The 41,835-nt window shown below is 68.6% G+C and carries 41 protein-coding genes and 2 pseudogenes; 11 read left to right on the top strand and 32 right to left on the bottom strand.

The features are described from left to right. Positions 1 to 447 precede the first annotated feature (447 nt). The 3 genes from ACIHA7_RS38730 (at position 448) to ACIHA7_RS38720 (ending at position 3,903) form a co-directional block, all read left to right on the top strand. Entirely contained in the window at positions 448 to 1,668 is a 1,221-nt protein-coding gene (locus ACIHA7_RS38730) for a PP2C family protein-serine/threonine phosphatase (RefSeq protein WP_397297018.1), read from the top strand. Next, a complete protein-coding gene (locus ACIHA7_RS38725; RefSeq protein WP_397297002.1) occupies positions 1,665 to 3,389 on the top strand; it encodes a CHASE3 domain-containing protein in 1,725 nt (574 codons plus the stop codon). Before ACIHA7_RS38730 ends, ACIHA7_RS38725 begins: the two co-directional genes overlap by 4 nt. 70 nt (positions 3,390 to 3,459) lie before the next feature. Next, entirely contained in the window at positions 3,460 to 3,903 is a 444-nt protein-coding gene (locus ACIHA7_RS38720) for a response regulator (protein ID WP_397296999.1), read from the top strand. 108 nt (positions 3,904 to 4,011) lie between these two features. On the opposite strand, the gene ACIHA7_RS38715 is transcribed toward ACIHA7_RS38720, so the two are convergent. The 10 genes from ACIHA7_RS38715 to ACIHA7_RS38670 form a co-directional block, all read right to left on the bottom strand. Continuing rightward, positions 4,012 to 4,380, bottom strand: coding sequence for an STAS domain-containing protein (locus ACIHA7_RS38715; RefSeq protein WP_397296996.1), 369 nt, complete (start codon positions 4,378 to 4,380; stop codon positions 4,012 to 4,014). Between the two features lie 347 nt (positions 4,381 to 4,727). After that, on the bottom strand, positions 4,728 to 5,303 hold the full coding sequence (locus tag ACIHA7_RS38710; protein WP_397296993.1) for an alkaline shock response membrane anchor protein AmaP: 576 nt from the start codon (positions 5,301 to 5,303) through the stop codon (positions 4,728 to 4,730). Beyond that, positions 5,303 to 5,839: a DUF6286 domain-containing protein gene (locus ACIHA7_RS38705; protein WP_397296990.1), complete on the bottom strand. Its 537-nt coding sequence runs from the start codon at positions 5,837 to 5,839 to the stop codon at positions 5,303 to 5,305. Before ACIHA7_RS38705 ends, ACIHA7_RS38710 begins: the two co-directional genes overlap by 1 nt. Further along, complete coding sequence (locus tag ACIHA7_RS38700; RefSeq protein WP_397296988.1) at positions 5,836 to 6,162, bottom strand: Asp23/Gls24 family envelope stress response protein; 327 nt, start codon at positions 6,160 to 6,162, stop codon at positions 5,836 to 5,838. The genes ACIHA7_RS38705 and ACIHA7_RS38700 overlap by 4 nt, the downstream gene beginning before the upstream one ends. After that, complete coding sequence (locus ACIHA7_RS38695) at positions 6,159 to 6,347, bottom strand: hypothetical protein (protein WP_135236158.1); 189 nt, start codon at positions 6,345 to 6,347, stop codon at positions 6,159 to 6,161. The genes ACIHA7_RS38700 and ACIHA7_RS38695 overlap by 4 nt, the downstream gene beginning before the upstream one ends. Continuing rightward, on the bottom strand, positions 6,348 to 6,851 hold the full coding sequence (locus ACIHA7_RS38690; RefSeq protein ID WP_397296984.1) for an Asp23/Gls24 family envelope stress response protein: 504 nt from the start codon (positions 6,849 to 6,851) through the stop codon (positions 6,348 to 6,350). It lies immediately after the preceding gene. A gap of 98 nt (positions 6,852 to 6,949) precedes the next feature. Beyond that, on the bottom strand, positions 6,950 to 7,267 hold the full coding sequence (locus ACIHA7_RS38685) for a hypothetical protein (RefSeq protein WP_397296981.1): 318 nt from the start codon (positions 7,265 to 7,267) through the stop codon (positions 6,950 to 6,952). A gap of 46 nt (positions 7,268 to 7,313) precedes the next feature. Continuing rightward, positions 7,314 to 7,691 carry an Asp23/Gls24 family envelope stress response protein gene (locus tag ACIHA7_RS38680; RefSeq protein WP_397296978.1) on the bottom strand — a complete coding sequence of 126 codons (378 nt, stop codon included), beginning with the start codon at positions 7,689 to 7,691 and terminating at the stop codon, positions 7,314 to 7,316. After that, on the bottom strand, positions 7,688 to 8,290 hold the full coding sequence (locus tag ACIHA7_RS38675) for an Asp23/Gls24 family envelope stress response protein (RefSeq protein WP_397296976.1): 603 nt from the start codon (positions 8,288 to 8,290) through the stop codon (positions 7,688 to 7,690). The genes ACIHA7_RS38680 and ACIHA7_RS38675 overlap by 4 nt, the downstream gene beginning before the upstream one ends. Next, positions 8,281 to 8,847: an RNA polymerase sigma factor gene (locus ACIHA7_RS38670; protein WP_397296973.1), complete on the bottom strand. Its 567-nt coding sequence runs from the start codon at positions 8,845 to 8,847 to the stop codon at positions 8,281 to 8,283. Before ACIHA7_RS38670 ends, ACIHA7_RS38675 begins: the two co-directional genes overlap by 10 nt. Before the next feature lie 167 nt (positions 8,848 to 9,014). Between ACIHA7_RS38670 and ACIHA7_RS38665 the strand changes: the two genes are divergently transcribed. Together ACIHA7_RS38665 and ACIHA7_RS38660 are read left to right on the top strand one after the other, a co-directional pair. Further along, positions 9,015 to 9,221 carry a CsbD family protein gene (locus ACIHA7_RS38665; protein ID WP_107655425.1) on the top strand — a complete coding sequence of 69 codons (207 nt, stop codon included), beginning with the start codon at positions 9,015 to 9,017 and terminating at the stop codon, positions 9,219 to 9,221. Positions 9,222 to 9,282: 61 nt separating this feature from the next. After that, positions 9,283 to 9,480: a hypothetical protein gene (locus ACIHA7_RS38660; protein ID WP_397296969.1), complete on the top strand. Its 198-nt coding sequence runs from the start codon at positions 9,283 to 9,285 to the stop codon at positions 9,478 to 9,480. 4 nt (positions 9,481 to 9,484) lie between these two features. On the opposite strand, the gene ACIHA7_RS38655 is transcribed toward ACIHA7_RS38660, so the two are convergent. Beyond that, positions 9,485 to 10,315: a hypothetical protein gene (locus tag ACIHA7_RS38655; protein WP_397296967.1), complete on the bottom strand. Its 831-nt coding sequence runs from the start codon at positions 10,313 to 10,315 to the stop codon at positions 9,485 to 9,487. A gap of 303 nt (positions 10,316 to 10,618) precedes the next feature. On the opposite strand from ACIHA7_RS38655, the gene ACIHA7_RS38650 reads away from it, so the two are divergent. After that, entirely contained in the window at positions 10,619 to 11,368 is a 750-nt protein-coding gene (locus ACIHA7_RS38650) for an IclR family transcriptional regulator (RefSeq protein ID WP_397296965.1), read from the top strand. 57 nt (positions 11,369 to 11,425) lie between these two features. Here ACIHA7_RS38650 and ACIHA7_RS38645 read toward each other — a convergent pair whose 3' ends face one another. Further along, entirely contained in the window at positions 11,426 to 12,511 is a 1,086-nt protein-coding gene (locus tag ACIHA7_RS38645; RefSeq protein ID WP_397296962.1) for an amidohydrolase family protein, read from the bottom strand. Positions 12,512 to 12,809: 298 nt separating this feature from the next. Here ACIHA7_RS38645 and ACIHA7_RS38640 point away from each other — a divergent pair, with 298 nt between their 5' ends. After that, on the top strand, positions 12,810 to 14,303 hold the full coding sequence (locus ACIHA7_RS38640) for a mannitol dehydrogenase family protein (RefSeq protein WP_397296959.1): 1,494 nt from the start codon (positions 12,810 to 12,812) through the stop codon (positions 14,301 to 14,303). Here the strand turns inward: ACIHA7_RS38640 and ACIHA7_RS38635 are convergent. Further along, entirely contained in the window at positions 14,300 to 15,058 is a 759-nt protein-coding gene (locus ACIHA7_RS38635) for an acyl-[acyl-carrier-protein] thioesterase (RefSeq protein ID WP_397296956.1), read from the bottom strand. The genes ACIHA7_RS38640 and ACIHA7_RS38635 overlap by 4 nt on opposite strands. A gap of 217 nt (positions 15,059 to 15,275) precedes the next feature. Here ACIHA7_RS38635 and ACIHA7_RS38630 point away from each other — a divergent pair, with 217 nt between their 5' ends. After that, positions 15,276 to 16,160, top strand: a complete 885-nt coding sequence (locus ACIHA7_RS38630) for a hypothetical protein (RefSeq protein ID WP_397296953.1) — start codon at positions 15,276 to 15,278, stop codon at positions 16,158 to 16,160. A 201-nt stretch (positions 16,161 to 16,361) separates the two neighbouring features. Here the strand turns inward: ACIHA7_RS38630 and der are convergent, their stop codons facing one another. From der to steA, 12 genes and pseudogenes are all read right to left on the bottom strand, one after another. Beyond that, a complete protein-coding gene (gene der, locus ACIHA7_RS38625; protein WP_397297016.1) occupies positions 16,362 to 17,771 on the bottom strand; it encodes a ribosome biogenesis GTPase Der in 1,410 nt (469 codons plus the stop codon). Between the two features lie 11 nt (positions 17,772 to 17,782). Beyond that, the gene (gene cmk, locus ACIHA7_RS38620; protein WP_397296950.1) at positions 17,783 to 18,526 is read right to left on the bottom strand and encodes a (d)CMP kinase; all 744 of its coding nucleotides are present in this window, start codon (positions 18,524 to 18,526) and stop codon (positions 17,783 to 17,785) included. After that, a pseudogene (locus ACIHA7_RS38615) lies at positions 18,526 to 19,581 on the bottom strand (pseudouridine synthase); the annotation flags it as partial. The pseudogene ACIHA7_RS38615 and the gene cmk, both read right to left, overlap by 1 nt. 591 nt (positions 19,582 to 20,172) lie before the next feature. Beyond that, a complete protein-coding gene (gene scpB / locus ACIHA7_RS38610; protein ID WP_397297013.1) occupies positions 20,173 to 20,817 on the bottom strand; it encodes an SMC-Scp complex subunit ScpB in 645 nt (214 codons plus the stop codon). 350 nt (positions 20,818 to 21,167) lie between these two features. Continuing rightward, on the bottom strand, positions 21,168 to 22,001 hold the full coding sequence (locus ACIHA7_RS38605; protein WP_397297010.1) for a segregation and condensation protein A: 834 nt from the start codon (positions 21,999 to 22,001) through the stop codon (positions 21,168 to 21,170). Between the two features lie 500 nt (positions 22,002 to 22,501). Further along, complete coding sequence (locus ACIHA7_RS38600; RefSeq protein WP_397297007.1) at positions 22,502 to 23,446, bottom strand: ParA family protein; 945 nt, start codon at positions 23,444 to 23,446, stop codon at positions 22,502 to 22,504. Positions 23,447 to 23,671: 225 nt separating this feature from the next. Continuing rightward, complete coding sequence (locus ACIHA7_RS38595) at positions 23,672 to 24,136, bottom strand: cupin domain-containing protein (protein WP_397296948.1); 465 nt, start codon at positions 24,134 to 24,136, stop codon at positions 23,672 to 23,674. A 195-nt stretch (positions 24,137 to 24,331) separates the two neighbouring features. Next, complete coding sequence (gene xerD / locus ACIHA7_RS38590; protein WP_397296946.1) at positions 24,332 to 25,285, bottom strand: site-specific tyrosine recombinase XerD; 954 nt, start codon at positions 25,283 to 25,285, stop codon at positions 24,332 to 24,334. 13 nt (positions 25,286 to 25,298) lie between these two features. Continuing rightward, positions 25,299 to 25,961, bottom strand: coding sequence for an NUDIX domain-containing protein (locus ACIHA7_RS38585; RefSeq protein WP_397296943.1), 663 nt, complete (start codon positions 25,959 to 25,961; stop codon positions 25,299 to 25,301). A gap of 4 nt (positions 25,962 to 25,965) precedes the next feature. Beyond that, positions 25,966 to 27,687: a CTP synthase gene (locus ACIHA7_RS38580; RefSeq protein ID WP_397296940.1), complete on the bottom strand. Its 1,722-nt coding sequence runs from the start codon at positions 27,685 to 27,687 to the stop codon at positions 25,966 to 25,968. 282 nt (positions 27,688 to 27,969) lie between these two features. After that, entirely contained in the window at positions 27,970 to 28,914 is a 945-nt protein-coding gene (locus tag ACIHA7_RS38575; RefSeq protein ID WP_397296937.1) for a copper transporter, read from the bottom strand. Positions 28,915 to 28,927: 13 nt separating this feature from the next. Then, positions 28,928 to 30,142, bottom strand: a complete 1,215-nt coding sequence (gene steA / locus ACIHA7_RS38570) for a putative cytokinetic ring protein SteA (protein WP_397296936.1) — start codon at positions 30,140 to 30,142, stop codon at positions 28,928 to 28,930. A 1,022-nt stretch (positions 30,143 to 31,164) separates the two neighbouring features. On the opposite strand from steA, the gene ACIHA7_RS38565 reads away from it, so the two are divergent. The 3 genes from ACIHA7_RS38565 to ACIHA7_RS38555 all read left to right on the top strand — a co-directional run bounded on the left by ACIHA7_RS38565 (position 31,165) and on the right by ACIHA7_RS38555 (position 33,234). Then, positions 31,165 to 31,938, top strand: a complete 774-nt coding sequence (locus tag ACIHA7_RS38565; RefSeq protein ID WP_397296934.1) for a M23 family metallopeptidase — start codon at positions 31,165 to 31,167, stop codon at positions 31,936 to 31,938. Positions 31,939 to 32,178: 240 nt separating this feature from the next. Next, complete coding sequence (locus ACIHA7_RS38560; RefSeq protein ID WP_397296931.1) at positions 32,179 to 32,682, top strand: VOC family protein; 504 nt, start codon at positions 32,179 to 32,181, stop codon at positions 32,680 to 32,682. Between the two features lie 132 nt (positions 32,683 to 32,814). Next, positions 32,815 to 33,234 carry an SRPBCC family protein gene (locus ACIHA7_RS38555; protein ID WP_397296929.1) on the top strand — a complete coding sequence of 140 codons (420 nt, stop codon included), beginning with the start codon at positions 32,815 to 32,817 and terminating at the stop codon, positions 33,232 to 33,234. A gap of 663 nt (positions 33,235 to 33,897) precedes the next feature. On the opposite strand, the gene recN is transcribed toward ACIHA7_RS38555, so the two are convergent. From recN to ACIHA7_RS38520, 7 genes and pseudogenes are all read right to left on the bottom strand, one after another. Beyond that, a complete protein-coding gene (gene recN, locus ACIHA7_RS38550) occupies positions 33,898 to 35,673 on the bottom strand; it encodes a DNA repair protein RecN (protein ID WP_397296926.1) in 1,776 nt (591 codons plus the stop codon). Continuing rightward, complete coding sequence (locus ACIHA7_RS38545; RefSeq protein WP_397296923.1) at positions 35,651 to 36,610, bottom strand: NAD kinase; 960 nt, start codon at positions 36,608 to 36,610, stop codon at positions 35,651 to 35,653. Before ACIHA7_RS38545 ends, recN begins: the two co-directional genes overlap by 23 nt. Further along, a complete protein-coding gene (locus tag ACIHA7_RS38540) occupies positions 36,607 to 37,428 on the bottom strand; it encodes a TlyA family RNA methyltransferase (protein ID WP_397296920.1) in 822 nt (273 codons plus the stop codon). Before ACIHA7_RS38540 ends, ACIHA7_RS38545 begins: the two co-directional genes overlap by 4 nt. 1 nt (position 37,429) lies before the next feature. Further along, positions 37,430 to 37,744 carry a hypothetical protein gene (locus tag ACIHA7_RS38535; RefSeq protein WP_325050712.1) on the bottom strand — a complete coding sequence of 105 codons (315 nt, stop codon included), beginning with the start codon at positions 37,742 to 37,744 and terminating at the stop codon, positions 37,430 to 37,432. Positions 37,745 to 37,757: 13 nt separating this feature from the next. Beyond that, positions 37,758 to 38,681: an HAD-IIA family hydrolase gene (locus ACIHA7_RS38530; protein ID WP_397297004.1), complete on the bottom strand. Its 924-nt coding sequence runs from the start codon at positions 38,679 to 38,681 to the stop codon at positions 37,758 to 37,760. Positions 38,682 to 38,974: 293 nt separating this feature from the next. Beyond that, positions 38,975 to 39,289, bottom strand: coding sequence for a hypothetical protein (locus tag ACIHA7_RS38525; RefSeq protein ID WP_397296916.1), 315 nt, complete (start codon positions 39,287 to 39,289; stop codon positions 38,975 to 38,977). A 307-nt stretch (positions 39,290 to 39,596) separates the two neighbouring features. Beyond that, positions 39,597 to 40,643, bottom strand: a pseudogene (locus ACIHA7_RS38520) (tetratricopeptide repeat protein); the annotation flags it as partial. Between the last annotated feature and the right edge of the window lie 1,192 nt (positions 40,644 to 41,835).

Here is a 41,835-nt window from a genome sequence, read left to right as displayed (position 1 = left end):
GCCGCCGTCCGGGGCGGGCGGCGGCGCGGCCGCCCGCCCCGCCCCCCCCCCCCCCGCCCCCCCCCGCCCCCCCCCGCCCCCGCCCCCCCCCCCCCCCCCCCCCCCCCCCACACCGCAGGTTCGATGATCAACCGCAGCCTGCGGTGCATACTCGCCTCCAGCAGCTGTGAGCTGCGTCGATCGAGGGGGACACCGAGTTGTGCGCCACACCCGCCCATCCGGTCGGCGGCCGGACCCACTGTTTCGGGACGGTAATGTTGTTACGTCGTGCGGTACAAGGCCCGGAGGGTGCGCCTCGCGATTGTGGGTACTCCGCGTTAGTCGTGTGTCACGGCGACCGAGTAGTTGACGCGGATTGGAAGGAGACCCGAGTCGATGCTTTCCGGGCAGAGTGGGCGTGTGAGCCTTCTCGGCGGTAGTGACGGCAAGGCCCATGGGAAAGCTCCGATTCCGGTGCGTCCTCCCGAGCGTGCCGCCGTCTGGAACTGGCCGGACCTCTCGGTATTGCTGATCGAGGATGATCAGGCCGATGCCCTGCTTGTCGAGGAGTTGATCGCCGACGGCGCACCCGGCCTGCCGGTGCGGTGGGTGCGGTCCGCGGCCGAGGCCCGCGAACGACTGGCCGTCGAGCTGCCCGATTGCGTGCTGCTCGACCTGCACCTGCCGGATGCGCAGGGGCTGGAGGCGCTGGCCACGGTGCGCGAGTACACCGACCAGGTGGCGGTGGTGGTGCTCACCGGGCTGGACCAGGAACAGATCGGGCTGGCCGCGGTCGCGGCGGGTGCCCAGGACTACCTGATCAAAGGTCGGATCGAGCCCGAATTATTCGGTCGCGCACTGCGTTACGCCATCCAGCGTAAGCAGGCCGAACGCGCCGCGGCGGCGCTGCGGGCGAGCCAGATGCGCGCGCAGGAGAACGCGCGACTCGAACGCGGCCTGCTGCCAACCCCGTTGCTGCGCGGTGAACGCGCGGTCGACATCGTGGCGCGCTACCGCCCCGGCCGGGCCAACGCCCTGCTCGGCGGCGATTTCTACGACGTCGTGCAGCAGGCCGACGGCACCGTGCACGCGCTGATCGGCGATGTCGCGGGCCACGGCCCGGACGAGGCCGCGACCGGGGTTGCGCTGCGGCTGGCCTGGCGCACCCTGGTGCTCAGCGGTATCTCCGGCATCCGGCAGCTGCGGTTGCTGGAGGAGGTGCTGCTCGCCGAGCGCGCAGGCAAGCAGACCTTCGCCACCCTGACCAGCCTGACCCTGTGCCCGCACGACCATCGGGTGCTGGTGACCAGGGCCGGGCACCCCGGCATGCTGTTGCGTACCAGCTCGGCGGTCGACTGGGTGGAGGTGCCGGGCGGTCCCGCCCTCGGCTTCCTACCCGGCCGCGCCGACTGGAGCACCCACGAGATCACGCTGCCCGTCGGCTCCGGCCTGATGCTGTTCACCGACGGACTGTTCGAGGGGCACACCGCGGCGGGCGAGGACCGCCTCGGTGAGGAAGGCCTGCTGGAGCTGGCCCGCACCATCACCGTCGCGGAGCCCGCGGTGTTCGTCGACGAGCTGATCCGGCGTGCCGAGGCGCTCGCCGAATCGCACGGCGGCCTCGAGGACGACGTGGCGGTCATGTACTTGCAGTGGCATCACCGAGACCTGAATCAGGACAATCGATGACGACATCCCCCAGGAAGCAGTCCATCGCCGGTCGACTGACCGTGCAGGGCTGGTTCATGCTCGTGTTGGCCCTCATGGTGATCCTGGTGATCGTGGGCACCGCGATCGGTGCCCATCAACTCACCAAGACCAACCGGGTCGCCGACCGGATGGTGGATGGGCTGCAACCCGCCACCGCCGAGACCTATCGCCTGCAAAGCGCGCTGCTCAACCAGGAGACCGGCATCCGCGGCTACGTCATCGCCGCCGACTCGCAGTTCCTCGCACCGTATTACGAGGGAAAGCAGGTGGAAGCACGGGCCGCGGCCAAGCTCCGTGAGCTGCTCGCGGGCCGCCCGCAGCTGCTCGCAGACCTCGACGCGCTGGAACGTGCGGCCGACGAGTGGCGCACCGGTTATGCCGAACCGTTGACCACCGCGGTGGCCGCGCGCGGCACCGACGCCGTCGATGCGCCGACGGCCGCACGGGGCAAGGCGGCCTTCGACAGCGTCCGCGCGCTGTTCACCAAGCAGGACACCGACCTCACCACCGAGATCGACCGGGAACGCGCCGAGCTGGAGAACTCCCGCGACGTGCGGGATACCGTGCTGGCAAGCATGGTCGCCGCCTTCCTGCTGGCCGCGATCGCGTTGACCCTGCTGGTGCGCAGGCTGGTCGCGCGGCCACTGGACTACCTGGAGGCCGCCTCGTTGCGCGTCGCCGACGGCGACTTCGACCACCACATCGCCGCACGCGGGCCCGCCGACCTGGCCACCGTCGCGGAGGCGGTGGAGAGTATGCGACGCCGGGTCGTCGCCGAGTTGGCGTCCTCGCGTGTCCAGGAGGCGGCACTGGCCGAGCAGACGACCGAGCTGGACGCCCAGACTGTGGAGTTGCGCCGCTCCAACGCCGAACTCGAACAGTTCGCCTACGTGGCCTCGCACGATCTCCAGGAGCCGCTGCGTAAGGTCGCCGCGTTCTGCCAGCTGCTGGAGAAGCGCTACGCCGGACAATTGGACGAACGCGCAACCCAGTACATCGCCTATGCGGTGGACGGCGCCAAGCGCATGCAGGTGCTCATCAACGATCTGCTCACCTTCTCCCGGGTCGGCCGGGTCATCGACGGCAACGTGCCGATCAGCCTCGACCAGACCCTGGACAAGGCGATGACCAATCTCGCTGCGGCCGCCGAGGACAACGATCTGCGGCTGGAACGCCCCGACGAGTTGCCCGAGATCACCGGCGACCCGACCTTGCTGACCATGTTGTGGCAGAACCTCATCGGCAATGCGATCAAGTTCCGTACGCCCGACCGGTCGCCGGTCGTGCGGCTCGAGTGTGTGCCGGACGGCGACACCGGCGGGTGGCTGTTCTCGGTGTCGGACAACGGGATCGGCATCGCGCCCGAGTTCGGGGAGAAGGTGTTCGTGATCTTCCAGCGGCTGCACAGCCGGGAGGAGTACACCGGCACCGGTATCGGACTCGCCCTGTGCAAGAAGATCGTCGAGCATCACGGCGGCAAGATCTGGCTCGACACCGAGTACACCGGCGGCACCCGCTTCTGGTTCACGCTGAATTCGCCGGTGCCGGAGCGCGACTCCGAGCCGGCCGGCGATTCGGGCTCATCCGGTGAGTCCGGTCAGGGCACCGCATACAGCGAAACCATTTCGCTCAGCGCAGCCGGCGCGGACGGCGAAGCCAGTCCACTCGATCACACCAGCTCACCCAGCCCGGCGAGCTGATCCCGCTCTACCATTTCACCGAACCGGCTGTCCCCCAACGTGAGTCAGCCACACCACAAGGAGATTGCTTTTGTCCATCCCCGGTCAGCCCATCGATATCCTGCTCGTCGAAGACGATCCCGGCGACGAGTTGATGACTCGGGAAGCGTTCGAGGACAACAAGATCGGCAACACCCTGCACGTCGCGCACGACGGCCAGGAGGCGCTCGATTTCCTCTATCGGCAAGGCGAGTACGCGGAGGCCCCGCGGCCGGATCTCATCCTGCTCGACCTCAATCTCCCGCGATACGACGGGCGTCAGGTGCTCGAGCGGATCAAGGCGGACCCTGATCTGTCGCACATCCCGGTGGTCGTGCTCACCACGTCGGCGGCCGAGGAGGACATCCTGCGCAGCTACAAGCTGCACGCCAACGCGTATGTGACGAAGCCGGTCGACCTGGACCAGTTCGTCGCGGCGATCAAGCACATCGACGATTTCTTCGTCCAGGTCGTCCGGCTTCCTCGACTGCACTGATTCGGCGCCGGACCGCGTTGCCCTAGACCCCGGCAACGTTGCTCCAGCCCAACCAGGTAGATCCAGTCCCGGGCTACGTCGATCCGGGCTCCGGCAGTTCCGCTCGACCTAAGCGGGGCGGCGCGGTTGCTCGACGGACAGCGCGTCGTCCACGGTGTTGTGCACGCTGAGCAGCTTGTCCAAGCCGGTCACCTCGATCGGGCGGCGCACCGGGGGCGAGGCAACCACGCGCAGCTGGCCCGACGGCAAGGACTCCGCGGCGACGAGCAGCACGCTCAATCCGGCGGAGCCGAAGAACTCCACCAGCGACAGGTCCACGACCAGCGTGTTCGGCTGATCTCGCAAGGCCTCGTCCACCGCTGCTTGGAACTGCGGAGCGGAGGCCATATCGATCTCCCCGGTGAGCGACAGGATCCGGGTGGAATCCACCGATCGCACGTCCGTCTCCAGGCTCTTGGCCTTGCCATCCGTGCTCATCGGGCCTCCTCCTGGACTCCGACGCGCACGACGCCAACGGGCGCCGTTCCACCTCGGCTCGACCGAACTGAGCCCGCTACACCAAACCGGTTGCCTGGCATCGCCACTTCGCTACCTCCGACGCGTCGACCCTCCGCCCGCCCGAACACGGCGCGGAGATGATCCAACTCGCCAAACTACCGTAGTCGGACCTCGGTTGCCGCGCCCGCCCGGGCCTGCGGCGCGCCGGTGCACCGGCGGACCGTGCGAAGTGGGCGCAAACTCCGGCGATCGCGGAGGCCACCTGGGCTGATGCCTGCCCGAGGCCAGCCGATCGTGCCCCGTCGCACCCGGTTAGCGGCCGGTTGTCAACGCACTCGGGCGGGTCGGCGATCCTCGGCGAAGTCCAGCTCCAATGTCACGGGAATCACCTCGACCTCCAGCGCCGCACGCAGTCGGGTGACCGCGTGGCCGAGGATCTTGCGGCGCAGCTCGGCGATGTCGGCACTCGGTTCGGCGGTCACGATCAGGTGCAGTTCCGGCGCGGTGCGCTCGCCGGACAACCAGGCAGCGGCGGTGCGCACGCCCGGATAACTCTCGATATCCGCGGCGACCGGTGCCGCTGCGGTCGACGAGGCGAGCACGGTGGTACCTGCCCACTCGGTGCCGCCGGTCCGCCAAGTGACCGATTTCGGCATTCGGAAAATCTGGGCCAACAGCCAGCGCAGGCACAGCAATCCGAGCAGCACGGCGACCGCGACGGCGGCCCACAGCACCCAGGTCGGCGGTGCGTCGGTGCCGGGGACCACGGTGTCGTCGGACTGGACCCAGCGCAGCCGCCCGTAGTGCGCGGCGACGGCCAGGACGCCCGCGGCTAGCAGGAGCAGGCCGGTCAGCCCGAGCAAGCTTCGGTTCAACGTGGCCGGACGGTTGGTGCGCACCATCACGCCTCTCCTGTCTTCGGTCCCCGCAACTTGGCGCGCACGTGGCGCACCCGCTGCGGGCCGATCTCCTGAACGCGACGGGTGAGTCGCTCGCAGATCTCTTCGGGCAGGCCCTCTGAGCCTGCTCGATCGGTGCGAGCGGCGACCTTGACCGCTTTGCGACGCAACTTGATTCGGGCGGAGCTGACGCCGTCGACCGTGCCTGCGGCGCTGCGCAGTGCCGTGCGCAGTCCCCCGCGCGTCACCCCGGCGGAGATGCCGTCGTCGGCGGCGAGCGGCAGCACCGCGGCCCGGCCGGGCCACAGCGCCAGCGCGAGCAGCACGAAGCCGAACACCATCGCCGCGATGCCGACGCCGAGCACCGGCAGGTCGTGCCACTGCATGCCGTGCAGGTCGGCGGCGACGGAGTCGTAGGAGACGAACTCGTGCGCGCCGACCAGGCGCTGGATCAACGACACCGTCACCGCGACGCACCCGGCCAGCAGCAGCACCGCGACCACGATCGCCGGACCTGCTCGGCGCGACCTTCGGATCACCGGACTCTCCTTCCCACAACGGTTTCGGTGGTCAGCTCGGCCACCACGATGTCGATCGCGGTCACCGTGAGGCCGGTCAGCTCCCGCGTCCGGTCGGCCAGATGGGCACGACACTCCTCGGTCACCCGGCCGATCGGCGACGGGTAGCTGATCGGCAACCGGATCGCCAGGGCGGTGCGGTCCGGGAAGACCTCGGCGTCGACCCGCACGTCGGCACCCACGCCGGCCACCTCGCGGGCGGCCTGCTCGACGATCCGCTCGACCGCGCGCGGCGCGACCGTGAGGACGCCGGGATACTCGTCCGTGACGACGGCGGTGGTCATCGTCTGCCCTTGCCCTGCGCCGATTGGAGCAACCCGGCCAGGTCGAGCTCGCCGTCGAGCCAGCGGCCGACCAGCAGGCCGAGCACGGCGAACAACAGCACGATGGTGAAGGCGCCGAAGCCGCCGAACGCACCGGCGAAGCCGAGCGCGAGACCGACCGCGAGGCAGATCGCTGTGGCGCTCATCTACTGCACCCGGCTGCTCTGCTCGGGTTCCTCGTCGTCACCCGGGATGTACACGTCGTTGACGTTGATGTTGACCTCGACCACGTCCAGCCCGGTCATCTGCTCGATCGCGTTGATCACGTTGCGGCGCACCGCCTTCGCCAATTCGGCGATGGCGACGCCGTATTCGACGACGAGTTCCAGGTCGACGGCGGCCTGGGTCTCGCCGACCTCGACCGAAACGCCCTGGCCGATGTTGGTGGACGCGCCGGGGATACGGTCGCGAATGGCGCCGAACGCGCGGGCCGCGCCGCCACCCAGATCGTGCACGCCGCGGACCTCGCGGGCCGCCAGCCCGGCGACCTTCTGCACGACGACGTCGGCGATGGAGGTGGTGCCCTGGTCGCTGACCAGTTTGCTGTCCTTGTCCGGCGATCCGGCGGCGGATACCCGGTTCGCCGGTGTCTTGGTGTCCGAAGTGGCCTTGTTGTCGGTGCTCTTGTCGGTGGTTGTCGTCGCGCTCATTGCTGCTCCTCCTGATTTCCCTTGCGGTACATCGGATATCGGCTTCCTCTACATCGACACCTGTCCGGTCCGGAACGTCACGGGCGATGCGGTGTGAGCTAGGTAACCCCCTCACTGCCGAAGGCGTCGGCGTCGAGTTCGGCCACCACCAGGCGCAGCCGGGCGTCGGCCCAGTCGGTGCCCGCGAGTGCGGCGCGCACGGCTTCGGTCGCCTTCTCCAGCAGTGGCGTCAACGGCAATGCGGCGGCGGCGACCCGCACCTCCACCCGGCCGGGGCCGACGTCGATCGCGAAAGCTCGTGCGTCCCATGGCCACCAGGCCGGGCTCTCCCCGCCGAGGGGTGTCGCGGGGCGAATACCGTCGATCGTGTCCAGCGCGCCGAGGATCACGGCGATGAGGTCGCTGGTGGAAGTCACGGCACCGCCCTTACAGCTACTCGGTTCAGCGGTTGACGCACGCCGCTCACGACCGTTCCGGCTCGATATCGAGAATCGACACCGAGACCTCCTCGACCGTCTGCCCGGTCTGTTCGAACACCACCCGCGAAACCTCCTGTTGCACTGCGTGACCGATCAGCGCCGCGGCGCGCTCGGCCGAAATCACTACGTCCACTTGCACCCTCAGCGCCCCGGAGGCGCTTCGGCGCACCCGCACACCCTCCGACGCCGCGGGGTCGGTGCTCGTCAAGCGTTGTTTGCCGACCCGCACCAGCGACGAGACCAGCCCGCGCACACCGGGTTCGAGGCGGATGACGCCCGGTGTCGCACACGCCGCCCGCGCGGCCACCGCGGCAACGACCGGCGCCTCGACGCGCACCTCGGAGACAGCATCGGTCGTCATCGCTGCGCGTCCCCCGTTTCGTCGTCCTCATAGATGTCGGCGACCACCAGATCCAGCGTGGTGAGCACCAGACCGACCTGCGCGGCGAGTGCGGCGGTGACCCGCTCGCGCACCAGTGGCAGCGCATCGCCGACGGTGGTGTGCCCGAACCGGATGGCCACGGCCAACTCGACCGCCACCTCCGTTTCGCCGTCCATCCCCATCCCGACCCGGCGCACCCGGCACTGCCTGGCGCGCACACCGGGCACCGAATCGGCGGCATAGCGCAGCACGGTGGCGACGGCCTGCTCGCTCACCTCGACCGTGCCCGCCGCGGGGGTGGGCAATACCAGGGTCCGGCCGCGGCGGGCCTCCGCGCGCACCGCGGACATGATGCGCCCGGTCAGGTCGGGCGGCGGCGGATCCGGCTCGTCGATCAGTTCCTTGGTCGCGACGCGCAGGGCCAGCAGGCTGTCCCTGGCCGAGCGGCAGTGCGGGCAGGTCTTCTCGTGTTCATCGCCGAGTCCCGCCTCGACCGCGTCGAGCCGATCCCAGACATGTTCGATCTCGCGGCCGCAGGGCAGCCGGTAGTCCTGTTCCGTCGTTCCGTTCACCGCCATGGTTTCATCACCTCGGACAAATGGGCTCGTGCTCGGGCTATCCGGCCGCGCACCGCCGTCGTGTTCACTTCGACGATGTCGCCGATCTCCTCGTAGGTCAGCCCGTGCACCTCGCGCAACAGCCAGCACGCGCGCTGTTCGGGCGTGAGCAGTTGGAGCGCCGCGTTCAACGCCTCCAGTTGAGTGCTCACCTGAACGGCATGCTCGGGTTGAGTATCCGAGCGGGGCGATTCGGTGGTCTCCGGGTCGACCTCGACCGTCGGCCGACGCGCCCGGATCACATTCAAACAACGGTTGGTGGTCATCCGATACAGCCAGCCGACGAAGGCGGCGTCATCGTTGAGCTGCGGCAGTCTGCGCCACGCACCGAGAAATACCTCCTGGACGACGTCCTCGGCGTCGGAGCGGTCGGCGAGCATCTTGACCGCGAGGCGAAACATCTGCGCTTGATAGCGCAGGACTAGCTGTTCAAAGGCCCTCATGTCGCCGTCACGCGCCCTGCTCACCAGGGTCGCATCGTCAGGCGCGGTCTCGGCAACCGTTTCTGTCGTGGTCACAGCACCTCCTCCACCGCTCATCAGGTAGACACCGGGGATCGGAAAGCGTCACGTCCAGTATGACGTGATCGTTGTCTCAATGGTTGCTGCGTGCGCTTCGCTGAGCGGCCGTGTCTATAAGGCGTGTGCATCCAATCCGGATGTGCCGCGACACAGCGGAGGTTTCGATGTCTCTGAGCGACAAGATCGGCAACAAGGTCGACGAGTTCGGCGGCAAGGCCAAGGAGGCCGCGGGCAACGCGACCGGCGACGACGACCTGCGCGCCGAGGGCAAGGCGGACCAGGTCGAGTCCGCGGTCAAGGGCGCGGTCGAGAACGTCAAGGACGCCATCGGTGACGCGGTGGACAAGGCCAAGAACGCGCTGGGCAAGTAGCCCGGCCCGCGTGGCGTGCGGCCGCTGATCCGGCCGCACGCCGCCCGGCTCGAACAAGGGTATGACTGTGATTGATCATCGACCGACCAGAATCGCCGGTGTCGAACCGGGCACCGCACTGCTGGCCGCGGCCACCTGCCTGGCGTTGACCATCGGCGTCGCCGCCATGACCCGGTCCGTCGTCGCGACCGTCGCCGCGTCCGCCGCCATCATGCTCGGCCTTGTCGTTGTGCTGATCATCTTGCCGCACAAGGCTTGACGAGCTAGCTGACCTGCTTCCGCGGACTTTGCAGCGCGTCCTCGACGGCCGCGAGCGCGTCGACCGGGGTGCGGTTCTGGCCCTTCTCGTTCTGGCCGAGCTGCGGCCAGCCGGAGCCTTGGGGGCCGTGCAGCTGGGTCCAGATCTCCCGGGTCTTGTCCAGCAGCTCGCGCTGTTCCATTTCGTTCAATGCGGACATGAATTCCTCCTCTATTCCGACGCCGCACACCGCGGCGAAGTCCTGGGGCGACATGTCGTAGGCGATGTTCATGTCGCAGTCGCCGAACGGCGGGCAGCCCTCGGGTAGACCGCCGCCGAAGCCCTGACCGTCGGTGTACTGGTGGGCGAGCTGGCCGGGCAGATTCGGGTTGCGGCCGTAGCCCGCGCCGATCACGCGCACCCCATCCGGGCGGTGCGCCCACATGTCGAAGAAGTCGCCGCGGTTCGCGTAGGCGATCACCCGCCGCCGGTCGCCGAGCCAATCGACCAGATTCCAGTACGACGCGTTGATGCCGTCGGAGTGATCGCCGCCGGGATTACCGCCCGATTCGACGTCGATCATGCTGATCATCCGCGGGTGCGGGCCGCCCAGACGCGCGACCATGTCGCGGTGCGTTTCGACGGTTTCCAGCCAGTTCGGCCGCCAGTAGAAATACACGATGAAGCACGCCAGGCGTCCCGAATCGACTGCCCGGCAAGCCCATTCGTAATTCGCGACGAAGTTGTCATCGCGGAAGTCGCCGTCGTTGGACCGGAAGCTGAGTATCGCGTGCGGATAGGAGTCGTCTACCGGGACCTGAAAATATGACACGTCCGCGAAAAAAGTGTCGACCATTGGATCTCCCTCGATTTCGTCTGCCCGAAATTTCCCCCGAGTGGTCGCCGCACCGCCGATTCCCCGCCTTCCCGACCCCGTGAGACGTCGATGAAACGTGAGTGAAGGGCGCGGACCGGAGACTCATCCCTGTAGCAAGAACCGCCGGTGCCCGTTCAGCGCGACGGAGCCAATGCTGTAGCTGGACGGCGGCCGGGGGTAGTCGTCGGTCTGATGAGCGAACCGAGCGTTCCATTTGTCGGACCGCGAACGATATGCAGCACGTGCTCGGTTCGTTGCAGTATCTGCACGGGAGGACAGAGAGTGAACGAAGCGACGATGGAAAAGGCGGCCTTGGGGGGCCGTGGTGTGCTCGAGGGGGCATTCGCCCTGCTCGAGGCGCTCGCGGACGGTGATGAGCTGGGTTTGACCCAGCTCGCGTCGGCGGCAGGACTACCGAAGGCGACCGCCTATCGGTTACTCAATCAATTGGTCGCGGAAGGAGCAGTGCAGCGCCGCAGCGGGCGCTATCAGATCGGACCCCGGGTGTTTCGGCTCGGGCAAACCTGGCAACCGGCGCGGTTGCTGCGGGCCGCCTCGGCCCGGCCGCTCGGGCAATTGACGGCGACGTCGGATCGGGGCGGCTTCAGTCTCGCGGTGACCGATCGAGGGCACACGATGCTGATCGGCGGCATCGGGCGGGAGATCGATGCGGTCTTCCCGCTGCGGGCGGGGACGCTGCTGCCTTCGGGCACCGCCGCCGAGCAGGTGCTGGCCATCGGGCATCCGAATCACCAACCACCCGAAGGGTTTTCACCCCGCGAGTGGAGCCGTCAGGTCACGTTGGCGCGGGAGCGTGGCCTCGCCTACGACACCGACCTGAGCCGATTCGGGCTGGCCTGCGTCGCGGCGCCGGTGCGCGGTCCGGGCGGCGAGGTGGTCGCCGCGCTGGCGGCGACGGTGGGTGAGCTGAATCGGCTGCCCGCGCTGGCCGAGGCGGTGCTGCGCACGGCGGGGCTGGTGAGCGCCAATCTCACGCGGCTGTTGCGGTCGCAGGGGGCTATGTCGCTCTGAGAGCGGGAGTCGTGGGGGTGCCGCCCAGGCAGTGGGGCGGCACCCCGACGGCTCTACCTAACTCATCGCGTGTGCAACGCCCGCACACCAGACCTGGGTGATGGCACGGGTGGCGTGGATGTCGGCCAGTGGGTCGCCGTCGAGCAGCACGAGATCGGCGCGCATGCCCGGCGCGATCGTGCCGCGGTCGGCCAGGCCGAAGTGGGCGGCGGGCGCCGTGGTCGCGGCGCGTAGCGCTTCGGCCGGGGGCAGGCCCGCGGTGACGAGCAGCTCCAGCTCGCGGTGCAGGGAGTCGCCGTGCGCGGGCTGGAACGGGACGCCGGGCTCGGCGTTGGCGTCGCTGCCCGCGAGGACGGGCACACCGGCGGCGTGTAGCGTCGCGACGCTGGCGAGACAGTCGGCGAACCCCAGAATGCCCAAAGTTGTTGCTACGCCCTGCATCATGACGAGGGTCGGCGCGGCGACACGGCCCTCCTCCGCCATCCGGCGCACCGCCTCCGCGGGCAGCTGGCCGTCCATCGGTACATGGGTGATGATATCGCCGCCGACATCGAGTGCCAGCGTGTAGGCGCCCAAAGACGCTGCGTGGATGACGATTCGGAGGTCCTTGGCCCGCGCGGCCGTGACCACCGCTTTGGCGGAGGCTTCGTCCGGGCCGCCCTCCCCCGGCGCTTCGAGCACCAATTTGATGTAGTCCGAGCCGGCCGCCGCGCGCTCGGCGACCATCGCCTCGGCCGCCTCCGGGCCGTGGATGACCGCGTGCTCGGCCATGCCGGGAATCCGGGCGTGCGTGCCGCCCGGACCGATGATCGGCGTTCCCGCACTGCGGATATCGGTGGTGCCCGGCTGGTTACGCAGCGCCGCGAGGTGCTCGGGCGGCCACGTGGTCATGTCCAATGCCGTGGTGACGCCGTGCGCGACGAGCTGATCGAGCGACTCCGGGCCGTGTAGGTGCACGTGGGCGTCGATGAGGCCGGGTAGCAGGATCGCGCCGTGGCCGTCGATACTGTCGGCGCCGCCGGCATCGGTGCCGATCACCGCACCGTCGATCACCACCGTGGTCGGCTCGGTCAGCTCCGCGCCATCGAAGACACGGACGTTGCGCAGGGCGGTTTTACCGATCGCTGGGGAGTCGACGGTCACGCAAGCCTCCGGTGCGGTAGTCGTGCAGCGGCGAGGGGTGCGACCGCTCCGCTACGGAACGTTAGTAGCCGCCAGTGGATTTGTCCGCACACGAAGTGGTAACGCAATGTTCTTGTCGGGGCACCATTTGGTCTCACCTACGGGGTGGCCGAGCAGCGAATGCTGTGCGGGCGTCGTCGGGCGGGGTGAGACGGTGGCCCTACGACCCTCCGGAAATCTACGCATATGCTCAGCTGGTGAACTACTGCCCATCGAGGGCGGCATCCGAAGTGTGACGCACAACACTGACGGGGTGGTTATGACCAGGGACACCAGCGTTGCGCTGCAGGCCGCCATCTTGCCTGGACTCGACTCCGGCATCGCGGTACCGACTTATGACCGGTCCGCAATCACCACCGGCATAGTGCATTTCGGTGTCGGCGGGTTTCACCGCGCCCATCAGGCGATGTATCTCGACCGGCTGCTGGAGCGCGGCGAGGCGCGCGAGTGGGGCATCTGCGGCGTGGGTGTATTGCCCGCCGACCGCAAGATGCGCGATGCGCTGACGGCGCAGGACGGGCTGTACACGCTGTCGGTGCTGACGCCGGACGGCCGCTGGAACACACGCGTGATCGGCTCGATCGTCGAGTACCTGTACGCGCCCGACGATCCCGAGGCGGTGCTCGCGAAACTGGCCGACCCGGCCACCCGGATCGTCTCGCTCACCGTCACCGAAGGCGGTTACCACTACTCGGCGACCACCGGCGTATTCGACGCCGAAGATCCGGATATCCAGGCCGACCTCGTGCCGAATGCGGTGCCGTCCACCCTCTTCGGGCTGATCGTCGAGGGGCTGGCCCGGCGCCGGGCACGGGGTATCGCACCGTTCACCGTGCTGTCGTGCGACAACATCGAGGGGAACGGGCATGTCGCGCGCACTACCTTCAGCGCGTTCGCCGCGCTGCGCGACCGCGAGCTCGGTGACTGGGTGGCGCGGGAGGTGCGCTTCCCGAACTCGATGGTCGACCGGATCACCCCGGTCACCCCGCCCGAGGCGGCGGCCCAGGTCGCGCGGCGTTACGGGGTGGTCGACCGGTGGCCGGTGGTGACGGAGCCGTTCACGCAGTGGGTGCTGGAGGATTCGTTCACGCTCGGGCGACCCGACTACGGCGCGGTCGGCGTGCAGTTGGTCGAGGATGTCGCGCCCTACGAGTTGATGAAGCTGCGGCTGTTGAACGCCGGTCATCAGGCACTGGCGTACTTCGGATATCTCACCGGCTATCGACTGGTGCACGACGCGGCCCAGGATCCGGCGTTTCGCCGATTCCTCCTGCGGTACATGGACATCGAGGCGACGCCGACCTTGCGGCCGGTGCCCGGGGTCGACCTGGATCAGTACAAGCAGACGTTGATCGAGCGTTTCGCCAATCCGGCGATCGGTGACACCGTGGCGCGCCTGTGTGCGGAGTCGTCGGATCGGATACCGAAGTGGGTGCTGCCGGTGGTGCGGCAACGACTGGCCGACAACGGCGAGATCACCTGTGCGGCAGCGATTGTCGCGAGTTGGGCGCGCTACGCGGAGGGCGTCGACGAACACGGCGAGCCGATCGAGATCGTGGACCGGCTGCGCGAGCGGCTGATCCCGCTGGCTCGCCGCCAGCGGGACGATCGCACCGCATTCCTCGAGGATCGTTCGGTTTTCGGTGATCTGATCGACGAGCCGCGGTTCGTGCGCGCCTATGTGGCGGCGCTGGATTCGTTGTACACCAAGGGCGCTCGGGCTACCGTCGCGGAGCTGGCCGGGCCGGCCTAGATGGGCAGAACCCGGGTCACCGCGTGTGTTTCGTCGCCAACGGCGAACCAGATGTCGAGGGCGGAGCCCGTGCGATGTGCGACGAGTTCAACGACATCGCCGGACCGCAGTGGCTTGGCGTACTCGATGATCGCGCGGTGTGCGCCCGACTTCAGATCGTCGTGGTCGGCCAGGACTTCTTCCACGCCGCTGAGGTAGACCGAGTTGTTGACGTGGTCGAGCATGTCGATATCGGTGATGCGCAGCGGGAAGGGGCGCACCTGCACACCGGTGGCGTCGGCGGTGGGCGGCGGGTCGGTGAGGGCGGCCTTCCAGCGCAGCCGGTGTTCGGTGGTGCTGGCCAGCATGGGCTCCATGAAGCGGTCGCTCATCCGGGCGGGCACGCCGGATTCGGTGCCGAAGTGGATCAGGAAGGCCTCGGTCTCGACCAGGCCGCCGCTGCTGCCGCAGATCTGCACGCGCATATTGCACCAGCGGTTGGACAGGCCCGAGCACCAGCGGCGCAGGGTGACCCGCTCACCGAACTGGATCGGCTTGAGGACGTCGATCACCGTGCGGCGCACCACCCAGCCACGGTGGCTTTCGCCGTCCTCGACCGCGTCGAGGTGCTCGAAGCCGATGTCCTGGAGGTAGCGGGCGATGGCGTCGAGCCGCAGGCGTTGGTCGCCGTCGGTATCGGCGAGACGGACCGGCCACCCCGTTTCGAACGGGGTTCCGGCGGGCGGACGTTCCGGCAGCACGCTGGGAATGACCATGGTCGGATAATGCCAGGTCATGGTTGCCGGGCGCGCGCCGGCACGGTCAGCGCGTCGCGCATCTCACACAATCGGCTCGCCGTTGATCGGTCGATACGGCAGCCGGAACCAGATCAACGGAGCCTGGGGGTGCGACCTTCGCGGGCGGTGCCGCAATGGTGTGCTTGTGGCGCCCGGAGGTTGACCTTGACACGGTGTCAGGTCGTTGGGTGGACGCATGCATCCATACATTGGTTCGGGTCCGTACTGCTACAGCAATTCACTGGCGATGATGCTCGGTGCGCACGCGCCGACGACCGGGGTGATCGAGACGTTGACCGGGTCGCCGTTCGGCTTCCAACTGGAGAACGGCTCGAGACCGTTCTTCGATCCGATCGGGTGGCACCCGGAGATCGGGCTGGCCGCCGCCATCGACTTGCTCGGGTGGTCGTGTGTACGCAGCGACGGCGGGTCCGCCGCGGCGGCCCTCGATCGGCTGCGGGCGGCCTGTGCGCAGGGGCCCGCGCTGGCCGGGCCGCTGGAGATGGGTCTGCTGACTTACCGTCCGGATGCCGGAATCGCCATCGGCGCAGATCATTACGTGGTGGTGCTCGCCGTCGACGACGACACCGTGTTGCTGCACGATCCGCAAGGGAATCCGTACGCGACGCTGCCGAGCGAGGCGTTCCTCGAAGCCTGGCGCGGGGAGCAGGTGACCTATATCGATACGCCGTTCGTCCTGCGCTCGGGTTTCGTGCGGGATCGTGTCGTCTCCCCCATCGATGCGCTGGAATCCGCTATGCCGCACGCGGTCCGGTCGCTCGAGGGTGCGCCCCGCGCCGTCGAGGAATTCGCCGAGGTGGTCGCGAAAGGCCTGGACCCTGAGATCCGAAACCTGCTGGCCATCTTCGGCATTCGAGTCGGCGCCCGCCGCCTATCGGATGCTTCGGTGAGCTTGACCATGCTCGGCCGCACCGAGGCCGCCGCACTCGCCGCCGCCCAATCACGCATCGTCGGCAGCCTGCAATACCCCTTGGTCACCGGCGACGACGCGGCATTGATCGCCGCCCTGCACACACTCGCCGCCGGCTACGACCGCATGCGCGCCGCGCTGGTCGGCTGAGCCGACCGCACCACTCCACTGGGCCCGGACGCCTGGGTGCGGGATCGGCACTGCCGGGCACCCCGACTCTGGTGACGCGACGGAGCACCGGCCCGAGGCAGCAGAACGAATGTGCTGCGCGGCAATGACTGCCGATAGCAGCGAAGAGCCCCGAGAGGCGACGACGACGTCACGCTCTCGGGGCTCGGTTCGCGAAACTACCTACCGCTTCTTGGAGGTCCGCTCCCGCTTCTCCCGGACCCGCACCGAGATGCGCACCGGGGAACCGTCGAAGTTGAACTCCTCACGCAGCCTGCGTTCCAGGAAGCGGCGGTAGCCTGCCTCGAGGAAACCGGTGGTGAACAGGACGAACGTCGGCGGGCGGGTCGTCGCCTGAGTGGCGAACAGGATGCGGGGCAGCCGGCCGCCGCGCATCGGGGGCGGGGTCGCCGCGACGACTTCCTTGAGCCAGGTGTTCAGGCGGCCGGTGGAGATGCGCTTGTCCCACGACTCGAGCGCGGTCTCCATGGCGGGCACCAGCTTCTGCACGGCGCGGCCGGTGTGCGCGGAGATGTTGACCCGCTGCGCCCACGGCACCCGGACCAGGTCGCGATCGACCTCACGGTCCAGCTGCAGGCGGCGGTCCTCGTCGACCAGATCCCACTTGTTGAACGCCAGCACGAGCGCGCGACCGGAGTCGGCGACCATGCTGATCACCCGCAGGTCCTGTTCGGTGATCGGTTCGGAGGCGTCGATCAGCATGATCGCGACCTCGGAGGCCTCGAGTGCCGCCTTGGTGCGCAGCGAGGCGTAGAACTCGGTGCCGTTGGCGTGCGAGACCTTGCGGCGCAGGCCTGCCGTGTCGACGAACTTCCACACCTTGCCGCCCAATTCGACGAGCGAGTCGACCGGGTCGACGGTGGTGCCCGCGACGTCGTGCACCACCGAGCGCTCGTCGTCGGCCAGCTTGTTCAACAGGCTGGACTTACCGACATTGGGCTTGCCGACCAGCGCGACCCGGCGCGGGCCGGCGCCGCCGGTGCCTTCGCGCGGGGTCTCCGGCAGCACCGCGAGCACGTCGTCGAGCAGATCGCCGGTGCCGCGACCGTGCGCGGCGCTGACCATCCTCGGCTCGCCGAGACCGAGCGACCACAGCGCGGCCGCCTCGGACTCGACCTTCTGGTCGTCGACCTTGTTGGCCACCAGGATGACCGGAATCTTGCTGCGGCGCAGCATCTTCACCGCGGCCTCGTCGGTCGCCGTCGCGCCGACCACCGCGTCGACCACGAGCAGGATCGCGTCGGCGGTCTGCATGGCGACCTCGGCCTGGCGGGCCACCGACTGCTGCAGGCCCTTGGCGTCTGGCTCCCAGCCGCCGGTGTCCTGCACCAGGAAGCGGCGCCCGGACCAGTTGGCCTCGTAGGAGATTCGGTCCCTGGTGACACCGGGGACGTCCTCGACGACGGCCTCGCGCCGGCCCAGGATGCGATTCACCAGGGTCGACTTGCCCACATTCGGACGGCCGACGACCGCGAGCGTCGGCATGGCGAGCAGTTCTTCGCCGGCCAGCTCACCATCGAGATCGGTGAGCTCCCAGTCGGTTTCGTCACTCCAGATGCCGTCGCCGGCCATCACGTCTTCGGTCACTGGGAACCTCCCGTCCTGGTCGTCGAGATCTGCTGCGCGACAACGCGGTACAGCTCGTCGATGACCTCATCCATGTTCAGGTCGCTGGTGTCGACCAGCACCGCGTCGTCGGCCGGACGCAGTGGGGACACCTTGCGGGTGGAGTCGAGGTTGTCGCGCCGCTGCACGTCGGCGAGCACGGCCTCGTAGTCGTCGCCGCGGCCTTCGGCGATGTTCTGCTGGTTGCGCCGGTGGGCGCGGGCCTCGGCCGAGGCGGTCAGGTAGATCTTGGCGTCCGCGGCGGGCAGCACCACGGTGCCGATATCGCGGCCCTCGACCACGATTCGCTGTGCGGCCGTGGTGATCTCGCGTTGCAGCGCGACGAGCAGATCACGGACCTCCGGCACGGCGGACACCGCGGAGACGGCCTTGGTGACGGCGTCGCCGCGGATCTCCGAGGAGACGTCCTCGCCGTCGAGCTGGATCACCTCACGGCGCGGATCGGTGCCGATGGACAGCGGCAGCTCCTTGACCGCCGCACCGATGGCGGCGGCGTCGGTGAGCTCGATGCCCGCGCGCAGCACACGCAGGGTCGCGACCCGGTACATCGCGCCGGTGTCCAGGTAGCGGGCGCCGAGCCGGGTGGCAAGGCGGCGCGAGACGCTGGACTTGCCGGTGCCGGACGGGCCGTCCATGGCGACGACGAGCGGGCTCGTCCCCGTCGGCTGCCGTGGCGTCTCCACCGGAATCTCCACACCCATCACAACGACACCGCCTCGTAGAGTTTGCCGATTTCACCGCGGCCGAGCACGCGCAACGTGCCCGGCCGTTGGTCGCCGAGCGCGACCGGGCCGATATTGGTGCGCACCAGCCGGGTCACCGGATGGCCGACCGCGTCGAGCAGCCTGCGCACGATGTGCTTACGCCCCTCGTGCAACACGAGTTTCACCAGGGATCGTCCCTCGCCGATCTCGAGCACCTGGAAGCTGTCGACCTTCGCTGGTCCGTCTTCGAGCTCGATGCCGTCCTTGAGCTTCTTGCCGATGGCCTTGTGCACCTCGCCGTTCACCGTGGCGAGGTAGGTCTTGGACACCTCGTAAGAGGGGTGCATGAGCCGGTGCGCGAGATCGCCGTCGTTGGTGAGCAGCAGCAGGCCCTCGGTGTCGGCGTCCAGGCGACCGACGTGGAACAGGCGCTGACCGGCCGCGACACGCTCGGCGACGATGTCACCGACGCAGGGGCGGCCGAGATCGTCGGACATGGTGGACTGCCAGCCCTTGGGCTTGTTCAGCACGATGTGCACGAGCTCCTCGCGCACCATCACGCGGGTGCCGTCCACCCGGACCACGGCGACCTGCGGGTCGATCCGCAGACCCTGCTCGACCACGATGGCGCCGTCTACCTCGACCCGGCCCTGGGCGATCATCTCCTCGGCGGCGCGCCGGGAGGCGACACCGGCCTTGGCGAGGACCTTCTGCAAACGCTCGCCCTCGCCCCACGGCATCTTGGTGTGGCCTTCGGACGCAGCCGGTTCGACGTGCTGGCGCTTGGCCGGCTTGGCGTTGTTCAGCAGGGGTGCGGACGGGGTTTGCCGCTGTGGCTTGGGGTTCTTCTTCTTGCCGGTGGGCGCGGGCTGGGCGGCGCGGCGCTGCGGGATGCCGGGGCTGCGGCCGGTGCCGCCGGGGGTGGTGCCGCGATAAGAGTTGCCGGACTGAGCGTTGCCGCTGTGCCCGGCTTCGGTACGGCCACGGTAGGCATTGCCACCGGAACCGGCCTCACTGCGGTCACGGTACGAGGTGCCGCCCTGGTTGGCGCTGCCCTCGGTACGGCCGCGGTAGGCGTTGCCGCCGGAGCCGGCCTCGCTGCGGTTGCGGAACGAGCTGGTGCCCGGTGCGGAGCTGCGGTCGTTGCCGCCTTGGTAGGCGCTGCCGCCATCGGCGCGGTCACGGTAGGAGCTGCCGCCTTGCCCGGATGCGCCTTCGGTACGGCCACGGTAGGCATTGCCACCGGAACCGGCCTCACTGCGGCCACGGTAGGTGTTGCCGCTGTCCGAGCGGTCGCGGTAACCGCCGCCACCCTGCGCGTTGCCATCCCGGGCGCCGCGGTACGAACTGCCGCCCTGGCTGGAACCACGGCCCTGGTACGTGCTGCCACCGTCAGTGCGATCGCGATAGGAGCCGCCTTGCGCGGAACCACGATCGGTGCGGCCGCGATATGCGTTGCCGCCCTGCGTGTTTCCGCGCTGCGTGCTCGACTGCGCGCCGCGGTAGGCGCCGTCGCCGCGCGATGCGCCGCGGTCGGTCCCCCCTCGAGCGCCCGCACCCCGCACGGGGCGCTGCTGCTCGTCACTGCGTTTCCTACGATCCGGTGTGCCATCTCGGCGAGCGGAATTATTCATTTTGTCCTGTCAATCCTCGCTGCCGAGGTCCAAGTCGGCCTCGGCGGGTTTTTTCAGCCTGGTGTAACGGGGGTCCGTATCCAGACTCTCGTTGATCTCATCGATCAGGTCGACGCCCGGGAGCAGGGGCGCCAGTGGCGGCAGGTCGGACAGCGACGCGAGCCCGATCCGTTCCAAGAACAACTCGGTCGTGCAGTACATCGTCCCGTTGGTCTCCGGGTCGACGCCCGCCTCGGCGAGCAGGCCCCTGGCCAGCAGCGTGCGCATCACCCCATCGACGTTCACGCCGCGCACCGCGCTGACCCTGGTCCGGGTCACCGGCTGCCGGTATGCCACCACCGCCAGCGTTTCCAACGCCGCCCGCGTCAACTTGGTGCGGGCGCCATCGAGCAGCACCCGTTCCACATACGGTGCGTACTCGCTGCGAGTATAGAAGCGCCAACCGTCCCCGACGAAACGCAGATCGATCCCACTGCCCCGCGCGGACAGTTCCGCGCGCATCTCCCGCAACACCTCATCCACCCGCTCGGTGGTGTCATCCAACGCCGCCGCCAACTGCTCTACCGGGGCCGGAGCATCCACCACGAGCAACATCGCCTCCAACGCGGACCGGAACTCCGCGTCGTCGAGACGCTCGGGGGTGAACTCCGCCACTGTGTTGTCGGCGACTGGTGTCGCGTCGTAGGTGGTCGGGTTCGGGAGGTCGGGTTGCGAGGTGGCGTCGTTCGCTGATGGGGGGTTGTCGACGTCCGATGGGTTGGCTTTGTTCGCTGTTGAGGGGTTGTCGACGTCCGATGGGTTGGCGTCGGTAGCTGTGGACTCGGTGTCGGCGCTCGCGGTGGGGGTTGAGACGTCCGCGATCGGGGGCTCGGCCTCGGCGGACTTCGTCGCAGCCGTGGTCGCGCCGGCGGGAGTCGCGTCAGCCGAGTGCTCGGCGCCGATGGCATCCGTCGCGTCGGCTTCGAGTTCCGTCGCGTCCGAGACCTCAGCGTCCACGGTTTCCCTCACCCGTAGTCCTCCTCGATAGTCACAGTGTCCGACGGGTCGGCGTCGGGGGCATCGTCGCCGATCCAGCTGATGGAGAGTTGGCCGAGGGGGTCGGGTTGGTCGAACTCGATCGTTTTTCCTCGGTACAGCTCCAGCAGGGCCAGGAAGCGGGCGACGATCTCGATCGGCGCTGCGCAGTCGGCGACCAGTTCGCTGAAGGTCGTCCAACCGCCTTTGCCGCGTTCTTTGAGCCGTTCGAGCACGAGCGCGGCCTGTTCGGCGACCGAGATGGCGTGCGAGTGCAGGTGGTCGAGGCCGACCTTGGGCACCGGGCGGGGCCGGAAAGCGGCGGCGGCGATCGCGGCGAACTCGTGCGCGTCTACTCCCAGCGTAACCTCGGGCAGCAGACCGGCGAAGCACTCCTCCAGTCCGACGGCGCGCGGGTAGCGGCGCAGCGCGACGGCCTCCAGTTCGCCGAACAGCTCGGCCACCTGCTTGAACGCCCGATACTGCAGCAGCCGCGCGAACAGCAGGTCGCGCGCCTCGAGCAGTTCGAGGTCCTCGGCGTCGGTCATCTCCCCCGACGGCAGCAAACGCGCGGCCTTGAGATCGAGCAGCGTCGCTGCGACCACCAGGAATTCGGTGGTCTGGTCGAGGATCTTGTCGGCCCGCAAGGTGGTCGCGGCGGCGTTGGGGTAGGTGCCGTCGGACAGCGCGGCGGTCAACGCCTTGGTGTAGGCGATGAATTCGTCGGTGACCTGATGCAACGCCACCTCGGTGACGTCGAGCTTGCGCGAACTGATCAGCGTCAGCAGCAGATCGAACGGACCTTGGAAGTTGCTCAGCCGCAGATGGAACCCGGACTTGTCGTCCTTGGCCGCGGCGTCACCTGATCCGCCATCGCTCGAAGTCGCCGGTGCCGCAGCTCCTGAGCCACTTTCGCTCGCACTCGTCGTGTCGGCCGCTGCGTGCGCTGCTGTTGCGGGCGCGGCAGCACCGTTCGAAGTCGCCGCTGAATCGGGGGGCGCGGCGGCGAGAGTGGCGTCGCTCACCTGTGCGGAGACGTCGTCCGATGACGCGGCGGCCGTATGCGTCGCTGAATCGTCGGCGACCGCATCATCGTCGGCCACCGCATCGCCGTCGGCGACCGCGTCATCGTCGGAGCCGATCGGCTCAGGCGTCCCCGCGTCGCCCGGCGCACCTTCGCTCGAAGTCACTGTGTCGGCCTGTTCCGGGTCGTCCGGGCCTGCGTCGGCCCGCTCCAGGAGATCACCCGGTGTGGAGTCGGCGGCGGACTCCGAGCCGGTTGCGGGGGTAACTGCTGCGGGTCGCGCGGGGTCGTTGCTGCCGATCACCGGCCGGACCGGTGGATGACTTCCCGCGCCATCGCCCGATATGCTTCGGCTCCACTGGATTTCGGTGCCCACGTGGTGATCGGCTCGCCCGCGACGCTGGCGTCGGGGAACCGGACGGTGCGCGAGATGGCCGCGTCGTAGACCAGATCGCCGAACACCTCGACGACCCGCGCCATCACCTGACGCGAATGCAGTAGTCGGGCGTCGAACATGGTGACCACTATTCCGTACAGGCTCAGCCGCGGATTCAGCCGGTCGCGCACCTTTTCCACGGTGTCGTTGAGCAGCGCTAAGCCACGCAGCGAGAAGTACTCGCACTCCATCGGAATGATCACGCCGTCGGCGCAGGCCAACGCGTTGACGGTCAATAACCCGAGCGACGGCTGACAGTCGATGATGATGTAGTCGTAGCGGTCGCGGATGGAGTGCAGCGCCCGGCCGAGCGAGTGCTCCCGCCCGACCTCGTTGACCAGCTGGATCTCCGCCGCCGACAGGTCGATATTGCTGGGCAGCAGATCCATGTTCTCGACCCGGGTCGGCATCAGCACGTCATCGATCGAACCCTTGGAGCCGACCAGCAGGTCGTGCACGGTCAGGTCGAGATCATGGTGGGCCACACCCAAACCCGCCGACAGCGCGCCCTGCGGGTCGAGGTCGACGAGCAGTACTTTGCGCCCGTATTCGGCGAGGGAGGCGCCGAGATTGATGGTGGAGGTCGTCTTGCCGACGCCGCCCTTCTGGTTGCACATGGCGACGATGAGGGCGTCGCCGTGCCGGTCCAGCGGTGGCGGGTCGGGCACCAGGCGCAGTGGGCGCCCGGTCGGTCCGAGTGCCGCATCCTCGGGGATTGGTTCGGCCCCGGTGCCCCACAGGGTTTCGGCCGCGGCCTCCGAGTACGGACCCGAGCGCGCACCCGTAAGCGGCTCCGCCCCAGCACCCATCGGCGGCTCTGCCGCTCCGGCTGATGTCACGATCCGCTGCTCCTTATACGTTCCTGCCCGTTGCCTCGCCGAGCGTAGCGAGGCGGATCAGGCCCGACCCTCGCTTTCGTACGGTCCGACTCTCGTTAGACGCTACCGCTTGCGAGCGTGCAAGTGCCGCGACGCGCGCGGCGTGTTCGCGGCACCACGCCGAGCCCCGAACAGCAAAACGCTACCCCGTATCGCTCAGCGCCACTCCGGGTCACCGTCGAAATGCACGTCGAAGCGGTCGTGCAAGTCGTCCATGCTGTCCCATTCCGCCTCCCCGCGGGCGATCCGGCCGAGCTGCCGGAAGTATTCGAACCGGACGATACCCGGTGTCAGTACGGCGAGAAACTCCGCGGGTCCGTCCGCCGACGCGCCGAAAGCGTGCACGGTGCCGGGCGGCACGACGACCAGTCCGCCTTTGCGCACCGCGCTCAGTTCGCCGTCCACGAGAAACTCCATGGTGCCGTCGAGGACGTAGAAGATCTCGGTGGATTGCGTGTGGTGATGCGGCCGAGTGCCATTCGCGCCCGCGGCGAGGACGAGACGGTTCGCGCCGAACAGGCCGTCGGACCGCTCGCTGTCCTCCAGCAGTTGGAAGGACCCGCCGCCGGGCAGCGCCACCGCTTCGACATCGGATTCCTGGACGATGAAAGACTTTGCCACTCAACTCACCTCACGTTCGCGCACGCCGGGCCGCACTGCGCGGGCCCGGCACGGAGGATCAACTGGACCGCAGTCCGATTTGTTCCCCTCTTCCTTCGAACGTTGCTGCCGCAATCTCCATCCACCAAGCGACGAGACACACAGAGCCGCCCTACGTTTCACACGGTCGACGAGCCTGGTGCACCGTATGAGCCGCTAGCGGGCGCGCGGGTGGGCGGTTGCCCAGACTTCGCGCAACGTGTTGACGGTGACCAGGGTGTAGATCTGCGTGGTGGTCACCGAGGCGTGGCCGAGCAGCTCTTGGACCACGCGCACATCCGCTCCCCCGTCGAGCAGGTGGGTGGCGAACGAATGCCGCAGGGTGTGCGGCGAGACGGTGGCGCCGATGCCCGCGCGTTCGGCGGCGGTCTGGAGCACCTGCCAGGCGCTCTGTCGCGACAGCCGTCCGCCCCGCGCGTTGAGAAAGAGCGCGCCCGCGTTGCCTTTTCCGCCGGCGGCGAGCTTGGGGCGTCCGCGGACCAGGTAAGCGTCGACGGCGGCCAGCGCGGGCCTGCCGATCGGCACCATGCGCTGTTTACCACCCTTGCCGTGCAGCACCACGGCGCGTTCGTCGGTGTCGAGATCGTCGACGTCCAGCCCGACCATCTCGGAAATCCGTGCGCCCGTGGAGTACAGCAGTTCCAGCAGGGCGCGGTCGCGCAGCCCACGCGCACCGCCGTCGGTGCCCGGCGCGGCATCCGGATCACTCGCCGAGCCACCGCCCGCGGCCTCCAGCAGCTTCAGCACCTGGTCATATGGCAGCGCCTTGGGCAACCTGCGACCGGGCGCAGGCGGCTTCACCGCGTGCGCGACATCGGTGGTGGTCATCCCCTCGGCCGCGGCGAAGCGGTGCAGCCCGCGCACCGCGATCAGCGCGCGCGCCACCGAACTCGCGGCCAGCGGCGGGAACTCGGCGCCGCCTGCCCGCAATGCCATGGTGAACTCGGCGACATCGCCCTCGGCGACCTGATCGAGCGCGGTGACGCCGCGCCCGGTCAGGAAGTCGAGATACCGGCCGAGGTCACGCCGATAGGCGCCGAGGGTGTTGCGCGCGGCGCCGCGCTCGACCGCGAGATGGTCGAGGTAGGCATCCAATTCGCGCGCGAGCACCGGCCGGCGCCCGTCAGTCCGCGGACTTCTCGGCCGCCTTGCGGCGCAGGAACGCGGTGGGCTGCCCGGGCCACGGCGCGTCGGCCTGCCGCAACTCGGCCTTGCTCGCCCGAGCCGCGGCCAGCGCGAGGACACCGGCGACGGCGGTCGCGTTCACGATCTCCCCCGCGAGCGCAGCGCGCACCGCCTCGTCGACCGGCATGCGCACGATCGCGAGGTCGGCCTCCTCGAACTCCGGCTCCGGCTGGTCGGTCTCGTACAGCCCGCGGGCGCAGTACACCCGCAATGCCTCGTCGGTGAACCCCGGCGAGAGCGCCACATCCACCAGCACGGACCACTCTCTGGCCGCCAGCCCGGTCTCCTCGGCCAGCTCGCGCCGCGCCGCGACGAGCGGATCCTCGTCGGGCAGGTCGAGCAGACCGGCGGGCAGCTCTAGCAGCCGCCTGCCGATCGGGTGCCGGTACTGGTTGATCAGCACCACGTTGTCGTCGTCATCGATCGCGGCGACGGCGACGGCTCCGTGGTGCTCGATCACCTCACGCTCGGCGACGTGCCCGCCGGGCATCCGCACCTGGTCCAGGCGCAACGCCAGGATGGCGCCGCTGTAGACGGTTTCGCTGGATACGGTTTCGAAATCGTGGCTGCCCGGTCCGGCGGTGCCACCGTCCTGCGTCATCGCCCTACGCCTGGTCCGCCGCGCTCGCGAACTCCTCGTCCGGAATGTCGACCGGAAGCCGCTCGGCCAGCTTGTATTTCAGCGCCGCCGCGACCAGCGCCGCGAACAGCGGGTGCGGACGGGTCGGCCGGCTCTTCAGCTCCGGATGCGCCTGGGTGGCGACGAAGAACGGGTGCACGTCGGCGGGCAGTTCGACGAACTCCACCAGGTGCCCGTCCGGCGAGGTGCCGCTGAACTTCAGCCCGCTCTTGGCGATCCGGTCGCGGTAGGCGTTGTTCACCTCGTAGCGGTGCCGGTGCCGCTCGGAAACCTGCTCGCTGCCGTAGGCCTGGGCGACCACGGAACCCTTCGCCAGGGTGGCCGGGTACGCGCCGAGGCGCATGGTGCCGCCGAGATCGGCCTCGCCCGCGACGGCCTGTTCCTGATCGGCCATCGTGGAGATCACCGGATGCGGAGTGTCCGGCTCGAACTCGGCCGAGTTCGCCTCGACCAGGCCGACCGAACGGGCCGCCTCGATGACCACGCACTGCAGACCGAGACACAGGCCGAGCAGCGGAATGCCGCGTGCTCGGGCGTAGCTGATCGCGCCGACCTTGCCCTCGATGCCGCGGATGCCGAAGCCACCGGGGATCAGGACCGCGTCCACGTCACGCAGCGCGGCCTGGGCGCCTGCCGGGGTCTCGCACTCGTCCGACGGCACCCAGCGGATGAGTACCTTGGCCCGCGAGGCGAATCCGCCCGCGCGCAACGCCTCGGTGACCGACAGGTAGGCGTCGGGCAGGTCGACGTACTTGCCGACGAGCGCGACCTCCACCGTCTCGCGCGGCGAGTGCACCCGGTCGAGCAGATCGCCCCACACGGTCCAGTCCACATCGCGGAACGGCAGTCCGAGCTTGCGCACCACGTAGGCGTCGAGGCCCTCGCGGTGCAGTACGCGCGGGATGTCGTAGATCGACGGCGCGTCCGGAGTGGAGATGCAGGCGTCGACGTCGACGTCGCACATCAGCGCGATCTTGCTCTTCAGCGCCTGCGGCACCTCGCGGTCGCAGCGCAGGATCAGCGCGTCGGGCTGGATGCCGATATTGCGCAGCGCGGCCACCGAGTGCTGGGTCGGCTTGGTCTTGAGCTCGCCCGACGGCGCGAGGTAGGGCACGAGCGAGACGTGCAGGAAGAAGACGTTGTCCCGGCCGACATCGTGGCGGATCTGCCGGGCCGCCTCCAGGAACGGCTGCGACTCGATATCGCCGACGGTGCCGCCGATCTCGGTGATCACCACGTCGGGGGTCTGCCCGTCCGCATCCGGGGCGCTCATCGCGACGACCCGGCTCTTGATCTCGTCGGTGATGTGCGGGATCACCTGCACCGTGTCGCCCAGGTACTCGCCGCGGCGCTCCTTGGCGATGACGGTCGAATAGATTTGCCCGGTCGTGACATTCGCGTCCCGGGTCAGGTCCCTGTCGAGGAACCGCTCGTAGTGACCGACATCCAGGTCGGTCTCGGCCCCGTCCTCCGTCACGAAAACCTCTCCATGCTGGAAGGGGTTCATGGTGCCGGGATCGACGTTCAAATACGGGTCGAGTTTCTGCATCGTGACGCGCAGCCCACGCGCCGTCAACAGCTGACCGAGGCTGGAGGCGGTAAGACCTTTACCCAATGAGGAGGCGACTCCACCACTCACGAAGATGTGCTTCGTAGCCGTTCGCGCCTGATTCCGTGTATGACCCACGGGTCTTCACGGTAACACGGATCGCGCGTGGGGAACTAACGCCACGCACGTTTGCTGTTGGATCGCCGGAGCGTTGATCATGCGCGGTGTGGGCGGTTGTGAGGGAGGTCGCCGAGCAGGGTGTGCGGTATCGCCGTCGGTCGGGTGAGCTGCCCCATCGGGAGGTGCGGCGACGCCGACTCGGCGGACCGCGTGCTGCTTATTCCTGCGGGCCGCAGCGAAGCGGGTTGTCAGCGCGGCGCGACGAAGCGGGATGTCAGCGCGGCGCAGCAAAGCGAGTTGTCAGCGCGGCATTGCGGCCAGCGTCAGCGATGTTGCCTTGGCACCGGTGCCGTAGCGACCCGTGCCGCCGTTGAGCTGCTCGCTCAGCGCGAGCACGGTGGTGACGCGGCCGATCTCCCGGTCGAGGTTGTCGACGGTGCTGACCGTGGTGGCGAGCGGGCCGTCGGACCGCACGATGGCCAGCGGTCCCGGGTTCTCGGCGGCACCGGAGCGCCCCGCCAGCACGACACCCGCGCCGCGCCCACGCAGCGCGCCCGCGAAACGGGCGATGTTGGCACCCTGACTGTTCTCGGCGGACTTCGCGCCGTTACCGGTGATCACCACCGCCGATTGCGCCGGACGCACCGGGGTGTCGCCGTAGGCGAGGAAGCCGCCGCCGCGCAGCGTCTCCAGCACCAGACCCAGTTCCTGCGGGGTGCCGCGGGTTTGCCCGTTGGCCGGATCGAGCAGCAGGACCAGGCCGAGCAGGTCGCCCGCCATGCTGCCCTGATCGACTGCGCCGGTGCGCAATTGGGCGCCCGCCGGGATGACATTGGTGACCGCGGTGCGCATCCGGTCGCCCTCGGTGGCGTCGACGAACGCGTCGGTGAGCGCGATCCGGCCGGTGATCGCGGCGCCCGAGGTCTCCAGCGCCTTGGTGACGCCCTCGATATCGGCGGGATCGGCGTCGGGGGTGGTGAACACCGCGACGCTGCGATCGGCCAGGGTGCCGCCGAGGATGCGGCCCGCGGATCCGGCGATGAAGCGGTCGGCCGAGTTCAACTGATCGGTGAGGCGCCGGTTCTGATCCGACACCGTGTCGACCTGCTGGCGCAGATCCGATTTGTCCGCCCGTAGCCCCGATAGCAGATCCGCTGCCAGCGTTTGCGAGCCGAGCACCACGCCGATGGCGAGGGCTAAAAAGATCGCCGCGATCGAGATGGCGTGCTGGCGTAACGAGATCATCGTTCTCCCTTGGTCATTTGTCGCCCGCGCCGACCAAGCCCTGCGCCCACAGCGCGAAGCGATCCCAGGTGTCGGCGGCCCAGGTCACGGCGTCGGTGCCGGTGTTGGAGGCCAGCAGCACCACGATCACCGCGATCAGGGCGGCGAGCACCACCATCGCGATGCCGATGCCGGACACCCGGTTTCGGTACAGCGTGGCCACGGCCTTGGCGTCCATCAGCTTGGTGCCGAGCTTGAGGCGGGTGAGGAAGGTCGCCGGGTTGCTCTCCCGGCGGCTGCGGTCGAAGAAGTCGTCGAGCGTGGCGGCCGCGCCCGCGGTGACGATCAGGGACGCGCCGTGGTGGTGGGCGAGCAGCAGCGCCAGATCGGCGGGCGCGCCGGAAGACGGGAAGGTGGTCGCGCCGATGCCGAGATCCTGGATGCGTTCCAGACCCTTGGCGTGGCCGTCGGTGTCGGCGGGCAGGATCACCTCGGCGCCGCATTTCAAGGTGGCGGAGGTGATCTCGTCGGGGTCGCCGACGATGAGGTCGGGGCGGTACCCCTGTTTCATCAGGGTGTCCGCGCCGCGGCCGACGCCGACCATGATCGGCACATACTCCTTGATGAACGGCTTGAGCCGCTTGAGGTCCTCGGCGTGATCGGGACCGTCGGCCACCACGACCACATGCCGGTGCTTCATCGCCAGTTCCAGCTCCGGCACGCCGATACCGTCGATGAGCAGGGCGCTTTCGGTGCGGATGAACTCGATCGTGTTGCCCGCGAACGCTTCCAGGTGATCGGCCAGGCCGTTGCGCGCCTCGATCATCCGTTCGGCGATGTCGGAGTCGGTCAGCTCGATGCCCTTGACCAGGACCTCGGGTTCCTTCTTGATCACCTTGTCCGCGTAGACGACGCCCTCGTCGATGCGGACCTTGACGCCGTCCTTGATCTTGCTGAACGCGTCGGAGCTCACCGTGTCCAGCAGCAGGATGTTGTTCGCCACCAGTACTTCCGGACCGAGGTTGGGGTAGCGGCCGGAGATCGACGGCGACGTATTGATCACCGCGACCACGCCCGCCTCGACCAGGCGATCGGCGGTGAGGCGGTCCAGGTCCATCTCGTCGAGCACGACGACATCGCCTGGTCCGACCCGTTTCAGCAGGCGCCGGGTGTTGCGATCCACCCGGGCTATCCCGGAGAGGCCGGGCAGCGTTTCGGTGTTCCTCGACAACAACGCCAGCATCTTCATGGATCCGATGCTGCACGCAAACCCTAAACCGTTGGTGGAGGCGCGCCGTACCACCTACCACATACATCACTGTGACAACACTGACACCACATGCGACACGCGGAAGAACTCGTCGCACGGCGGTCTGTTGTGTCGGCTGTCACATTGGCGGGTTTAGTTCGCGCGCCTAACGAGCGTGGCCGCTATCGTTTCGTTACCGTCGACCAGCCCCCGACAACATCTCGACGTGACGCGACGAAGGACGACAGCGTGATGCGGCTCGAAACCACTGTGAACACCGGGCGATTGCGCCGTGGACCAGACGTTTCGCCTATATCGGTGGGTTCGGGACAATACAGACAAATTCGGGTGAGTCGATGAGCGTGAATCCGGGGCGGGGTCTCGAGCGACGAGCCGTGGGCGATCAGCGCAAATTGGACAGGGCTCAGCAATGTGACAGCTACTCGATGAGCTGGGTCGAGTCGGTGCCGTTCGAGGATAAGTGGACGTCACCGGAGGATCGGTGGACGTCCCTGGAGGACCAGTGGACATCGCCCGACGGTCGGTGGGCATCGCCCGATGATCGTTGGGCGTCACCCGAGGACCGGCGGGCTTCACCCGAAGCTCAGTGGACGTCCCCCGAGGAACAGTGGACGTCACCCGACGGTCGGTGGGCATCGCCCGACGGTCGGCGGGTGTCACCCGAGGACGGCTGGGCTTCACCCGACGGTCAGTGGGCATCGCACGACGGTCGCTGGGCGTCGCCTGAAGACCAGTCAGCGTCACCCGAGGATCTGCCGCAGGAAAACCCGACACAGCCAGCCGCCACCTGGCAGGCGACCGGTAAAGCGTGGCAGTCGCCCCCGAGTCACTGGGCATCACAGGCGGGCTGGCCGGCACCCGAAGACCCGCCGACTCGGTCGGCCGATCTGTTGGCGTCACAGGAGGATCGACCGTGGTCGTCGCCGAACGATACGTGGCGGCCACCGAGAGGCCGGTCGGCGCAACCGGCTGAGCGGTGGCCGTCATCGGACGATGAGCCGGTGCAGTCGGCTGATGCGTGGACATCGGCCGTCGCGGATGTGCCGACTCGACCCAAGCGCCGCGGCGGCAGGCACCGCATGCCCGCACCGCCGACCGCATTGAAAGGTCGCGCCGCCATCATCGCGGTTGCCGCAGGCGCATTCGTCGCCGTCGGGCAGGATCTGTTGGCGGGCAGCGACCAACCGCCGATGGACACCACCGTGGTGCCGATGGCACTCGGCCAACCGCAGTCGGCGGCCGCGGCACCGACCGGTACCGAACCGGGATTGCTCGATGAAGGCCCGGCCGATCTCGGTCAATTCAGCGACATCCTGCAGAACGGCAGCAAGGTCGCGGCGGAGATGTCCGCGCAGGCCGCCGCGAAACTGCGCCCGCTGTTCACCAAGTTCACCTCCGGCACCTTCACCTCCGGCTACGGCATGCGCTGGGGCGCGCTGCACGCCGGCGTGGATGTGGCCGCACCGATCGGCACCCCGATCGTCGCGGTCGAGGACGGCACCGTCATCAGCGCCGGACCGGCGAGCGGCTTCGGTATGTGGGTGCGGCTGCTCGGCGACGACGGCACGATCACCGTCTACGGCCACATCAATACAGCGCTGGTCAACATCGGTCAGCACGTCCTGGCCGGCGACGAGATCGCCACCGTCGGCAATCGCGGCGAAACCACCGGCCCACACTGCCACTTCGAGGTCTGGCTCAACGGCACCGACCGCGTCGACCCGCTCCCCTGGCTCGCCACCCGCGGCATCAGCCTCGGCGCCGAACGCGACTGACACCACACCCTCGTACCTCACCGTCGCCGAAACCTGGGACAACGGCAAGCCGGCCACGAATCCGGCTGCTCAGTGGAGCGGCACGCTGATGAGGTAGGGATCATGCTGTCGATAGTCCATATTTACGATCGATCGGTCGTACTATAGCCGTAGGGCATTGCCGACGGTGATCGCAGGAACGAGGATCAGCAAGTGCGTCGGCTTCACCCGTTCGGCTCCACTCGAGCGAAAGGACCCGCGATGCCTAGCATGCTCCCGAACTACCACGTGGGAATTGTCGTTGCCGATCTTCGGCAGGCCATGACCGAGCTGAGCAAGATCGGCTTCGAGTGGCACGCTCCGGTCCGGAACGACAGCGACGTGCACACCGACGGCGCGCCACGCACGATCACCCCATGGATGGCCTACTCGAAGCAGGGCCCGCCGTATCTGGAACTCCTCGAACAGATGCCGGATACCATCTGGGCGGAAACCGGACTGCACCACCTCGGCGTCTGGGCCGACGACGTCGTCGCAGAGTCCGAGCGACTGACCGCCGCGGGCATCCCGCTGCTGAACGCCCAGCACGACAACAACACCGGCGCGCCGACCCGTTACCACCAGACCTTCGACGGTGTCCGCTTCGAACTGATGGACATCGGCCGGACCGGCCCAGGGTTGGCGACCTACTTGAGCGGCGCCGCCGACAACTACCTCAACGGCATCGCCGATAAGTACTTCGACGAGCTTGCCGCAGGGCGCTAGCCCATCAAGGTGGCCTCGGCGGATGGATGATGCCTCGACCCAACTGTCTGTGACACCGGTTACACAGGGCACCGGGCCTACCCGGTACTACCTATATGCTGCCCGTCACAGGTAACTCGAAGAGGAGACCCCATGGCCAGCACGACTGTCGACGCCGTCATCGCCGCCCCGCGTGATGTGGTGTATCGGCTCTTCGCCGACCGCGAGAGCATCAGCCCGTACCTTCCGATCAAGGTCAAGCTGACAAAGCCGGGGCTGACCGAGCGCGAAGGCGTCGGCGCGCAGCACCTGCTCGGCGTCGGTCCGCTCGGCGTCACCGAGGAGATCACCAAGCTGGTGCCCGGTGAGCGGATGGAATACAAGATCGTCAAGGGTGCCCCGGTGAAGCGGCACGTCGGCGTGGTCACGTTCACCGACGCCGCCAACGGCACCCTGGTCTCCTACACGATGGAGTCCGACCCGAGCCTGCCCGTACCCGCCAAGGTGCTCGAGTTCGGCTTGAAGAACCTGATCACCCAGTTCATCAAGGCGGCCCAAAAGGCTGTGCGCTAGCAGTTCACCTCGGTCATTCCGGCGGACAACGGAATCGGATCGGGACCCCCGTTCCTGCACTTTTTGGGTCCCGAGGTTCGCCGGAATGACAGATCCCCGTCGGCAACCGCGATGGTGAGCTCGAAACTCGAAACCCACAGAACGTCCACACGTTCCACCAGACATCCGGCGCTTGTGGACGCTATCTGAGCCGAACTCCAGAGTCGGCCCAGTTGAGCAGAGACAGCGTCGAGCGCGGTGTGCCGCTGCGGCCATGAGCCCAACGGCGGCAGCCAGCAGCTCCTCAGCGTGCGCTGTCTAACCTCAACAGCGCCTCAGACCAGACAGTCCGCCCCGAACTTCTCCGCGCGGGCGAGCTCCAGCAGCGCCTTGGCACGCCTCCGGCCTATATCGACAGCGGCCGCGGGTAAGAAGGTCGCGCCGAAAGATTTCGCCCCACGCGCGCTCCAGCAGCTCCTCGGCGTGCGCCCGGCCAATCTTGACAGCGGCCCGGCTGAGCCGCGCAGGGACTGCCAGGTCGCTCGAGGTCTGCGGCACCGCCGGGCTGGACGTCCCGACGCCCGCGACACCGGATACCAGGAATCGTCGGCCTTCGGGTGTGGGCCGCTGACCCCGACGGCGACCGGATCTAGATCACGGGCAGGCGCGGCGATGGCCGCAGGGCTAGACAGCCGCCCCGGACTTCTCCGCGCGGGCGAGCTCCAGCAGTTCCTCGGCGTGCGCCCGCCCGGTCTCGGTGTCGTCCAAACCGGCCAGCATGCGGGCTAATTCGATGACGCGTTCGTCCTTGGTGAGCGCGTGCACGCCGCTGTTGACCTTGCCCTTGCCGTCGTCGGATTTGTCGACCACCAGGTGGGTGTCGGCGAAGGCGGCGACCTGGGGCAGGTGGGTTACCACGATGACCTGGTGGGTGCGGGCGAGGCGGGCCAGTCTGCGGCCGATCTCCACCGCCGCTCGTCCGCCGACGCCCGCGTCGACCTCGTCGAACACCATGGTCGCGCCGTGGTCGGAGCTGGCGAGCACCACTTCGAGGGCCAGCATCACCCGGGAGAGCTCACCGCCGGAGGCGCTCTTGCTCAAGGGAAGTGACTGCGCACCGGAGTGCGCGGACAACCGGAACTCCACCTCGTCGATACCGGCCGACCCGGCGTGCACGTCTTTTCCGTCGATGGTCAACGGCGCCGAGTCCTGCGGTCCCGCGGGCATCGGATGCACCTCGACCTCGAGCCTGGCCTTACCCATCGCCAGACCGCCCAATTCGGCACTCACCGCGGACGCGAGCTTGCCCGCGGCCTTCTTCCGCGCGGCACTCAGTTTGCGCGCCGCCTCCCGCACCCGCTCCGCCGCGATATCGACCTCGGCGGCCAACGCCGTCAACGTCTCCTCGGACACGTCGAGCGAGCCGAGGCGGCTACGTGCGTCATCGGCCCAGGCGATCACGCCGTCGATGTCGGGCGCGTACTTGCGGGTCAGCGACTTCAGCTCGGCCTGCCGGGTGAGCAGCGAGTCCAGCGCGCCGGGGTCCGAGGGTAAATCCGAGAGGTAGCCGCTCAGTTCGGTCGTCAGATCCACCACCACCGCGATGGCTTCGCCGAGCCGCGGCCCGAGCGCGGTCAGCGCGGGATCGTCGGCCGAGTCGATCCGAGCGCGCGCGGCACCGAGCAATTCCAGTGCGCCGGAGCCCTCTTCGGGCGAGTCGACGGGACCGGCGAGGGCGTCGTGCGCCGTCGCGGCCGCCTCTCGCAGGGAGTCGAGATCGCTGAGCCTGCGGACTTCGTCGACGATGCGCACGTCCTCGCCGGGTTCCGGTGCGATGGCGTCGATTTCGGACAGCGAATGCTGGAGCCGGTCCGCTTCCTGCGCCAATTCCCTGCTGCGCGCTGTCCGTTCGAGCAGTTCGGTGCGGGCATCCAACCAGGCACGGCGGTGCACCGTGTACTTGCGCAACAGCGGCCCGACGGTGTCGGCGGCGAACTGGTCCAGCGCCGACAACTGCTGGTCGGGGCGCTGCAATCGCAGCTGGTCGTTCTGTCCGTGCACCGTCAGCAGCGGCGCCGTGAAATCGGCGAGCACCGAAGCGGGAACGCCGCGCCCACCCAGATGCGCGCGGGACCGCCCGTCGCTGCCGACCGTGCGGATCGCGATGATGCTGCCGTCGTCATCCTGTTCGGCCGCAGCCGATTCCAGCACCTGCGTCACTTCCGCGCGGGCGGCGTCGTTCACGTCGTCGACGGTGAAGCGACCCTCCACCACCGCGCGCGCCGCACCGAGCCGGACCCGTCCCGCGTCGGCGCGCGCACCGCTCAGCAGGTGCAGGCTGGTGACCACCATGGTCTTGCCCGCGCCGGTCTCACCGGTGAGAACAGTGAGGCCCTCGTGGAATTGCGCGGTGGCCGTGGAGATGACGCCAAGGCCGTCAATCCTGATCTCGGTCAGCATGTGTGCTCTCCGTTCGCCGTCGGCCACGCCAGCCTGTCACGGGCAATTGGAACTTGCGCACCATCCGGTCCGCGAACGGCGCGGAATCGAGCCGCACCCAGCGCACCGGCTGGGCACCGCGGACCGCTTCCAACCGGCCGCCCCTCGGCAACTCCAGGGTGCGCCTGCCATCCAAGAAAACTATCGCATCGTGACCGGTGGCGACGCATTCGACCGCGATCCGCGACTCCGGGCTGGTCACCAGCGGCCGCGCGAACAGGGCATGGGCATTACTCGGAACCACCAGCAGTGCCTCGAGTTCCGGCCACACCACCGGGCCGCCCGCGGAGAACGCATAGGCGGTCGAACCGGTGGGCGTCGAGATCAAGATGCCGTCGCAGCCGAACGCCGACACCGGCCGTCCGTCGACCTCGAGCACCAACTCCAGCACGCCTGTCCGCGAGGCGTTTTCGATGCTGGCCTCGTTCAACGCCCAGCCGGTCTGCACGATCTCGTCGTCCATCCGGACGGTGAAGTCGATGGTCATCCGGTGTTCGATGCGGTAGTCGCCCCGAACCACGTGTGCCAGTGCGTCATCCAGGTTCTCGGCCTCAGCCTCGGTCAGAAAACCGATGCGGCCCAGGTTGATACCGAGCACCGGCACCCCGGCCGGGCGGGCCAGTTCGGCGGCCCGCAGGAAGGTGCCGTCACCGCCGAGCACCAGCACCATCTCGCAGCCGATCGCCGCGTCCGGGCCGTGCTCGACCACCCGCACCGGGTAGCCGCCCGGCTCGGCCTCGAACCGGGTGTCGACCGCCTCGTCGGCGAGCACGCGCAGGCAGATGCCCGCGTCGGCGAAGATCTTCGCTACCCGGTGCGCGGTCTCGATGATCTCCGCGCGGCCCGGATGTGCCACCAGCAGGATCTCCCGGCCACCGGCTCTGGTCGGCGCGTTCACTGTGGACCCTCCTCAACCGCACGCTCGACGAGAGCAGCGACTCGCTCCCCGTCGTCTTCGGGCTGCCCGTCTTTGCGCAGCCATACGAAGTATTCGACATTGCCCGACGGGCCAGGCAGCGGGCTCGCCACCACCGCCTCGGTGCGCAGGCCGAGCGCCGCGGCCGCGGTGGCGACGTCGCGGACCGCTTCGGCGCGCAGCGCCGGGTCCCGCACCACGCCACCGGAGCCCACGCGTTCCTTGCCGACCTCGAACTGGGGTTTCACCATGGGCAGCAGATCGCCGCCCGGCGCGGTGCACGCTGCCAGCGCGGGCAGCACCAGGCCGAGCGAGATGAACGACAGGTCGCCGACGACCAATTCGACTGTGCCGCCGATGGTTTCCGTGGTGATGCCGCGCACGTTGGTGCGATCGACCACGCGGACCCGGTCGTCGTTCTGCAACCGCCAGATCAGCTGGCCGTAGCCGACGTCCACCGCGACCACCTCGCGGGCGTCACGCGAGAGCAGCACATCGGTGAAGCCGCCGGTCGACGCGCCCGCGTCGAGGCAGCGTTTCCCCGCGATGGTCAGCCCGGCCGGCTCGAACGCTGCCAGCGCGCCGAGCAGCTTGTGCGCGCCACGGGAGGCCCACGACACCTCGTCGGGCTGCTCGCGGACCAGCAGCGGCGTGCCCGCCTCGATGGCGGTCGCCGGCTTCACGGCGACCGTTCCAGCTATCAGGACGCGACCGGCGCCGATCAGCTCGACCGCGTGCTCCCGCGATCTCGCCAATCCGCGGCGAACCAGTTCGGCGTCCACGCGCGCGCGTCTGGCCACCTCAGATCTTGTCCACCGTGGCCAGTGCCTGCACGAGCACGTCGTGTGCCTGTTCCAGGATGCGCGCGCGGCGAGTGATGTCCGTGCCGGATTCGGCGCCCTCGGCCGCGGTCGGCGAGCCCGGCCAGCTGGTGCGCGTGGCGAGTTCGGTGAGCAGGCCGTCGATCTCGCTGCGGATGCGCTCCGGGTCGGCCGGCTCCGGGCGCCCTGGGCCGCCCGGCAGATGCTGACCGGGCAGCGGGGCTCCGGGGCGGGGTCCGTTCGCGCCGGGTGCGTGCATACCGGGGCCGGTCGGGCGGGGCATGGGAGTAGTCATCGTGGCGTCAACGCTATCGGATTTCCGAAGCGGACGCGCGTACCGTCACGGCTCGTCCCGGGTTGCGCCGCAACCGGTCGGCGAGGTCCGCGACGAGGTCGCTCGGGTCGGTGTCCGATTCAGCGGGCACCGGCGGGTAGTTCAGTGCGTCCAGCGAATCGGCGACATAGGTGGGGAGGAACTCATCCGCGGCGCCCTTCAGCTCGTCGAGCGTGCTGACACCGGTCAGGACCAGCAGCGATTCGAGACCGACGGTGTTCGCGCCCTCGATGTCGGTGTCGAGCCGGTCCCCCACCACCAGTGCGCTGCGGGTTCCGGCGCGCACGAGCGCATCTTCCAGCAAGGGCGCATAGGGCTTGCCCGCGACGATCGGTTCGCGATCGGAGGCGGTGCGCAGCGCGGCGACCATCGAGCCGTTGCCCGGCGCGAGGCCGCGCTCGTTCGGCAGGGTTTTGTCGGTGTTGGCCGCGATCCACAGCGCGCCTGCGCGCAGGGCGTACGCCGCTTCGGCGAGGTCGGCCCAGCACGTTTGCGGTGAATGTCCTTGTACGACAGCGGCGGGTGCGGTGCCGTCGAAGCGGCGGACGGGGTGCAGGCCGACGGCGGTCACCTCGGCGGCCAGATCGTCGGTGCCGACGACCAGCACGTCCGCGCCCGGGTCGAGTTGTTCGGCCAGTAGCCGCGCGGCCGCCTGCGCGCTCGTCACCACCTCATCGGTGCTCGCGCGGAAGCCGAGCTCGGTCAGGTGCGCGGCGACCGTCTGAGGTGCCCTGCTGGCATTGTTGGTGACGTACATGAGCCGCTGCGCGGTCTCGTCGTGCGCCAACGCCGCCGGGGCGCCCTCGATCACCGCGTCGCCGCGGTACAGGGTGCCGTCCAGATCCAGCAGCAAGGCTTCGTAGCGATCGCGTAGCCGCTGCGCTTGGTTACCTACCAATGTCTCCGGCACCCCGCATGTTTCCTCACGTCTTCCTAATCGTCGCCTGCACAGTTCCGAACACCGCGCCCGCCGGACACCGTCACCGCGCCGCGGCGGTAGCCCTCGGCAGGTCCGAGAAACCCGAACACTACGCCAGCGGGCCGACAGGAAAACGAACGGCGTCACCCCCAGAGGCGGCGCTCACAGCCCTTCCAGCGACCAACCGCACAGGCAGGGGTGGCACAAACGACGAACGGGACATGACAGCGGCTCTTCTCGCGATTCGCCGCCGTCATGTCCCGCACGTTGAACTAGTTGGCGATGCAGTTGCCCGCGCCGTCGGCCTTGCCTTCCTTGGGCGACATGATGCCGGGCACCGAGCAGTAGGTGTCCTTCGGCATCGGAACGAACTTCACTTCGTCGCTTCCTGGCGCGTGGCAGGTTGCCTGCGCCCCCACGCCGCCGGGGAGGTTGATGCTCTGGGTGAATTCGAGGCCGGCCTCTTCGCAGACGCGCTTGGCCTCCTGCCCGTAGTCGAACGGCTCCGCGTTAGCCGAGACGGTGCCCATCGCAGCCAATGCTGCGGCGGCCAAGCCGACGAATACCGTTGCCCGGACACTGCTCATCGTGAATCTCCTTGTAATCAGACGGTCCCGTTGGCGTATCGCTGATCTGCACAACGTCTTCCGGCCATGCCATCCGTAAGTCGGCACACCCGTAGCGATTTCGCGCCACGAGAACCATACGTGGTCCGTACAAGGCTAGCCGCGTATTCCGACGAACAATTCGCCGGGCGCGGAGCAGCGAAACCTGCTGGCCTGCCGAACAATTTAGGAAACTGGTCGGCACGCTTCAGTGGTCGACGAACGTCGGTTCGACTTCCGGACAGCCGCCCGGATTCTGACTTCCCGTGGTTCGACTTCGCCTGGCCTGCTAGAGCTGTAGATCGTCGTCCGGGAGGGTGCCGCCGGTGAGTTCCTCGGCGCGTTCTTCCGCGTCGGTCTCGCCGTCGAGGTCGGCCGAGGCGGCGTTGAGGAACCAGGTGAGGCCCTCGTCGGTGCGGCCCGCGGCGACAAGGGCGTCGGCGTAGGCGTAGAAGAGGCGGGCTGCGGCCGAGCCGGTGCGGGACGGGTCCAGTTCGGAGGTCTGCAGGGTGACGACAGCCTGGTCGTACTCGCCGAGGTCCATCCGGGCGCCCGCGACAACGATCCGGAGTTCGGTGGCTTCGTCACCGCTCAGGGCACGGGCTTCGTCGCTGCGGCCCAGTTCGATGGCGCGTTCGGGGCGGCCGAGGCCGCGTTCGCAGTCGGCCATGACGGCGAGCAGGCCGGAGCCGCCGGACATCCGGCGAGCGGTCCGCAGCTCGGACAGGGCTTCCGCCCATTCACCCGCGTGATAGGCGGTGACGCCTGCGGTTTCGCGCACCACGGCAATACGGCCCGCGCGTTGCCGGGCGGCGCGCGCGTGCGCGAGAGCGAGGCGTGGGTCGTCGTCGATCAGTTTGGCTGCCATCACCAGGTGCCGGGCCACCGCTTCCGCGTTGGACTTGTCCAGGCTCAGCAGGTCGCGGCGGACAGCGGGCTCCAAGTCGGAGGGCTGCACGTCATCGGGAAGGTCGGGTTCCTCCGGGCGCGCCGCACGACGCTCCTGCGACCGGTCGTCACCGACACCGCGAGCACCCTCACCACCACGACGCCGATTGTCCGGTCCGTTGCCCCGCGAATCGCCGCCACGGTCGAACCCACCACGTCCACCGGAGTCGCCACCGCGCTTGAAGCCGCCGCGATCGCCGGAATCCCGCTGGCCGCCCGAGTCGCCACCACGATTGAAACCGCCACGGTCGCTCGAGTCGCCGCCGCGGTTGAATCCGCCGCGGCCGCCCGAGTCACTGCCACGGTTGAAACCACCACGGCCGCCGGAATCCCGCTGGCCGCCCGAGTCGCCACCACGATTGAAACCACCACGGCCGGAGTCGCGTTGACCACTGGAATCGCCACCACGGCTGAATCCGCCACGCTCGCCGGAACCAGCGCGGTTGAAACTGCCTCGGCTATCCGATTCGCCACCACGGCCGAAATTACCGCGGTCGCCGGAGCCACCACTGCGATTGAAACCGCCACGGTCGCTGGAACCACCGCCGCGATTAAAGCCGCCACGGTCGCTGGAACCACCGCCGCGATTAAAGCCACCGCGATCGCTGGCACTGCCGCTGCGGTTGGATCCACCGCGGTCGCCGGAGTCACGCTGGCCACTGGAGTCGCCACTCCGATTGAAGCCACTACGCTCCGCGGACCCACCGCTCCGGTTGAAGCCACCGCGCTCGCCCGAGCCACGATTGAAACCGCCACGCTCGTCCGAGCCACCGCCGCGGTGGAAACCGCCGCGCTCGCCGGAACTTCCGCGCTGCCCGGAATCACTGCGACTGCTGGAGTCGCCACCACGGTTGAAACCGCCACGGCTGTCCGAATCGCTGCCACGGTTGAAACCACTGCGGTCGCCGGAGCCGCCGCTGCGGTTGAAGCCGCCACGGTCACCGGAGTCACTGCCACGGTTGAAACCGCCACGCTCGCCGGCACCGCCGCTGCGGTTGAAGCCGCCACGGCTACCCGAGTCGCCACCACGGTTGGAGCTGCCTGATGAGCCTGCGTCGTCACGGCGGTTGAAACCGCCGGAGTCGCCACGGTTGCCTGCGCCGCGCGAGCTGGAATCACCGCTGCGGTTGAAGCCGCCGCGGTCGCCGGTGTTGCCGCGCTGGCCGGAGCCGCTGCGGTCGCCGGAGTCGCTGCGTTTGAAGCCGCCACGCTGGCCGCTTTCACGGTCGGGGCGCTTGCTGGCCGAGTCTGCACCGGACGCACCGCTGCCCTGGGAGGGGCGATCGGATCCCTCGCCGCGCCGGAAGGACTTCCGGTCGTCGTCGTTCTTTTCCGACACGGTGATCCCTTTCTGAGGTCCGCAAGAGTGGTCGGGTGCCCCACAAATTCAATCACGTGTCCTGGTGGGGACATGACACGGCAAGGTCGTCCAGGCACGGCAAGGTGCTGAAACGACGATAGGGGACCCAGAATCTGGGTCCCCTATCGTGAAGGATGTTCCGGCGGTGTCCTACTCTCCCACACCCTGTCGAGTGCAGTACCATCGGCGCTGGCAGGCTTAGCTTCCGGGTTCGGAATGG

Source organism: Nocardia sp. NPDC052316 (assembly GCF_044547795.1).
Classification (GTDB): domain Bacteria; phylum Actinomycetota; class Actinomycetes; order Mycobacteriales; family Mycobacteriaceae; genus Nocardia.
The sequence above is the reverse complement of the archived record's forward strand: the minus strand, read 5'-3'. Positions and strand labels throughout refer to the sequence as shown.

Coding starts and splice junctions, on each gene's coding strand:
- cmk (WP_397296950.1), bottom strand. CDS start 18,526: ATGGGTGTGGAGATTCCGGTGGAGACGCCACGGCAGCCGACGGGGACG.
- ACIHA7_RS38640 (WP_397296959.1), top strand. CDS start 12,810: ATGACCAGGGACACCAGCGTTGCGCTGCAGGCCGCCATCTTGCCTGGA.
- ACIHA7_RS38575 (WP_397296937.1), bottom strand. CDS start 28,914: ATGATCTCGTTACGCCAGCACGCCATCTCGATCGCGGCGATCTTTTTA.
- ACIHA7_RS38635 (WP_397296956.1), bottom strand. CDS start 15,058: ATGGTCATTCCCAGCGTGCTGCCGGAACGTCCGCCCGCCGGAACCCCG.
- ACIHA7_RS38690 (WP_397296984.1), bottom strand. CDS start 6,851: ATGAGCGCGACGACAACCACCGACAAGAGCACCGACAACAAGGCCACT.
- ACIHA7_RS38535 (WP_325050712.1), bottom strand. CDS start 37,744: ATGACTACTCCCATGCCCCGCCCGACCGGCCCCGGTATGCACGCACCC.
- ACIHA7_RS38630 (WP_397296953.1), top strand. CDS start 15,276: ATGCATCCATACATTGGTTCGGGTCCGTACTGCTACAGCAATTCACTG.
- ACIHA7_RS38560 (WP_397296931.1), top strand. CDS start 32,179: ATGCCTAGCATGCTCCCGAACTACCACGTGGGAATTGTCGTTGCCGAT.
- ACIHA7_RS38665 (WP_107655425.1), top strand. CDS start 9,015: ATGTCTCTGAGCGACAAGATCGGCAACAAGGTCGACGAGTTCGGCGGC.
- ACIHA7_RS38600 (WP_397297007.1), bottom strand. CDS start 23,446: ATGGGTGCTGGGGCGGAGCCGCTTACGGGTGCGCGCTCGGGTCCGTAC.
- ACIHA7_RS38585 (WP_397296943.1), bottom strand. CDS start 25,961: ATGACGCAGGACGGTGGCACCGCCGGACCGGGCAGCCACGATTTCGAA.
- ACIHA7_RS38555 (WP_397296929.1), top strand. CDS start 32,815: ATGGCCAGCACGACTGTCGACGCCGTCATCGCCGCCCCGCGTGATGTG.
- ACIHA7_RS38525 (WP_397296916.1), bottom strand. CDS start 39,289: ATGAGCAGTGTCCGGGCAACGGTATTCGTCGGCTTGGCCGCCGCAGCA.
- recN (WP_397296926.1), bottom strand. CDS start 35,673: ATGCTGACCGAGATCAGGATTGACGGCCTTGGCGTCATCTCCACGGCC.
- ACIHA7_RS38695 (WP_135236158.1), bottom strand. CDS start 6,347: ATGAGCGCCACAGCGATCTGCCTCGCGGTCGGTCTCGCGCTCGGCTTC.
- ACIHA7_RS38700 (WP_397296988.1), bottom strand. CDS start 6,162: ATGACCACCGCCGTCGTCACGGACGAGTATCCCGGCGTCCTCACGGTC.
- ACIHA7_RS38680 (WP_397296978.1), bottom strand. CDS start 7,691: ATGACGACCGATGCTGTCTCCGAGGTGCGCGTCGAGGCGCCGGTCGTT.
- der (WP_397297016.1), bottom strand. CDS start 17,771: ATGGCCGGCGACGGCATCTGGAGTGACGAAACCGACTGGGAGCTCACC.
- ACIHA7_RS38675 (WP_397296976.1), bottom strand. CDS start 8,290: ATGGCGGTGAACGGAACGACGGAACAGGACTACCGGCTGCCCTGCGGC.
- ACIHA7_RS38725 (WP_397297002.1), top strand. CDS start 1,665: ATGACGACATCCCCCAGGAAGCAGTCCATCGCCGGTCGACTGACCGTG.
- ACIHA7_RS38655 (WP_397296967.1), bottom strand. CDS start 10,315: ATGGTCGACACTTTTTTCGCGGACGTGTCATATTTTCAGGTCCCGGTA.
- ACIHA7_RS38715 (WP_397296996.1), bottom strand. CDS start 4,380: ATGAGCACGGATGGCAAGGCCAAGAGCCTGGAGACGGACGTGCGATCG.
- ACIHA7_RS38660 (WP_397296969.1), top strand. CDS start 9,283: ATGACTGTGATTGATCATCGACCGACCAGAATCGCCGGTGTCGAACCG.
- steA (WP_397296936.1), bottom strand. CDS start 30,142: ATGAAGATGCTGGCGTTGTTGTCGAGGAACACCGAAACGCTGCCCGGC.
- ACIHA7_RS38710 (WP_397296993.1), bottom strand. CDS start 5,303: ATGGTGCGCACCAACCGTCCGGCCACGTTGAACCGAAGCTTGCTCGGG.